This window comes from Vibrio sp. B1Z05 (assembly GCF_052955985.1).
The window spans coordinates 519,042-576,712 of the sequence record NZ_CP130464.1; the positions used below are offsets into that span (position 1 = coordinate 519,042).

The 57,671-nt window shown below is 42.8% G+C and carries 55 protein-coding genes (2 of these 55 cut by a window edge); 22 read left to right on the forward strand and 33 right to left on the reverse strand.

Annotation, left to right across the window (positions count from 1 at the left end; genetic code table 11):
- Positions 1–610 carry the 5' portion of an ATPase RavA domain-containing protein gene (locus QV280_RS15160; protein WP_152822722.1) on the reverse strand. It extends 1,058 nt beyond the left edge of the window, so 610 of the gene's 1,668 nt are visible here — the first part of the coding sequence; it begins with the start codon at positions 608–610; the stop codon falls past the left edge of the window.
- Between the two features lie 248 nt (positions 611–858).
- Between QV280_RS15160 and QV280_RS15165 the strand changes: the two genes are divergently transcribed.
- Together QV280_RS15165 and ltaE are read left to right on the forward strand one after the other, a co-directional pair.
- Complete coding sequence (locus QV280_RS15165; RefSeq protein WP_152822720.1) at positions 859–1,377, forward strand: NUDIX hydrolase; 519 nt, start codon at positions 859–861, stop codon at positions 1,375–1,377.
- An 11-nt stretch (positions 1,378–1,388) separates the two neighbouring features.
- Positions 1,389–2,399: a low-specificity L-threonine aldolase gene (gene ltaE / locus QV280_RS15170; protein WP_152822717.1), complete on the forward strand. Its 1,011-nt coding sequence runs from the start codon at positions 1,389–1,391 to the stop codon at positions 2,397–2,399.
- 139 nt (positions 2,400–2,538) lie between these two features.
- On the opposite strand, the gene QV280_RS15175 is transcribed toward ltaE, so the two are convergent.
- The 3 genes from QV280_RS15175 to QV280_RS15185 form a co-directional block, all read right to left on the reverse strand.
- Positions 2,539–3,807 carry a DEAD/DEAH box helicase gene (locus QV280_RS15175; RefSeq protein WP_152822715.1) on the reverse strand — a complete coding sequence of 423 codons (1,269 nt, stop codon included), beginning with the start codon at positions 3,805–3,807 and terminating at the stop codon, positions 2,539–2,541.
- Between the two features lie 38 nt (positions 3,808–3,845).
- Entirely contained in the window at positions 3,846–4,442 is a 597-nt protein-coding gene (locus QV280_RS15180; protein WP_023405320.1) for an acyl carrier protein phosphodiesterase, read from the reverse strand.
- A gap of 97 nt (positions 4,443–4,539) precedes the next feature.
- Positions 4,540–5,133 (reverse strand): DUF1439 domain-containing protein, encoded by a 594-nt coding sequence (locus tag QV280_RS15185; RefSeq protein ID WP_447026285.1) that lies wholly within the window; start codon positions 5,131–5,133, stop codon positions 4,540–4,542.
- Between the two features lie 344 nt (positions 5,134–5,477).
- On the opposite strand from QV280_RS15185, the gene QV280_RS15190 reads away from it, so the two are divergent.
- Both QV280_RS15190 and QV280_RS15195 read left to right on the forward strand, forming a co-directional pair.
- A complete protein-coding gene (locus QV280_RS15190; protein WP_023405318.1) occupies positions 5,478–6,197 on the forward strand; it encodes a phosphatase PAP2 family protein in 720 nt (239 codons plus the stop codon).
- Positions 6,198–6,603: 406 nt separating this feature from the next.
- Positions 6,604–8,064, forward strand: a complete 1,461-nt coding sequence (locus tag QV280_RS15195) for a DEAD/DEAH box helicase (protein WP_152822712.1) — start codon at positions 6,604–6,606, stop codon at positions 8,062–8,064.
- Between the two features lie 31 nt (positions 8,065–8,095).
- Here QV280_RS15195 and QV280_RS15200 read toward each other — a convergent pair whose 3' ends face one another.
- Positions 8,096–8,485, reverse strand: a complete 390-nt coding sequence (locus QV280_RS15200) for a nitrous oxide-stimulated promoter family protein (protein WP_152822710.1) — start codon at positions 8,483–8,485, stop codon at positions 8,096–8,098.
- Positions 8,486–8,786: 301 nt separating this feature from the next.
- On the opposite strand from QV280_RS15200, the gene QV280_RS15205 reads away from it, so the two are divergent.
- The 3 genes from QV280_RS15205 to QV280_RS15215 all read left to right on the forward strand — a co-directional run bounded on the left by QV280_RS15205 (position 8,787) and on the right by QV280_RS15215 (position 12,802).
- On the forward strand, positions 8,787–10,595 hold the full coding sequence (locus QV280_RS15205; protein WP_152822708.1) for an extracellular solute-binding protein: 1,809 nt from the start codon (positions 8,787–8,789) through the stop codon (positions 10,593–10,595).
- 98 nt (positions 10,596–10,693) lie between these two features.
- Complete coding sequence (locus QV280_RS15210) at positions 10,694–11,785, forward strand: microcin C ABC transporter permease YejB (protein WP_152822707.1); 1,092 nt, start codon at positions 10,694–10,696, stop codon at positions 11,783–11,785.
- Positions 11,786–12,802 (forward strand): ABC transporter permease, encoded by a 1,017-nt coding sequence (locus QV280_RS15215; RefSeq protein WP_152822705.1) that lies wholly within the window; start codon positions 11,786–11,788, stop codon positions 12,800–12,802.
- A gap of 96 nt (positions 12,803–12,898) precedes the next feature.
- On the opposite strand, the gene QV280_RS15220 is transcribed toward QV280_RS15215, so the two are convergent.
- Positions 12,899–13,141 (reverse strand): hypothetical protein, encoded by a 243-nt coding sequence (locus tag QV280_RS15220; protein ID WP_152822703.1) that lies wholly within the window; start codon positions 13,139–13,141, stop codon positions 12,899–12,901.
- 255 nt (positions 13,142–13,396) lie between these two features.
- Between QV280_RS15220 and QV280_RS15225 the strand changes: the two genes are divergently transcribed.
- Both QV280_RS15225 and QV280_RS15230 read left to right on the forward strand, forming a co-directional pair.
- Positions 13,397–14,989, forward strand: a complete 1,593-nt coding sequence (locus QV280_RS15225; protein WP_152822701.1) for an ABC transporter ATP-binding protein — start codon at positions 13,397–13,399, stop codon at positions 14,987–14,989.
- 53 nt (positions 14,990–15,042) lie between these two features.
- Entirely contained in the window at positions 15,043–16,545 is a 1,503-nt protein-coding gene (locus tag QV280_RS15230) for a protein adenylyltransferase SelO (protein ID WP_152822700.1), read from the forward strand.
- A 4-nt stretch (positions 16,546–16,549) separates the two neighbouring features.
- Here QV280_RS15230 and QV280_RS15235 read toward each other — a convergent pair whose 3' ends face one another.
- The 3 genes from QV280_RS15235 to QV280_RS15245 form a co-directional block, all read right to left on the reverse strand.
- Complete coding sequence (locus QV280_RS15235) at positions 16,550–18,253, reverse strand: SgrR family transcriptional regulator (RefSeq protein WP_023405406.1); 1,704 nt, start codon at positions 18,251–18,253, stop codon at positions 16,550–16,552.
- A 66-nt stretch (positions 18,254–18,319) separates the two neighbouring features.
- Entirely contained in the window at positions 18,320–18,541 is a 222-nt protein-coding gene (locus tag QV280_RS15240; protein WP_023405405.1) for a DUF3389 family protein, read from the reverse strand.
- Complete coding sequence (locus QV280_RS15245; protein WP_152822698.1) at positions 18,538–19,014, reverse strand: hotdog fold thioesterase; 477 nt, start codon at positions 19,012–19,014, stop codon at positions 18,538–18,540. Before QV280_RS15245 ends, QV280_RS15240 begins: the two co-directional genes overlap by 4 nt.
- A 140-nt stretch (positions 19,015–19,154) precedes the next feature.
- Here QV280_RS15245 and QV280_RS15250 point away from each other — a divergent pair, with 140 nt between their 5' ends.
- The 3 genes from QV280_RS15250 (at position 19,155) to QV280_RS15260 (ending at position 21,950) form a co-directional block, all read left to right on the forward strand.
- Positions 19,155–19,943 (forward strand): M48 family metallopeptidase, encoded by a 789-nt coding sequence (locus tag QV280_RS15250; protein WP_152822696.1) that lies wholly within the window; start codon positions 19,155–19,157, stop codon positions 19,941–19,943.
- Positions 19,944–20,106: 163 nt separating this feature from the next.
- Positions 20,107–20,676, forward strand: coding sequence for a PhnA domain-containing protein (locus QV280_RS15255; protein WP_021713767.1), 570 nt, complete (start codon positions 20,107–20,109; stop codon positions 20,674–20,676).
- A gap of 254 nt (positions 20,677–20,930) precedes the next feature.
- On the forward strand, positions 20,931–21,950 hold the full coding sequence (locus QV280_RS15260) for a manganese-dependent inorganic pyrophosphatase (RefSeq protein ID WP_152822694.1): 1,020 nt from the start codon (positions 20,931–20,933) through the stop codon (positions 21,948–21,950).
- A 308-nt stretch (positions 21,951–22,258) separates the two neighbouring features.
- Here QV280_RS15260 and QV280_RS15265 read toward each other — a convergent pair whose 3' ends face one another.
- The gene (locus QV280_RS15265) at positions 22,259–23,374 is read right to left on the reverse strand and encodes an NADH:flavin oxidoreductase (protein ID WP_152822692.1); all 1,116 of its coding nucleotides are present in this window, start codon (positions 23,372–23,374) and stop codon (positions 22,259–22,261) included.
- A 210-nt stretch (positions 23,375–23,584) separates the two neighbouring features.
- Positions 23,585–23,833: a DUF3297 family protein gene (locus QV280_RS15270; protein WP_023405399.1), complete on the reverse strand. Its 249-nt coding sequence runs from the start codon at positions 23,831–23,833 to the stop codon at positions 23,585–23,587.
- Positions 23,834–24,093: 260 nt separating this feature from the next.
- On the opposite strand from QV280_RS15270, the gene QV280_RS15275 reads away from it, so the two are divergent.
- Positions 24,094–24,723: a hypothetical protein gene (locus QV280_RS15275; protein ID WP_152822690.1), complete on the forward strand. Its 630-nt coding sequence runs from the start codon at positions 24,094–24,096 to the stop codon at positions 24,721–24,723.
- Between the two features lie 535 nt (positions 24,724–25,258).
- Positions 25,259–26,251: a porin gene (locus QV280_RS15280; protein WP_152822689.1), complete on the forward strand. Its 993-nt coding sequence runs from the start codon at positions 25,259–25,261 to the stop codon at positions 26,249–26,251.
- Between the two features lie 102 nt (positions 26,252–26,353).
- On the opposite strand, the gene QV280_RS15285 is transcribed toward QV280_RS15280, so the two are convergent.
- The 3 genes from QV280_RS15285 to QV280_RS15295 all read right to left on the reverse strand — a co-directional run bounded on the left by QV280_RS15285 (position 26,354) and on the right by QV280_RS15295 (position 30,214).
- A complete protein-coding gene (locus QV280_RS15285) occupies positions 26,354–27,847 on the reverse strand; it encodes an outer membrane beta-barrel protein (protein WP_152822687.1) in 1,494 nt (497 codons plus the stop codon).
- A gap of 144 nt (positions 27,848–27,991) precedes the next feature.
- Entirely contained in the window at positions 27,992–28,183 is a 192-nt protein-coding gene (locus QV280_RS15290) for a hypothetical protein (RefSeq protein WP_152822685.1), read from the reverse strand.
- A 255-nt stretch (positions 28,184–28,438) separates the two neighbouring features.
- Positions 28,439–30,214, reverse strand: coding sequence for a bifunctional metallophosphatase/5'-nucleotidase (locus QV280_RS15295; RefSeq protein ID WP_172972842.1), 1,776 nt, complete (start codon positions 30,212–30,214; stop codon positions 28,439–28,441).
- A gap of 308 nt (positions 30,215–30,522) precedes the next feature.
- On the opposite strand from QV280_RS15295, the gene QV280_RS15300 reads away from it, so the two are divergent.
- Positions 30,523–32,160 (forward strand): ATP-dependent endonuclease, encoded by a 1,638-nt coding sequence (locus tag QV280_RS15300; protein ID WP_152822683.1) that lies wholly within the window; start codon positions 30,523–30,525, stop codon positions 32,158–32,160.
- A 74-nt stretch (positions 32,161–32,234) separates the two neighbouring features.
- On the opposite strand, the gene QV280_RS15305 is transcribed toward QV280_RS15300, so the two are convergent.
- Both QV280_RS15305 and QV280_RS15310 read right to left on the reverse strand, forming a co-directional pair.
- Positions 32,235–32,807 (reverse strand): YceI family protein, encoded by a 573-nt coding sequence (locus tag QV280_RS15305; protein WP_152822681.1) that lies wholly within the window; start codon positions 32,805–32,807, stop codon positions 32,235–32,237.
- Complete coding sequence (locus QV280_RS15310; protein ID WP_367869627.1) at positions 32,804–33,331, reverse strand: cytochrome b; 528 nt, start codon at positions 33,329–33,331, stop codon at positions 32,804–32,806. The genes QV280_RS15305 and QV280_RS15310 overlap by 4 nt, the downstream gene beginning before the upstream one ends.
- A 238-nt stretch (positions 33,332–33,569) precedes the next feature.
- Here QV280_RS15310 and QV280_RS15315 point away from each other — a divergent pair, with 238 nt between their 5' ends.
- Complete coding sequence (locus QV280_RS15315) at positions 33,570–34,211, forward strand: hypothetical protein (protein WP_152822679.1); 642 nt, start codon at positions 33,570–33,572, stop codon at positions 34,209–34,211.
- Between the two features lie 42 nt (positions 34,212–34,253).
- Here QV280_RS15315 and QV280_RS15320 read toward each other — a convergent pair whose 3' ends face one another.
- Positions 34,254–34,985, reverse strand: coding sequence for a dienelactone hydrolase family protein (locus QV280_RS15320; RefSeq protein ID WP_152822677.1), 732 nt, complete (start codon positions 34,983–34,985; stop codon positions 34,254–34,256).
- 256 nt (positions 34,986–35,241) lie between these two features.
- Here QV280_RS15320 and QV280_RS15325 point away from each other — a divergent pair, with 256 nt between their 5' ends.
- Positions 35,242–36,276, forward strand: coding sequence for a helix-turn-helix domain-containing protein (locus QV280_RS15325; protein WP_253912610.1), 1,035 nt, complete (start codon positions 35,242–35,244; stop codon positions 36,274–36,276).
- A 73-nt stretch (positions 36,277–36,349) separates the two neighbouring features.
- On the opposite strand, the gene QV280_RS15330 is transcribed toward QV280_RS15325, so the two are convergent.
- From QV280_RS15330 to QV280_RS15340, 3 genes are all read right to left on the reverse strand, one after another.
- Positions 36,350–36,910: a DUF1415 domain-containing protein gene (locus tag QV280_RS15330; protein WP_261824969.1), complete on the reverse strand. Its 561-nt coding sequence runs from the start codon at positions 36,908–36,910 to the stop codon at positions 36,350–36,352.
- A complete protein-coding gene (gene nfsA / locus QV280_RS15335; RefSeq protein ID WP_152822675.1) occupies positions 36,900–37,622 on the reverse strand; it encodes an oxygen-insensitive NADPH nitroreductase in 723 nt (240 codons plus the stop codon). Before nfsA ends, QV280_RS15330 begins: the two co-directional genes overlap by 11 nt.
- 106 nt (positions 37,623–37,728) lie before the next feature.
- Positions 37,729–38,082, reverse strand: a complete 354-nt coding sequence (locus tag QV280_RS15340; protein WP_152822673.1) for a DUF6559 family protein — start codon at positions 38,080–38,082, stop codon at positions 37,729–37,731.
- 369 nt (positions 38,083–38,451) lie between these two features.
- Between QV280_RS15340 and QV280_RS15345 the strand changes: the two genes are divergently transcribed.
- Positions 38,452–38,919, forward strand: a complete 468-nt coding sequence (locus QV280_RS15345) for a 2TM domain-containing protein (protein ID WP_023404032.1) — start codon at positions 38,452–38,454, stop codon at positions 38,917–38,919.
- A 46-nt stretch (positions 38,920–38,965) separates the two neighbouring features.
- Here QV280_RS15345 and QV280_RS15350 read toward each other — a convergent pair whose 3' ends face one another.
- The 6 genes from QV280_RS15350 to QV280_RS15375 form a co-directional block, all read right to left on the reverse strand.
- The gene (locus tag QV280_RS15350) at positions 38,966–39,730 is read right to left on the reverse strand and encodes a hypothetical protein (protein WP_023404031.1); all 765 of its coding nucleotides are present in this window, start codon (positions 39,728–39,730) and stop codon (positions 38,966–38,968) included.
- A 162-nt stretch (positions 39,731–39,892) separates the two neighbouring features.
- Positions 39,893–41,341: a decarboxylating NADP(+)-dependent phosphogluconate dehydrogenase gene (gnd, locus tag QV280_RS15355; RefSeq protein WP_023404030.1), complete on the reverse strand. Its 1,449-nt coding sequence runs from the start codon at positions 41,339–41,341 to the stop codon at positions 39,893–39,895.
- A 24-nt stretch (positions 41,342–41,365) separates the two neighbouring features.
- The gene (pgl, locus tag QV280_RS15360; protein ID WP_152822671.1) at positions 41,366–42,082 is read right to left on the reverse strand and encodes a 6-phosphogluconolactonase; all 717 of its coding nucleotides are present in this window, start codon (positions 42,080–42,082) and stop codon (positions 41,366–41,368) included.
- Entirely contained in the window at positions 42,079–43,581 is a 1,503-nt protein-coding gene (zwf, locus tag QV280_RS15365; RefSeq protein ID WP_023404028.1) for a glucose-6-phosphate dehydrogenase, read from the reverse strand. The genes pgl and zwf overlap by 4 nt, the downstream gene beginning before the upstream one ends.
- A gap of 400 nt (positions 43,582–43,981) precedes the next feature.
- Positions 43,982–44,839 (reverse strand): glutathione-dependent disulfide-bond oxidoreductase, encoded by an 858-nt coding sequence (gene yghU / locus QV280_RS15370; RefSeq protein ID WP_023404027.1) that lies wholly within the window; start codon positions 44,837–44,839, stop codon positions 43,982–43,984.
- Between the two features lie 137 nt (positions 44,840–44,976).
- A complete protein-coding gene (locus QV280_RS15375) occupies positions 44,977–45,204 on the reverse strand; it encodes a DUF3820 family protein (protein WP_023404026.1) in 228 nt (75 codons plus the stop codon).
- A gap of 130 nt (positions 45,205–45,334) precedes the next feature.
- Between QV280_RS15375 and QV280_RS15380 the strand changes: the two genes are divergently transcribed.
- The 3 genes from QV280_RS15380 (at position 45,335) to QV280_RS15390 (ending at position 47,797) form a co-directional block, all read left to right on the forward strand.
- On the forward strand, positions 45,335–46,237 hold the full coding sequence (locus QV280_RS15380; RefSeq protein ID WP_152822754.1) for a hypothetical protein: 903 nt from the start codon (positions 45,335–45,337) through the stop codon (positions 46,235–46,237).
- A gap of 469 nt (positions 46,238–46,706) precedes the next feature.
- The gene (locus QV280_RS15385; protein WP_023404020.1) at positions 46,707–46,949 is read left to right on the forward strand and encodes a hypothetical protein; all 243 of its coding nucleotides are present in this window, start codon (positions 46,707–46,709) and stop codon (positions 46,947–46,949) included.
- A gap of 56 nt (positions 46,950–47,005) precedes the next feature.
- Positions 47,006–47,797 carry a hypothetical protein gene (locus QV280_RS15390; RefSeq protein WP_023404019.1) on the forward strand — a complete coding sequence of 264 codons (792 nt, stop codon included), beginning with the start codon at positions 47,006–47,008 and terminating at the stop codon, positions 47,795–47,797.
- Between the two features lie 8 nt (positions 47,798–47,805).
- Here QV280_RS15390 and parS read toward each other — a convergent pair whose 3' ends face one another.
- From parS to QV280_RS15415, 5 genes are all read right to left on the reverse strand, one after another.
- On the reverse strand, positions 47,806–48,258 hold the full coding sequence (parS, locus tag QV280_RS15395; protein WP_023404018.1) for a type II RES/Xre toxin-antitoxin system antitoxin: 453 nt from the start codon (positions 48,256–48,258) through the stop codon (positions 47,806–47,808).
- 89 nt (positions 48,259–48,347) lie between these two features.
- On the reverse strand, positions 48,348–49,943 hold the full coding sequence (locus tag QV280_RS15400; protein WP_152822669.1) for a DUF4145 domain-containing protein: 1,596 nt from the start codon (positions 49,941–49,943) through the stop codon (positions 48,348–48,350).
- A 236-nt stretch (positions 49,944–50,179) separates the two neighbouring features.
- On the reverse strand, positions 50,180–50,647 hold the full coding sequence (locus tag QV280_RS15405) for a hypothetical protein (protein ID WP_152822668.1): 468 nt from the start codon (positions 50,645–50,647) through the stop codon (positions 50,180–50,182).
- A gap of 296 nt (positions 50,648–50,943) precedes the next feature.
- Complete coding sequence (gene tdh / locus QV280_RS15410) at positions 50,944–51,975, reverse strand: L-threonine 3-dehydrogenase (protein ID WP_152822666.1); 1,032 nt, start codon at positions 51,973–51,975, stop codon at positions 50,944–50,946.
- Positions 51,975–53,171 (reverse strand): glycine C-acetyltransferase, encoded by a 1,197-nt coding sequence (locus QV280_RS15415; RefSeq protein ID WP_023404014.1) that lies wholly within the window; start codon positions 53,169–53,171, stop codon positions 51,975–51,977. The genes tdh and QV280_RS15415 overlap by 1 nt, the downstream gene beginning before the upstream one ends.
- A gap of 157 nt (positions 53,172–53,328) precedes the next feature.
- Here QV280_RS15415 and QV280_RS15420 point away from each other — a divergent pair, with 157 nt between their 5' ends.
- Complete coding sequence (locus QV280_RS15420; protein ID WP_023404013.1) at positions 53,329–54,240, forward strand: LysR family transcriptional regulator; 912 nt, start codon at positions 53,329–53,331, stop codon at positions 54,238–54,240.
- A 92-nt stretch (positions 54,241–54,332) separates the two neighbouring features.
- Here QV280_RS15420 and QV280_RS15425 read toward each other — a convergent pair whose 3' ends face one another.
- Both QV280_RS15425 and QV280_RS15430 read right to left on the reverse strand, forming a co-directional pair.
- Positions 54,333–55,526 carry an acetate/propionate family kinase gene (locus QV280_RS15425; RefSeq protein ID WP_023404012.1) on the reverse strand — a complete coding sequence of 398 codons (1,194 nt, stop codon included), beginning with the start codon at positions 55,524–55,526 and terminating at the stop codon, positions 54,333–54,335.
- Positions 55,527–55,887: 361 nt separating this feature from the next.
- Positions 55,888–57,671, reverse strand: the 3' portion of a protein-coding gene (locus QV280_RS15430; RefSeq protein ID WP_039970513.1) for a DEAD/DEAH box helicase. It continues 118 nt past the right edge of the window; 1,784 of the gene's 1,902 nt are visible here — the last part of the coding sequence; the start codon falls outside the window, past its right edge; the stop codon is at positions 55,888–55,890.

A 57,671-nucleotide genomic window follows, 5' to 3' on the forward strand; every position in this document is an offset into this window, starting at 1 on the left:
CTTGCGGCGTGCCAACGGTGAGCATGCTATGAAAGTTTTGCTTATCTTGGATTCGATTGACGAACACGCGCACCAACATGCGATCGTACAGCGCTTCCAAACCGCTATCTTGATCGGGCAATTCATTGGACGCGGAAATTAACAGGCGCATTGGCACTTTTTCAATTTCACTGCCATTTTTAAAGGTCTTTTCGTTCACCACGGTTAATAAGGTATTTAAGATTGCCGGGCCTGCTTTCCAAATCTCATCAAGGAACACCACGTTAGCGGTGGGCAAATAGCCTTTGGTTAAACGAACATAACGGCCATGATCTTTTAGATCTTGAATACTGAGCGGGCCAAACACCTCTTCAGGGGTTGAAAAGCGCGTCATCAGGTACTCAAAGTAGCTGCTACTTTCAAAGGCTGAAATGAGACGTTTTGCTATCAAACTTTTGGCAATTCCCGGTGGTCCGAGCAAAAACACACTCTCACCGGATAAGGCGGCAAGTAAACAGAGTTTAATGGTGTGTTCACGTTCATAAACACCTTCCGAAAGCACTTTAACTAGTTTATTAATACGTTCGGAACGTAATGCGCGCTGCGCATGAGACACACGGGTGTTTTCCATTCTAAAATTGCTCCATTAAACTGCTTATTGACCCTGTTTGAAGTATACGCCACTGCTGGGCTCTTTTCCCTAGTAGGTCTAATAACTTAGCGAGATCTGGCTCACACTGCAAACTTAGTTTGTAAATGTGTTGTTTAACCTATTCATTCAATACGTTAGTTTGAATGCATGTGCGTTTTTAACGCCAGCGCATTCACCATAATTGTAAACACGAATGCCGAAAAATAACCTTAATTGAGTAACAAATCATGCATAAAACTCTGCATAGCTGGAAGAATCTCTCTCTCATTGAAGAACCTTTAACTCTGCCCAACGGCGTAGAGGTTGAACACACCTCAATTGTTCACCCAGGTGCGGTGGTTATTTTGGCAAGAACATCACAAAATAAGCTGTTATTGCTCAATCAATACCGCCCTTCATTAAAAGACTGGCTTCTAGAAATACCCGCAGGCACGCTCGATCCAAATGAAGATCCGCTGACTGCGGCCAAGCGTGAACTGGAAGAAGAAACCGGATATAGCGCCAAAAAGTGGCAAGGGTTTGGCAAACTTACCCCAATGGCGGGATTTTGTAATGAAGTTCAATATCTGTATCTTGCGCAAGACTTATCATTAACCCAAAGTTTAAGCCAAGATACTGACGAAGTTATCGAAGTGCTTGAGGTTTCCATTGATGATCTGCTCGCTTGGATTCAACAAGATAAAATCACCGACGCTAAAACAATCGCAACGCTGTCAAAAGCATTACTCAACGGAATATTAAATTAAAAGGAATAGTCATGGACTTTCGCTCAGATACTGTCACCCAACCTACCCAAGCAATGCGCGACGCCATCGCTAACGCCCCTGTGGGTGATGATGTTTACGGGGATGACCCAACCGTTAACGAACTGGAAGCTTGGGCGGCAACAACTCATGGGTTTGAAGCAGCGCTGTTTACCTCATCGGGAACGCAAGCCAACTTACTGGGCTTAATGTCGCATTGCGGACGTGGCGATGAGTATCTTTGTGGTCAGCAAGCACACAACTTTCGATACGAAGCTGGCGGCGCGGCAGTATTAGGCTCAATTCAGCCACAACCTATCATGAATGAACCCGATGGCACTTTGTGTTTTAAGAAGCTTGAAGCGGCAATAAAACCGGACGATTTTCACTGCGCGCAAACTAAATTACTCAGTTTAGAAAACACCATTAATGGCAAAGTACTGCCGCTTGAGTATTTAGCCCAAGCACGTCAGTTTGTGGATAAGCACGGCTTAAAACTGCACCTTGATGGCGCACGTGTTTACAATGCAGCAGTGGCGTTAGGTGTTGATATTAAAGAAATTGCTCAGCATTTTGACACTATGACAGTGTGCTTATCTAAAGGCTTAGGTGCACCGATTGGCTCTCTTCTTTTAGGTGACACTGTCACCATAAACAGAGCGCGTCGCATCCGTAAAATGCTAGGCGGTGGTATGCGTCAAGTGGGTTTACTGGCGGCAGCGGGAAAATTAGCGCTCACTGAACAAGTCGCGCAACTGTCGGTCGATCATGCAAACGCGCAAATTCTGGCGCAAGGTCTAGCTAAGCTAAAAGGCTTTCACGTTAAACCTGAACTGGTACAAACCAATATCGTGTTTGCTAAGCTGGATGATGCGGTTGATATCGACGCTATTTGCGCCGACTTAGAAAAAGAAGGCATTTTAGTGACCCCAAGTAACCCTATTCGCTTTGTGACCCACAAAGACGTCAGCGCGGATGATATTGCGCTGCTATTAGAGCATTTGGCTAACAAATTGAATGATTAAGCGCTAAGTAATTAAGAACTTAGCTATTAATAACTAAGCTACTAATAAATAAGCAAAAACCGTCGTTATCTGTGATAGATAACGACGGTTTTATTGTTTTTATAGCCAGATGCTATGCCCGACGCTATTAGTTGCCCTATTAACGGCGGCGATTCTTACCACGATTTTTATGTACGCCTAGTTTTGCTTTCAGCTTACGCTTTTCAGAGCTGCGACTGCGACGAGGCGCGTTTTCTTCAAACACTTCTGAATCTGGGCTTGGCTCAAATCCGGCTAACCACTCTTGCGGTAATTTCTGGTCCAGCAATCGCTCAATGGCTTCTAAAAGATATTGCTCATTGTGACTCATAAAAGACACAGCATGCCCCACGTTACCAGCGCGGCCACTGCGACCAATGCGGTGCACATAATCTTCGGCTTTGTATGGCATATCATAATTGATGACGTGTTCTAACTCTTTAACATCGATGCCACGAGCAGCCACATCCGTTGCCACCAGCGCGCGCACTTTGCCTGCTTTAAACTCATCTAACGCACGCTGTCTGGCGCCTTGGCTTTTATCACCATGAATTGAAGCGGCTTGGATGCCATCCAGTTTTAGCTCTTTTGCCAGTGCTTCCGCGCCCTCTTTGGTTCGGGTAAACACCAATACTTGTTGCCAATTACGAGAACCAATTAGATACGACAACAATTCACGTTTACGCTTTTTATCCACTGGATAAACGATTTGTTCAACACTATCCGCCGTCGAGTTGGCAGGGCTCACTTCCACTTCTACAGGGTTATTTAAGATTTTGTACGCAAGATTTTTAACCGCTTTTTTAAAAGTTGCGGAGAAAAACAGAGTTTGACGGTCACTGTTTAGCTTTTGCAAAATGCGTTTAATATCGGGCATAAAACCCATATCCAACATGCGGTCTGCTTCATCAAGCACTAAATACTGGGTGTATTGCAAAGTGAGGTTTTTATTAAACAGGTGATCAAGCAATCTTCCCGGAGTGGCGATTAAAATGTCACAACCACGATTAAGATTGGTCACTTGCACATTAAAGCTAGTGCCGCCGTACACCACCACGGTTTTTAGCTCCGTTGGCTTAGCATACTCAGTAATCGCATCAAACACTTGCTGCGCCAGTTCACGGGTTGGCACTAAAACGAGAGCTTTAACTTTGCATTGCGACTGCGGATTATGAGCGGTGATCTCACCCATCAGCTTTTGAATGATCGGCAATCCAAAAGCGGCTGTTTTGCCAGTACCTGTTTGCGCCGCGGCTAACACATCTCGCCCCTCAAGCACATGCACAATGCCTTCGGCTTGTACCGGTGTTGGTGTCACTATGTTCAGTTTCTCTAAGTGTTCAACAAGAGAGGTTTCAAGACCAAGGTCGGCAAATTGGGATGCAGGCATACAGGATTCCGTTGGATGTTTTCTTTAAGGCAGGGATTCTACTTTAATTTAGCCTCAGTTACAGCCTCTATCACCTCTGGATAAAAATCGAGAAACACTTGGTCGAGCGTTTGGTAGTGCTGTTGTAATGTTGCAAAGCAATCGGATAAAGGCGCCATTCGGACACTGCGCTGCGACATTCGGCTAAGGGCAAAGCCGACGTTATCCAGATCTTGATAAGAATAAATCCAGCCGCCATCCCACATGCTAGTGATCACTTTTTGATAACGCTCAGGAAGAATGATATCCGGCGCAGAATGAATGAACTTAGGATGGGTCAGTTGCTGGGCATGCTCACAAAACTGAGCTAGTGATTGTTGATGAAACTTATCCCAATGCTGCACAAGACAGTGATCCCAAAACACGTCTAACGCTATCGGTGCATAGCGGCGACGTTCGCCAAATAGAGGCTTGATAGCGGCAATTGCAGGGTGACTGTCGGTAAAACTGTCGATAAATCGATGCAAGCGAATACCATGAGTCACCTTTGGCGGATAATGCCCTTGCGGATTACCACGCACAAAATCCCCTAGCAGATTGCCTAATAAACTGCTATTGCTCACATGCGCTAAATGTAAATGGCCTAAAAAGTTCATGTTGTCACTTTCCCTAAAGGTTGATGCTACGGTTTGAACCAAGAGCATGTTATTTCGCTATATCTATATCGCAGCACTCTCCACTTAACCAAAAAGCTTAATCAAACAGCTCAATGACCAACTTATTGTCTCTAATCACCAAATTAGGTTCAGCGGATTTAATCAGTGCTTGTTGCAATACATTGCTATCGAGCTTATACACTGGTTTTTGCGACAAGCCATAGCCAATCATAGAGACCGCTGGTTTAATAAGTCGTTTTATGTCTGCGGGTAATGGTGTGCCATTTTCCGTGAATTTTTCTAGGCGAATGGATTGCAAAAATACTTCGCCTGTTTTGGCATCGTAATGAGGCACTGCGCTAAATTCGAGATCCAAATCCAAACGTTGCTTTGGCGAATCAAACAGTTGTACGTTAGCGATAGTATTGGCAAACACAGCTATTCGGTTAGCATCGCTGCGCCCAATTTTCACTTCAAGGTCGGTCACTGAAACTTGCGCATACATAAGGTTTTCAACCCCAACAGACTGATTGAAACTAACATTGTCATGTAAATATTCAGTCATCTCTTTTTCTGACACGCTATAGGTGGCACAACCACTAAGCACAATAGTGATGCTAAGCAGTAGCAATCGTGATAATAGTGACAACAGTGCTGCTGTTTTGTGTTGATGTATCGTCATTTTGTTCATTGAGATTCGCTCTATCGTGCCATCGCAGATCATTACAGCTAAGTGTTAATCGTAATAACTGTCAAGGAAGGTTATATACTTGGCATTGCCATAATGAAGTCATAATACAGGTCAAATATAGGCGTTAAGCGGTTAAAACTAGCCTCACATTGACAATAGCAGAGATTAATTTCAGGTATTCTCTACTGCAAGTTTAAAATAACACGCTAAACAACGGATAATTGTCCATATAATCAGCATCTGGACGAAATATTAGTTTCAGTTTTACGTGCTTACTTTGCATCACGTTACACTATTCAAATCAACATACTATTCATACGAATACATTAAGAGTTATAGGCAAGATGAATTTACAGTACTGGAAAAATAATATTAGTGGTCTGTTAGTGGTAGGCGTATTTCTCATTGCCGTCGCTATTTTTACCTCATTAATCCCTGCAATCGATCTATTACATTCCGATTCAAGTACATTAGGGGCCATATTTACCTATCTGACCTACTCTGCAGGCTCGCAAGGGTTCTTAATTACATTAGCCGTTTTAGTCATTGCTATTGCACTAAAAACACCAACAAAAAAACGTCTGTTCATCTTAATGGTACAGCTTGGCGTGTTACTTGTGCTCTCTTTTGGTGCAAAATCACTGCTTAAAAAAGTGACTCAAAGCCCTCGTCCTTACACCGAAGCCTTGACACAATTACATTTGGTCGATTCTCCACAAGATTTCTATCACCTCGATATGCCGGATCAAAACGCCGTCATAGATCAGGCGTCAAACAGTGTATCGCACTGGCGCACCATTCACTGGCAAGGTGAAACAGATTACTCGTTCCCATCTGGACATACTGTATTTGTGGCGCTGTGTTTATTCTTCTTTGGCGGTTTATTTGTGCAGCGTAAACAATACCTTGCCCTTTCTATTTTGTTGTTATGGGGGTTAGGCGTTGCGTACAGTCGTTTATGGCTTGGCATGCATCGACCAGAAGATCTTATTGGCTCCGCGCTAGTGGTTGGGGTTATCGCCATATTTATTCCTGCGCCATCCTCTGGCAAACCCTCAGCCTAAGTTAAGCAATATCGAGATAAAGCACATTAAGGGGTGATTTGTTAACAAATCACCCCTTTTTCATTCATTAATAAGCACTGTTGTGGTCTGCTAGATAGATTCTTATTGATGTATCCGCTGAAAGAACGCAAAATAGCGCTCCTTCCCAAGAAGGTGAGCGTTTTGTACTTTATACCAATCGTACTAAATAACTGGTCATTCTAGCTTGTTAAAATGCTCGATAACGGCGTTAGAATTTTTGATTGTAGAATAACTACTTATCAAAAATTCTGCCTTGTTCTCGAACATTTTTCCTGCGCTAGTTCTGATCACTTACTTAGTGTGATTGGTATTATTCAACTACGCTCCTACTAGTTTCTTAGTTTGCAGGCAAATCCGCCTCCACCCTTTCACATCGAGAACATCTATGAGTTTTGACTCCCTTGGTCTATCTGCCCCTATTCTTCGCGCTATTGACGATCTAGGTTATACAAAGGCTTCTCCTATCCAAGAAAAAGCCATCCCTGCCATTATTGCAGGTAAAGACGTCATGGCAGCAGCGCAAACCGGTACCGGTAAAACCGGCGGTTTCAGTTTGCCATTGTTAGAAAGATTAAGCTCAGGCCCAAGACCTAAGGGAAATCATGTAAGAGCGTTAATATTAACGCCGACTCGAGAATTAGCCGCGCAAGTGCATGAAAGTGTGGTTCAATATGGTGCGCACCTTGAAACCACTTCAACGGTTGTATTTGGTGGAGTAAAAATTAACCCGCAAATTGCCAATCTTCGCAAAGGTTGTGACGTATTAGTGGCAACGCCAGGACGTCTAATAGATTTATATAACCAAAACGCAGTGAAGTTTTCGCAGCTAGAAGTGTTAGTACTTGATGAAGCTGACCGTATGTTGGATATGGGCTTCTTTCGTGACATAAAACGAATTCTTGATTTGCTACCAAAACAGCGTCAAAACCTACTGTTTTCAGCGACCTTTTCACCTGAAATTCGTGACTTAGCACGCGGCTTGGTTAATAACCCGGTCGAAGTGTCGGTTAGTCCACCTAACTCAACCACTCAATTAGTTGAGCAAAGTATTTACGTTGCAGATAAGAAGCAAAAATCGGCAATTTTGGCTAATTTAATCAAGGAAGGAAATTGGCAACAAGTATTGGTGTTTAGCAAAACTAAACACGGCGCCAATCGCCTTGCTCGTTACCTAGACGCAGAAGGTATCTCTGCACTCCCTATCCACGGTAATAAAAGCCAAGGTGCACGTACTAAAGCACTTGAAGAGTTTAAAACAGGTAAAATTCGTGTGTTAGTAGCAACTGATATCGCCGCTAGAGGTTTAGATATCCCACAATTGCCGCAAGTGGTTAACTTTGATTTACCTCACGTATCTGAAGACTATGTACACCGCATCGGTCGTACTGGTCGTGCTGGAGAAACAGGCAAAGCCTATTCATTAGTCTGTATAGATGAAGCCTCAGAGTTGTTTTCGATAGAACGTCTAATCGGCAAAGTGCTAGAGCGTCACGTAATGCCTGGTTTCCTACCGGTCCATCCAATTCCAGAGTCGAACCTTAATGCTCGCCCTATTCGCTCTAGCAAGCCAAAACGACCAAGAACTGGACATAAAGACGGACAACGTTCCGGCGACAATTCAAGTGGAAACAAACCTGCGAATAGAGGCCGACGCCCCTCTGCAAAGCGCACGCCACAGGGTAGCAGTCAGGGTAATACGCAAGGTAATACTAAAAATCAGTCGCAAGGGAATAGCAGCGCTAAGGGCAATGCGCCATCTGTTGCAAATGATGGCGCCAATAAGCCAAGACGTCGTCGTCCGCAACGCAATCATACTGCGAACAACAACTCCGGTGGTAACCGCTAGAAGCGTTTTTTAGCGCTCTATTGCATTAGTATTATTTAGCCTGCTTTCTTAAGTGTCGATTCGAAACATTTTGTTTTGGCACTTCAGGGGCAGGCTTTTTTTCATGCCTTAAATGTCGAATAGCTAATAGAGGATGCTTTAATAGCATTCTAGGGCCAGAAAAACGCATCACCGTTCTCATCTGTTCTTTTTGTTCAGGTCGATAGCAATGCACAGGACATCGATTACAGGTTGGTTTATTTTGCCCAAATACGCAGCGGTCTAATTTTGTTTTTGCGTAGTCACTAAGTTCGCTACACTCACCGCATAAGCCATGTACCGTTTGATGATGTTTAGCGCAGTAGATCTTAATCATGGCATGCACGGTTTTGTGCTCTTTTAGCAACTCACCGCTTAAAATCTCGTCTAACTGTTTTTGCATTGCCAAATCTCATACCGATACATACATTTAGTATATACCTTTAACCTTCTTAAAAACCATCAACCACTTCCATTTTTGCTACAGGCTTATGCCATAACTGTTCAATAAACCCTCACTTATGCCTTTTGTACACAGCACCTCAGCTATTTAATCAAAAATTAACCAAATATTTATCACTATTATTGAAATACTTAGCTGTGTTTTAGCTAAGATAATAGGATAATAAGCACAACTAGTTGCGTATCATATTGGTATAAAACTCATCATCAGTACGCACATTTTTAGGGAAACGGAGAGCGACATGCTAGAAAGGACGCTGATCATAGCTGCTATTTTTTGTTCACCATGGCTTCACGCGCAGGTGATTGAATCTACACATTTATCAGGCTTTGGTGAGGCTAAATATCCTGCTAATTTTACCCATCTTGATTACGTAAATCCTAAAGCGCCAAAAGGCGGTCATGTAACCTATGGTGCAATCGGCACCTACGACAGCTTTAACCGCTATGGTTCGCGGGGCAAACCTGGGGCTATGACAGGTGAACTGTACGATACCTTGATGTTCTCACCGACCGACGAAATTAATACCTCCTATCCATTAATCGCTGAAAAGCTGCGTTACAGTGACGATTACACATGGATGGAAGTGGATATTAATCCCAAGGCAAAGTTTCATGACGGTGTCGCGATTACTGCAAAAGATGTGGAATTTACCTTCCAAAAGTTTGTTGAGCAAGGTGTACCACAATACAAAACTTATTATAAAAACATTAAGTCCGTCAAAGCGTTAAACGATAAAACCGTACGCATTGAAATGAAGCAATCCGACAGAGACGTATTGTTTTCATTTGTACAAGGAAGCGCCGTATTACCCGCTCATTTTTGGCAAGACAAGGATTTAAGTCAGCCGCTGTCACAGCCGCCTGTAGGCAGTGGCCCGTATAAAGTTGACTCATTTAAACCCGGTCAAAGTATCACTTACACTCGCGTAAAGGATTATTGGGCGCAAGATCTGCCGGTGAATGTCGGCAGAAACAATTTCGATACCATTCAATACGATTACTATCGTGACGACACTGTGATGCTAGAAGCTTTTAAAGCCGGTGAATACGATCTTAGGCAAGAAGGCACCGCCAAGTTTTGGGCAACCTCTTATACCGGCAGCAATTTTGACAAAGGTTATATTGTTAAAGAAGAGATCAGCAATACCATGCCACGTGGCATGCAAGGTTTTATCTACAATACCGAAAGCGATATTTTTAAAGATCCCAAAGTGCGCGAGGCGCTCACCTACGCCCTTGATTTTGAGTGGATGAACAAAAATATGTTCTACCAACAATACACTCGCACTAGCAGCTATTTCCAAAACACCATTTACCAAGCAAAAAACGCGCCCAGTGCTGCAGAGCTTGAAATATTAACGCCACTGAAAGAACAAATTCCTGCGCGCGTATTTGGCAGCGCCTACGCGCCTCCGGCAAGTGATGGCTCGGGACGTATTCGTACCCAAATGCGTACTGCGCTCAAGCTATTAAAAGAAGCAGGATGGGAAATCCAAAAAGGCATACTGACCAATAGCAAAACGGGCAAACCATTCGAGTTTGAATTGATGGCGTATAGCCCAACCACAGAGAGAATTGCCGATCCGTTAAAGAAAAATCTGAGCAATTTGGGCATCAACATGAAAATTCGCACGGTTGATACCACACAATACCTAAAACGTTGGCACGAGCGTGATTACGATATGATTTTCTCCTCCTATTCGGCCAACGCCTATCCAAGCAATAATCTAAAAATAGCGTGGCACAGCCACTTTATCGACAGCACTTATAATCAAGCGGGCGTAAACAATAAAGCCATCGATTATTTAACCGAGCAAATTGACATCCACCAGCAAGATCCAGAAAAGCTCAAGGCATTAGGTCCAGCGCTGGATCGCGTGCTGACATGGAATTTCTACGCCATTCCGGCGTGGCACACTAGTCGTTTTCGCGTTGCCAGTTGGGATAAGTTCTCGCGCCCAGAGGTTCGCCCTGAATACGATCTTGGTTTAGATACTTGGTGGATTGACAATGACAAAGCGCAAAAACTGCCCGCTAAACGTCGTTAATAAAACCTAACGCTTTGATAAACGTAAATATTTGGCAAAGACCCGATACGTAGGGGGAATCATTCCCCCTTTATTTCCATTTCACACATAGAGTAGCAATGTCAGCCTATATCATCCGACGCCTTTTGCTTGTCATCCCTACCTTATGGGCGATCATCACCATTAACTTTTTTGTCATCCAAATTGCGCCCGGCGGCCCCGTAGAACAAGCCATTGCGCAGATGGAAGGCTTAGATTCTGGCGTAATGGAGCGCTTTACTGGTGGCGGTCAAGAAGTTGAGCTTAGCGTGGCGAATCAAGACGCTCAAACTACTGGCTATCGCGGTTCAAGAGGCATGGATCCTGAAGTGATCGACGCCATTAAAAAGCAATTTGGCTTCGATAAGCCTTTGCATGTTCGCTACTTTGAAATGCTCAAAAACTATATTACTTTCGATTTTGGCGAAAGCCTCTTTAAAGGCGGCGACGTCATAGATTTGATTGTCGAAAGACTGCCAGTCTCCATCTCCCTTGGCTTGTGGAGCACCTTAATTATCTACTTAGTCTCTATTCCTCTGGGTATTGTAAAAGCCATTCATCACGGTTCGCGCTTTGATATTTGGACCAGTGCGCTGGTGATTATCGGATATGCCATCCCCGGATTCTTATTTGCTATCTTGCTGATTATTGTCTTTGCCAGTGGCAATTATTTAGATTGGTTCCCACTGCGCGGCTTAGTGTCATCCGATTTTGACTCGCTCAATTGGTATCAAAAAGTCATCGATTATTTCTGGCACTTAGCGCTCCCTACTTTAGCCATGGTGATTGGCGGTTTTGCCACCTTAACCATGCTAACCAAAAACTCTTTTCTGGACGAAATTAACAAGCAATATGTGGTCACAGCCAGAGCAAAGGGATTGGATGAAAAAAGCATTTTATATAAACACGTTTTTCGTAACGCCATGCTCATCATTATCGCCGGATTCCCGAGCGCCTTTATCAGCATATTTTTCACCGGCTCTATGTTGATTGAAGTGATGTTTTCGTTAGAAGGCATCGGCTTACTTGGCTTTGAATCAACCATTCAGCGCGACTACCCTGTGGTGTTTAGCTCGTTGTATATCATGACCTTACTGGGGCTTTTGCTGAGTATTATTTCCGATCTCACCTATTCATGGGTCGACCCACGCATTGATTTTGAGGCCAGATAAATGAATCCACTCATTAAATTACGAATAGAGCGCTTTAAAGGCAATCGCCGTGGATATTGGTCACTATGGATTTTTACCATTTTGTTTACTGTGAGTTTATTTGCCGAATTAGTCGCCAACGACAAACCGCTGTTTATTAGCTTTGATAACGGCTGGTACTTTCCTATTGCTAAACATTATTCGGAGACGGATTTTGGCGGGGAATTTGCCGCAGAAGCAGATTATACCGACCCATATGTACAAGATTTAATTAACGAAAAAGGCTATATCGTTTGGCCTCTCATCCGTTTTAGCTATGACACCATCAACTACGATTTGCCCACCCCCGCTCCATCTGCGCCCGATAGCACTAATTGGTTAGGCACCGACGATCGCGGGCGTGATGTATTGGCACGCATTATTTATGGTTTTCGTATTTCGGTTTTGTTTGGCGTCGTGCTGACCATTGTCAGTAGCATTATTGGGGTGATTGTCGGTTCAACTCAAGGCTATTACGGTGGCAAGCTGGATCTGATTGGTCAACGATTTATTGAAGTCTGGTCAGGCATGCCAACCCTTTTCTTGCTGATTATTTTATCAAGCTTCGTTGAGCCAAACTTTTGGTGGCTACTTGGCATCATGGTGCTGTTTAGTTGGATGAGTTTAGTTGGTGTGGTGCGCGCTGAATTCTTGCGCTGTCGTAACTTCGATTACATTAAAGCGGCGCATGCGCTTGGGGTGAGTGATAAACGCATTATCAGTCGACATATGTTGCCTAACGCTATGGTGGCAACGCTGACCATGATTCCGTTTATTTTATCGGGTTCGGTGACGACCTTAACCTCTCTTGATTTCTTGGGTTTTGGTTTACCTAGCGGTTCGCCGTCATTAGGAGAATTACTCGCGCAAGGGAAAGCCAATTTACAAGCGCCTTGGCTCGGGTTTTCAGCCTTTATTGTACTGTCGATCATGCTCAGCTTGTTGGTGTTCATTGGTGAAGCTGTGCGAGATGCCTTTGATCCACATGCGCAAGCGTAAAGCCTGTGAAAACTCTTAATAAAAACAGTAAAAACCGTAGCGCAGACAACAAAAAAGGCGCTCACAGCGCCTTTTAACAATACGAGAAAAACGAATTTAAACGGCTTGCTCTAAAAGTTTAGCTTGAGCAATAGCTTCACGCAATTCAGTAGCAAGCTCAGCAGTTGCAGAAAGGCTCGTTGCGCTTTGCGCAGAGATGTTCTCAATCATAGAAGTCGCTTGAGGCAACGAATCGTTGATAGTGACGTCTAAAGAACGCAAGCATTTTTGCAGCAACTGAAGGTGTAATTCAGCTTCTTTTGCGAGGCTGTAAGCTGATTGGTAGATTTCTTTTGGCATTTTAGCCTCCTGAGTCAGTTTAGGGGGATCACCAGACAAAGTTTTGAAATTTGTGGTTTGTATTTAAATACTACAATTAACCATATATCAGTTTTTTTGATAGAGCTACACATTATTTGAGAAATTGAGAGCTAATACGCAAATATTGTTTAGTAAGTGTACATTTTGTTACTCAAATGAACCTGAGTTTTCACTTGCTCGATTCAACATTTTTAGTTTGTAGCCTTCACATGGCACAAAGAATAGGACATTTACATGACTGAGCCGCTTTTAAATATTCGTGATCTTTCAGTGGCATTTGGCGGAAAAAACAACCCAAGAACAGTGACTTACAATGTAAGTTTAACCGTAAATAAGGGCGAAACCTTAGCGTTAGTGGGCGAAAGTGGTTCGGGTAAGTCGGTCACTGCTAATGCCATTCTTCGTTTGCTGCCCAAAACCAGCACCGTCTATCAATCTGGCACCATTCATTTTGATGATCAGGAATTACTCTCTTTGTCCAAACGCCGCATGCGGGGTGTGCGTGGCGGGCGCATTGGTATGATTTTTCAAGAGCCGATGGTGTCGTTAAACCCTTTACATAAAATCGGTAAACAGCTCGTCGAAACCGTTGAAATTCATCGAGGACTGCGCCCAAACAAAGCTAAAGCATTGGCGCTCAGTTGGCTAAACAAAGTCGGAATTCGTCATCCCGAACGTAAAATTAACGCCTACCCTCATGAACTCAGTGGCGGTGAAAGGCAGAGAGTGATGATTGCACTGGCCTTAATTAACGAACCTGAACTGCTCATTGCCGATGAGCCTACTACCGCTCTTGATGTCTCAGTTCAAGCGCAAATACTGGACTTGTTAAAAGATTTGCAACAAGAGTTAGGAATGGCAATGCTGTTTATTACCCACGATCTAAGCATTGTAAAACGCATCGCCAATCGTGTATGTGTGATGAAAGAAGGAAAATTGGTAGAAACTGCCGATTGTCATACGCTATTTGCAAGCCCTAAACACCCTTACACTAAGATGCTCATTGACGCCGATCCTTCTGGCAAACCGGTAACCGTTGATGCTAATAATGCACATCTGGTACAAACTCATGATTTAAAAGTATGGTTCCCAATTATGGGCGGCGTATTTAAGCGCGTCATTGATCATACTAAAGCCGTCACCGGGGTGAATTTCACACTTAAAAAAGGCCACACTTTGGGGCTGGTGGGTGAAAGTGGCTCCGGGAAATCGACTACAGGTATGGCGATTTTGCGCTTAGTTGAAAGCGAAGGCGGCATCGTCTTTGATAAAGAAGAGCTCTCACAATTAGATCGCAAACAGATGCTGCCTGTAAGGCGTCGCATGCAAGTGGTGTTTCAAGACCCTTTCTCGGCGCTTAACCCTAGAATGTCGGTGGCGCAAATTATTGGTGAAGGACTGCGAGTGCATCAACAGCTTAGCGAGCAACAAATTGATGAGCAAATTTGTCAAGTAATGGAAGAAGTCGATCTGGATAAACAGACTCGGCATCGCTACCCTAATGAGTTTTCAGGTGGGCAAAGGCAACGAATTGCCATCGCGCGAGCGCTAATATTAAAACCTGAATTTCTTCTATTAGATGAACCAACCTCATCATTAGATAGAACCGTACAAGCACAAGTTCTACAATTATTAAAAGAGTTACAAGTGAAATACGGTCTCACCTATCTATTTATCAGTCATGATCTGAATGTGGTGCGCTCACTGTGCCACAATACTATGGTGTTAAAAGAAGGCAAAGTGATTGAATATGGCGCCACAGAACAAGTATTTAATGCGCCGCAGCATCAATACACCAAACAATTAGTGACATTGTCACACCTGTAACGTACTCATAGTTATGAATTAAGTTCAGAAACTTCAACCAAGGATTGGTTTTAATGAAAAGTTTAGCGCAATTAGAGTATTTACATGATCACCCATACAGTTACGCTAAATTAGGTGCTTCGCTCTCCACACCCGTGATGCCAGAGCCTTTAACGCATCCTTATCTTATTCATATTAATCAATCTCTGGCTAAACGCCTTGGTGTCGATCTCTTAAATACTGAGCAAGAGTTACTGACTTCACTGCTAGCAGGCAGTGAAGTTTTACCAAACTGGCAACCCTTGGCAATGAAGTACACAGGGCATCAATTTGGCCAATACAATCCAGACTTAGGTGATGGACGCGGTCTATTATTGGCGGAATTTATTGCGCCAAATTGCGCTCTGCTTGACAGTAAAAAGTGGGATTTTCACCTAAAAGGCAGCGGACAAACCCCCTATTCTCGAAATGGCGATGGTCGCGCGGTAATACGTTCCACCGTAAGAGAGTATCTCATCAGCGCCGCTATGCAGGGCTTGCGCATCCCCACCACACAAGCATTAGCGATGTTAGGCTCAACAACTCTAGTACAAAGAGAAGAAACGGAGTGCGCCGCCACGTTATTGCGAGTCGCCCCCAGTCATATTCGTTTTGGGCACTTTGAATACCTGTTTTACAGCGGTCAAGACCAGCAACTTAAGCTACTTGCGGAGCATGTAATGCATTGGCATATGCCCGAAATCGATCTAAATGCACCTGATAAATATGAACAATTTTTTGCGCAAGTAGTCTCTCGCACCGCCAATACCATAGCCAAATGGCATGCTTATGGCTTTTGTCATGGGGTGATGAATACCGATAACATGTCTATTTTGGGGCTGACTTTCGATTATGGGCCTTTTGCATTTTTAGACACTTATCAACCTAGTTATATTTGCAATCACAGTGATTACAGCGGGCGCTATGCCTTTGATAAGCAGCCTGGCATTGGGCAGTGGAATCTATCCGCGTTAGGCTACGCCTTATCCAAACTTATTGATACTGACGCTATCGAAACCGCCTTGCACCGTTATTCCTCTATTGTACAAAGTGAATATCGACGTTTAATGCGTGCCCGTTTTGGCTTGATCAGTGAGCAAGATGGCGATCCTGAGTTGATCAATGAATGTTTATTGCTAATGGAAAAGCTCGAACTGGATTATCACTATACCTTGCGGTGTTTGTCAGAGATAGATTGCAGGAACTGGCATAGTGACCTAGCCCATGACATTAATAATGCTGAATTTAGTGAATGGTTAACTCGCTATCAAGCACGCCTAGCCGTTGACTATATTCACGACCACGACAATAAAGACAAGCAACGCCAGCAAGCAATGCAAGCTGTAAACCCTAAATATCTACTGCGGACTCACCTTGCTCAAGAAGCCATTACCTTAGTGGAAAATGGGCAATATGACGTGATAGAGCAATGGCTAAAGGTGTTGGAAAACCCCTTCATTGCGCACGATTGCCCGCCGCATTGGTCACAGCCGCCAAGTAATGAGCAAAAAGGCCATTGTTTAAGTTGTTCATCCTAGACATTTACTGATGTGACAAACGCTCAGGGTGCTCTGGCATCACCCATACCTTAGAGAAATCAAACCAACCCAGCGCATTGCATTTGGCATTTTGCAATGCGCCGCAATGATCTTTACTCACGCCAAGCCAGCAGTGAAACATAGGAATAATCAGCTTATTTTCCACAACATAGCGTCCGATTTCTCTTGCGGGAAAAGCGGCATTTGGCAGCTGTTGCCAATGTTCGATGCTTTGCTGAATATGGCCAAATTGCTCTGCAGTGCTTAATTGTTCAATATCACTGTAGCCAAGTAGCCAACCGCGCAGTGTATCGTCACGATGGGTGCCCAAACCCATAGGTTTTATCCACAAATCAATATCGCTCACATCATCGGGGATATGCTCGTAGCGGATAAACCTCACCGCCAGTCCATCTTGTTTTAACAATGACGCGATGGCTTTCGCTAAGGTCGGGAAAACTGGATGTTCGCTATGATAAGCAATACTAATGGTCTGTATTGCAGGCGGTGTCAGCGCTTTTTGCGGATGGCTGTGATACCAACCTGGCTTTAAGCCATGTGCAGGCAGCAGACCTAATTCGACGATGGCTTCTTCTGACAACTGAGAAAACAGGTTAAAGGTATTTAATTTGGCCGCAAAATAGTTTTGCCAATCGCTGTCTACGCCCAAACCAGAGGCTTGATTGACTGCGATGTAGGTACAGCCGGGATCAAGGGCGACATCGTCATCGGTTCTTTGAGTTGAGATAATTGGTTGTGACAGGCTTGGATAGACCATACTGGAATGGATTTCATCGATAACCCAGACTTCGACTCTGTCCACCAGCGGACGAAACCCAAAGTAACTGTCAAAAGCTTCAAGAATCAGCCTTTTATCATTGTTGACTGAGACGCGATAGGGACCGGTACCTGACGGCAGTCGATCAAAATCGTCAAGTTCGGCGCTATTATAAGGCAGCACCTTGGCCGCCGTTTCCGCTAACAACACATCGAAGTAATAATCAGCGCGGGTTAATTCAATATCAATCACCAGAGGCGATGGCGTTGACGCTTTTTTAATATGCGCAAACATTGGCAAGGTCGACAGCGTCATCAAATGATTGACTACGTGTTCGGTTTCTAACAGTTGACCGTTATGAAAACGCACTTTCGCGCGCAGATAAAAGCGCCAGTGACGCCCCTCTATATTCTCCCAAGTGTGGGCGAGATCGGCAATCAGGTGATCATTTTCATCCAGTTGGGTCAGTCCGCTAAACACTTGTTGGATAATATTTTGCTCTGAGCGGCGATGCGGTTTACTGGGGTTTAGCATTGCCAGCGGGCGGTAATAAGGCAGGCTAACCACTTGCTGGCCTTGGCGGTGCTGCACACCCAGATAGTCTTGAATGACTTGGGTTAAACGGTTGGCATCTTGGTTAAGCACTTGTAGCGCTTGACCTATGCGCCCCTCTTCAAGGTATCGCTTCGCTAACCCCTCGCCTACATCTTGTCGGTTTTGCTTAAAGATAAGCTGTGATTGCTTGCCACGCCCCGCTGACGGATGCCACTCAATCCATCCCTCTTCACTCAATTTATTGAGCACTATGCGCGCATTACGACGAGTACAAAACAAGACCTCGGTGATCTCTTCGATACGAGTGTCACTATCTTGACCTTTAAAGTGTTCAAACAAGGTTTCAAACTGAGTTCTAAGACGAGGGCTACTCATAAAGAGGAAATTCCAATTTCAAAAATAAGTGGGTATTTCCTCATTTTAGCACGAAATATTGGCCCATTACGTGACCGGTATACCTGTAGTTTGTGAAATTTCTGCAATAACTGCTTCAGGAAGTTTTAATGAGAAACGACTTTGTGCGTCAGTCACCACTAACACTTGCCCTAGTAATTGAATCGCATCGGTTTGCGCGTGCAGTGTTAAACGCTGTTCACCATCGATGCGGATCATTAATTCGTGCGCGTTGACAATGATCTTGCCCAATTCAAAATCTAGGGTCATTGTTGTTCCCTAGCGTCTATTATCTGTTTCTTTTCTAGCATTTGTTTGCCTTTTTTCGTCTTCCTTACCATCACAGTATGGCGAGAAATGCACACCAAATCACCAGCTTCGTCGCGAATTTCAATCGACCAAATTTGGGTGGTGCCCCCTAGATGTATCGGTGAAGCAACACCTGTAACCACCCCACTGCGCGCTGCTTTTAAATGATTGGCATTAATTTCTAAGCCAACACAAAAGCTATCTGGTGCACAGCAAAAGTTTGCCGCCACTGAGCCTAATGATTCTGCGAGTACCACTGAGGCTCCGCCATGCAACAAACCAAACGGTTGATGGGTATTGGCACACACAGGCATAGTTGCGGTTATCGAATTATCGGAAATGTCGGTGTATACGATGCCTAAATGCTGCATAAGGGTATTGTTTGAGGTGGCATTGAGCGTGTCTAAATCAATATCGCGCTTCCATATTGTCATTGAGGAACTTCCTAATATTGTGGTGTGCTTTATTTGTATTATTTGCCGTTCATGCTATGCAATTTTTGCGCTATCTACCACACTTATAAACAGATAAATACACTCATAACTACGCAAAGATCGAAAAGGATAACCCTTCAATGCGATTTAAAAGCATCGTGCTTTCTATAGCCACAACTTTAATGATTTCCGCTTGTTCCAGTTCGCCTACAGGGCGCAATCAAGTGGTGTTGTTTTCCGATACGCAAATGTCAAGCTTAGGTCAGCAATCATTTTCAGAAATGAAAAATGAACTGCCTATCAGTAAGGATACAAAAATTAATGCTTATGTGCAGTGCGTTACCAATGCCATTTTGGATTATGTGCCTATTCAAGGCAGTTTTAGTCAATGGGAAGTGGTGGTCTTTGATAGTCCGCAAGTTAACGCCTTTGCCCTGCCTGGCGGTAAGATTGGCGTCTATACCGGATTACTTGATGTTGCGGTAAATCAAGACCAACTGGCAACGGTCATTGGTCACGAAATTGCGCATGTGCTTGCCGATCATAGTAACGAGCGTATGTCACACGCGCATATTGCGAATGCTGGGTTAGAAATTAGTAATATCGCTCTCGCAAGCCAAGACTACCGTAACGAAATCATGGCATTAATGGGCGTTGGCGTACAATACGGAGTACTGCTTCCCTATGGACGCACCCAAGAGAGCGAAGCCGATGTTGTTGGGTTAGAGTTAATGGCAAAGGCAGGTTTTGACCCGTATCAAAGCGTCGAGTTGTGGAAAAATATGGCAAAAGCCTCTGGCGGAAACCACACACCAGAGCTTTTATCGACACACCCTTCCCACGATACTCGAATTAAAGAACTCACCGCTAAAGCGCAAGCATTGCCAGTATTTTCCGGTACAAAACCCCACTGTGCTAAGCCCGTTTAATTGATGGTAAAGGTGGCAAATATTAGTGACTATTAATGATGCCGATAATGTTAAAAAGAAATAAGGAACTTATCTTAAATCAACATTCATCGGGTTCTACTTTCATTAAGGCGTCGAAATATGGATAATGTCGCCAAATACAAGAGATAAACAAGGTTAATACATGTCTATTGAATCAACATTGCGCCAACGTAGCGGCGACAAATGCGAGCTTTGCGGCGCAACTCACGATCTACAACCTTTTGCTGTTGCACCTCATACTCAAGCCACCGTTGACCATGGTGCACTGCTGTGTGAAACCTGCCGCACTCAAGTTGAAGATGCAGACCAAATGGATGTGAACCACTGGCGCTGCCTAAACGACAGCATGTGGAGCCAAGAGCCACCAGTACAAGTGCTAGCATGGCGTCAACTGACTCGCCTAGCTCGCAGCGAAGGTTGGGCACAAGACCTACTTGATATGATGTACATGGAAGAAGAAACTAAGCTTTGGGCTGAAACTGGCATGGAAAACGACGGTAAAAAACACGTTGATTGCCACGGCGCACCACTGGCTAAAGGTGACACGGTCACTATCATCAAAGACCTACCTGTTAAGGGGTCTTCAATGGTCGTTAAGATAGGTACAATGGTAAGAAACATCAGCCTTGCGCAAGATGACCCTGAATTGTTCTCAGGTAAAGTTGAAGGTCAATCTATGTGGTTACGTTGCGAGTTTTGTCGTAAAAAATAGATGAATAATCGCTATTTTATTAAGGCTCTTTAATGAGCCTTTTTTATACCTGTTATTTATGTATCGGCAACATATAAACCTTGGTTTTCTTTTATTAGCGATAGACTCCCCACCACTGCAGACTTATTAACCAATTGATTTTATTGGCTTATTATTAAGCAACACAGTCATCTACACGCAATATTTCTGACTTATTACCGTCACAAAAGTGGATTAATCTCATCCTAAATTTATTCACTAAGACACATAAAAAAATGAAAACAACAATTTTAAAGTTAGCCGTTCTAGCAGCAATGACAGGTGCAACTTCAGCACACGCCGCTCTTGACCTTTTCCAACCTGAAAACAATAAAACAGACGATTTAGTTTGGGTTGGTCACATGAGCCCTGATACTGATTCTGTTGTAGGTGCAATCATGGCATCTCACCTTTACGGCGGTACGCCAACAGCAGCTGAAGCCATTAATCCAGAAACAACTTTTGTTCTTAACTACTGTAATGTTGAGAGCCCAAAAGTAACTTCAGACTACTCTAAGTTCCAAGTAGGTCTTGTTGACTTCAACCAAAGAACTCAACTAGCACCAACTATCAAGCCTGAATCAGTAGTGGCTATTATTGACCACCACGCTATCGGCGGCGCGCCAATCAATGCTCCACAAGTTATTTCTATGGACGTTCGTGAGTGGGGTTCTACTGCTACTATCTTGGCAGCAAACGCAGAATCACTAAACGTTACTCTGCCTAAGTCTATTGCTTGTGTTGGTCTTGGTGCTATTTTGTCTGATACTGTTGTATTCGATTCTTCTACAACAACTGACTACGACCACCACTACGCTGAGAAACTGGCTAAACTGGCTGGCGTTACAGACATCAATGATTTCGGCCAACAAATGTTGATCGCAAAATCAGATCTAAGCCACCTTTCAGCTGACGCTATCCTAACTATGGATTACAAAAACTTTGAATTTGGCGGTAAGAAAGTGGGTATCGGTGTAGCTGAAACGCTAACTGCTGATCAGCTTATCGAGCGTAAAGCTGAATTCCATAAAGCAATGAAAGCGTACAAAGAAGCTGAAGGTCTTGATTACTTGTTCTTCTCTATCACAGACACTAAGCACAAACGTGCTAACCTTCTTTGGGTAGACGGCGCTGAGAAACAAGTTCTGAAAACAGCGTTTAACACAGACGTTACTAGCGATATCCTAACGCTAGACGGCGTAACATCACGTAAACGCCAAATCAGCCCTTCAATCCAAAACGCGATTGAAAAATAACCCCTAAACGGGATAAAAGCGGGGTCAGGTCTTGAAATTTGCACTGAGCAAATTTAAACCTGACCCATTTGTTGTTTTTATCTTATTCCTTCCTAAACTGCATTTTCTTATCTATCTGATTGATAAAGAATAGCTAGTTATCAACATCTTGAGCATTAGTTGCAAATTTCAAGACCTGACCCCATACGCACTTGTTTTTGGCCTAGTCCTTCCTAAAACAGCATTTCCTTATCTATCTTATTGATAAAGAATAGCTAGCTATCAATATCTAAACATAACCTGCAAATTTCAAGACCTGACCCCGTGCGTTATCTGACCCCTTTGCCTTTGCGGATGCCGTTTTTGAAGACGACGCAGAAGTTGCCGCGGCGGGTGCGGCATTTGGAGCAGCGTTCGCATTCAACTGGGTTATTGACCCCTTCTTTCCAGCGTTTTACTAGGTGAGGTTCGGCGAGTAAAGGTCTGGATAGTGCAAAATATTGAATATTGGTTTTTTCAGCGATGCTTTCAATGGCGTTGATGTCACTTAATCCACCTACGGTAATGATAGGCACATTGACCTCTTGGCTGATTACATCGCCATATTCGTGGAAATATCCTTCGCTTTGTAAGGTATATCCATCGAACGATTGACCGACCATGTCACTGGCTTTGCCGTGAATATTGCCTGATACCACGATCGCATCGACACCAATCTCTTCTAGTTTTTTACAGATTGTTCGTGTTTCAGCGAAGCTTTGTCCGCCGTCAAAAAATTCAGTGGCGGTTAATTTAACTAAGATAGGAAAATCCTTGCCCACTAATAGTCGAGTTTGCTGAAAGATTTCCACTAAGAAGCGCATACGGTTTTCTAAGCTGCCACCGTATTGATCGTCTCGCTGGTTGTAATAAGGGCTTAAGAATTGATTAATGAGATAAGTGTGCGCGGCATGGATTTCTACGCCATCAAAACCTGATTGTTTAGCGCGTAAGCTGGCTTGGGCGAAAGCCTGAACAATAGACTCTATCTCTTCAGTAGTCATTGCTTTGCCTTGCGTTTGAGTACCACGCTCAGGAATGTCACTTGGCGCAAAGATTGTTCTCTCACCTAAATTGTAGGTAGTTTTTGTACCGCCATAAGCAATTTGCTTTACGATTTTAGAACCATATTGATGGACTAAATCGGTGAGCTTTTTGTAGCCCTCAATAAAAGAGTCGTTATAGATCCCCATCATGCCAGCGTTAGGTTTTTCATCTGCCACAATGTTGGCGTAACCTGTCACAATAAGCCCAACCTCTCCCTTGGCTAACTCTTCATAAACGTTATATAACTTATCGGTCATATAACCTTCTTCTGTGGCCATGTTTTCCCACGTTGCACTGCGGACAAAGCGGTTTTTCAGGGTCATGCTACCAATTTGCGATGGTGAAAATAAAATACTCAAGGGGCAATCCTCTATATAGAAGTTGCTAAATAATCAAGTAGATACAAACTCTGATAAACAAACGTTCAACAACAGCTGCAAGGTAACCTGCAAAAGAAAAATTGCTTATCGAAATAAATAACCAAAGATTTAAATTTAACGATTAAGAACACAAAACGCACAAAATCAAGATGATCTTGTGCGTTGATAATAGATTTAACAGGCTATTGCTTAGATATAGAAAGCTTCAACAGTGCCTTTAAGCGTAATCAAAATAGGTTGACCACGGCGATCCAGCGCCTTTGGTGAAGGGATTTTAACCCAACCTTCACTGATGCAGTATTCTTCTACATCTGTACGCTCTTTACCGTTTAGTCGAATACCAATTCTATGATGAAAGCACTCTTCCACATAATGTGGACTGCGAGGGTTACCAGAAAGGTGATCCGGAAGAGTTGGCTTTTCGTTAGTGTCGCTCATGTTCATGACCTGAATTATAGATAGAGAGCGCCATTGTAGACAATGCGCGCTCTGCGCTCAAGAAAACTCATCATTCATCGACTCACTCTACCAGCAAACTACACGCCGCTAAGCCACGCACCACTATTTTAAAATACTTACCATTAGCTGACAGTAACAGCACATAAAACTAAACCAATGCCGACACTCCCCTAACCATGTCAATAGAAGCTCGTTTTATTATTAACGTATTCCGTACCAATACTCTCAAGGAAGGCACAATGACTAAGGCTCCACTATTAATAGCTTCTTTATTACTGCTTGTTCAAGGCTGTAGCTCTACACAGAGCGTGCCTTCTGCAAATGATTCAATAGCAAACGATCATCAATCTATAGATGAAGCATCAAACACTGCCCAAACACAGCCTATACAAAAAAATACTATCCAAAATCCAGAGTTTTCAGAAGAGAAGCAAGCGTGGTTTGACAGTGAAAAATGGAACTATCATGGCGATGGCATGGTCAAAAATGTCGGTTGGAACGATTTAGCGCACAAAGGTGACCTAAATTTTGTTGCCAGCTACAGCGCGAATCCTAATGATTGTCACGCTCAGCTATATATTACCGGCCCTTTTTACAGCAACCGAATTAGTGGCATCTTTAATGTCAACGGACAAGATGTACACTTTAAATATGTGCATAAGGTAAATGACAACACTCGCATGTATCGCGCAAAGAACCCTAAAGGCCAAGAGTTTTTGATTGATCAGTTTCAACAAGGCACTCCCGTGATCATAAAATCTGATATTGGCACCACAGCCACATTCCCAAGCCAAGGATTTAAACAAGCTAAGGTAGCCTTAGATAAAGAATGTCTTGTAAAACTGCAAAGAGAGCATAATGCATTATAATATGACTAATGGGGCTTAAATTGCCCCAAATCGCATAATAATGCGTCAAAGTTCACATTTAATAATCAAAATCAGTTAAATACAGATTTGAATATTAAAATTTCTGGGATGCCTCACAGTGTTGAAATTAAGTACAAACGTGACATTAATACACAACTAAATAAGCACTGTTTTTATTTCAATTAAGCCAAAACAATTGAACTTTACCTATAACAAAAAGTCTTAACACCGACGATATTTCACGAATATCTATGCAATAACCACCTTTAAATCCCATATGATAAGTAAGGGTAAGTTATTCGTTTATAAGAAAAATCGTCGAACAATTCCGGAAAGTTTATTCTTTAATCAAGAGTTTATATTTTAATCACCCACCACACTGCAATTCATTTGTATGCATTCCATTGCTCAATAGATATTCAAAATTAGATTCTATTTATGCACCTTATATCTACTCAGCAAAATATATAGTCTTAGTTCCGTACTCAATCATATTTTTTGTACTTTGTACGATACACTCAAGGATGTAACAAAAATGAATAAACTGACCCTAACAGCCCTCGCAATTACTTCCGCATTCGCAGTTAACGCAAATGCAGCTGATGTTTACAAAGGAGACAACGTATCTCTTGCACTAGGTGGTCGTGTTGAAGCACGTGCTCAACTATCTGACCAAGGTAAAAACAAGTCTGTTGAAAAACAAGCTGACGCTTCACGCGCTCGTCTAAACTTTGAAGCTAAAACCAACATCACTGATGATGTTGTTGCTCGTGGCTTTGTTGAAAAAGAATTCACTAAAGACAACGCTAACGATACTCGTTACTTATACGTTGCAGTGGGTAACGAAAACAATGAATTGCAATTTGGTAAAACAGATGGCGCTCTAGTTCAAATCACTAACTACACTGATATTCTAAACACCTTTGGTGCTGAAGCATCAAGCAAATCAGTAACTGCTGACCGTGCTGACAACCAACTACTTTACATTGGTAACTACGGTGATTTGACTGTGAATGCAGCCTTTAACGGTGGTGGTGAAGCCGTAGGTAAAAAATACTATGACTTGGCTACAGGTCACGAAATTCTTGCGCAACGAATTGAGACCAAAATTGACAAAGGTTACGGTGCTTCTGCTAGCTACGACTTCGGTGTATTAAAGGCTGGTGTCGGTTACGCAAAAGAAACACATGAAGACGGTTATAAAGACAGCGATAACTTATTGTTCAGCCTTGGCTCAAACATTACAGATGAATTATATGTTGGTGGCTTATATGTAGATGGCTCTCAATTTGGCGATGACTTCACAGGATTCGAGCTAGCAACGTCTTACGATTTCACAGAAAAACTGACTCTGTCTGGTACGTACACAAATGCTAAATTTGACAATGAACATGAACATCGTAACACTGCGTCTCTTGATCTTGGCTACAACTTCACAGATTACTTCCTAACTTACGTTGGAGTAAGCAAGCAATTTACTCAAAACGAAGAACTTAAAAGCTTGCTAGGTGCTAAAGTTACTTTCTAATTAAACACTACCATTTGTTTAGTTAGACAAAATTTAGGGTTCTCATTGAGAACCCTTTTTTACATCTGTTCATACAGCCTTGTTGCAGAAAACGAGCATTTTCTAATACCGATAATTTAAGCTAGAAATAAATTGCTTCTTATCGCTGCTTTTCTGACCATACTCGACCGACAATGACCATTCGCGGTTGAAGTTATAATTCATTCCAGCCAGCGCCATCCATTTGTCTAAGTTCTCTTGTTCCAGCTTATAATCGATGGTTTGTAGAGTACTTCCCGTCCCTGGCACATCCACACTTCCGGTAATAGTCAACCGACTATCAAGATAAGTGGCACCGACAAATACCGCGATAGATTGGCTTCCTTGTAAAGGAAACTGTTTACCCAAACGAGGCGAGATATTCCATACATCCCCTTTGGTTACGCTACCTTGCATATCGGCGTACGAATAACTGATCGGTAATACAAAAAAGTAATCGTTCCACCCGGCAGCCAAAACAGTACCGACGGTATAATTTACGCCATTAATATCAATTTCTGGAGTGGCAACCGTTAACGATTTATCTTCAAAGGCACAGACAGGTTCTACCGGTAACCGTCCACAGTTGGCACCCGCCATATCAATGATTCCATTCCCATCTAGAGTGAAATTCACCAATGCATGACCATTAATCGCGCCCACTGACGCAAACACGTTCATAAATGGAAATAACCAAGCATCAAGTTTTAGCTGAGGAGTATAAGTAACCGCTGAGTTATCACTAAACGACACAAATGGGGTTGGCGTTTTATCTCCACCATTAAAACCTATTTCCAAATCTCGAAGCGTCATTGCTTGCTCTGTTTGCACATAGATAATGCTTACTCCAAAAGGCAGAGGCAAATCAAAGCCTTGTTCAACGACATTTTGTGCAAAAAATGGCAATGCGCGATCCCACACTTTAGGATCGTCAGACGGGGAAGGATCACTTACTGGATCGTTATTAATAGTGTGATTGATATTCGCAACCCGATTACTGCCTAATCCAGTGTTGGTCAAATCATAATTGGTAGAGATTGAAACCAGTCGAGCAGAACCCTGCGCTACTGCGCCAGAATTAGAAGCTACATACAAAGACACATCATAGTTCGAGTGCCACACATCCGTATAAGCACTTGAACCTGCTTCGTTTACGCTCCACTGCGCCCCGACCGAAGTGCGCCAATTACGTTCCTTATAACGTTGCAGTGCATCTTCATCATCAAAAATAGCCAACACATCATAAGTACCTAAACCTAAACCCGCGCCTAAATCATAACGCTTCACGTCAAGATAAGTGATTGAACCATCCAACTTGTTCTCAATCATGCCTCGGCCATAACCGCCGCCTAATACGACGACATTAACACCCGACATACTGGCAGTCGCATAACCCACAGAGTTCGATAATTCTTTTTCTACCTCTGGATAGAGAGAGGTCATTTTTTCAATTAATGCCGAAGATTCTGCTTTAATCGCTTTGCGAGTCGGCTCAACGTCTTCAGTTGGGATGTGCGATGCGCAACCTGCCGATAATAGAGATAATGCGCCAATACTTGCGGAAAAGATTTTGTACATTAATGCCATCCTAGCTTATTAATGTTTTTAAAAACAACTACCTATGAGTGTAGATGATAATGAGAAAACTGGATGCTCAATAAACAAAAAGCCCCACACAAACTGTGCAGGGCTTCGCATAATCTAAGATATAGTCGATAATAACTATCGCATCATACCTAAATCTTTTTGCATATGCTCTGAAAGCTCAGATGCATAATACGTCTTGCTAGTGTGTCCTTTGCCGACCAAAATATCGACAAGGTGCATAATCAGTCCTTTGAAATCAATAGAATAGCTCTTACCTTCCTGAGAGCTTGGTACTGCTATGGTGTTAATTTGCATTACTTGTGCCATACGTGCCTCTTTAAATTCTGTAAGTTTCAATAAGTTATGGCGCAAATATAAGCAAACTGAACTAAAGAATAAAACGAGTAAATTTACACTTTCGCATTAGTTTTTCTAATTTTACAGGTAGGCAACATTTATGAAAATCAACACATAATATAAGTGAATAATTCAGCGTATGGCACTGAATATTCGCATAAACATGCGTATGGTAATTTCACGCCTGTATATGATCACATTTCATTTACAATATTAAAATGTTGATTATGTGATTAGACCTAATTTAGCTTGGGTTTCAATTCTCAGCTCATCACGAGAAACAAACTCTAAAAAACAATCGGCCATCGACATTTCAGTTACCACCCAATCATCACCACAATTTAAAATAGCGGAATAACCTTCCTTGCCTTTCATTGAATAGGCAGAAGAAGTTCCCCAATAAATTTGTTGTTCATTGATTGGCATCCAACCTCTAACATCATCATAAATTCTAAGATTTTTTACCCTATCCCCTTTTGGCGCATCAAGTACCACTTGGTAATCCAATTGATAACAGTAAGGATAACTGCCACTGCCTGTACCGTTGGCATCAATGGCATTGTCTATTGCGCCCTCTAAAATCCCTTTAATATAACGTCCCTGTATTGAATAGACGCCAATAGGAACGGCAAAAGGTAGCAATCGACCTGCTATATCGGCTTTGCTGACAGGGCCTGCATTTAATGAACAACGCACGCCACCTGCATTGTGAATAGCAAAATCAATGTTATGCCCACGGTAGCGCATAGCATGATAAAAAGACTCTGCCACCAAAGAACAAATCTCACTCGCGCCCTTTTCATCCGGCACTCGCACATGTCTTAATGGTGATTTCAAGTGTCCAACGATGCTACGCTGTAAGGCAAACACTTCAGGTTTGTAGGTGTTTGTTATTAACCGATTCACTTGTTCGTCTTTTTTACAGCGCACAACGTTCGGATGCGCGGTGAAATAATCAAATACATCCTGATATTCGCCTTCACAATCGCAATTGCTCATAGTGGCATCAAAACAGACTCTGCGCCCTACTAACAACTCATTGCGCCCGTTAAAGGCAATCACTTTACCTGATTCATCAAAATCAATATCACAATGACCCAATGACTGCGCGTGCATACCCGCTTGTACAATATAAGTGTCATTCACTCGGCGACCATAATCGTCTTTACAGTTGATGCCTAAGTCGGAAAAGTCCCCTTGCAGCACATGTGAATGCCCGCCAACGATTAAGCTAATGCCCTCAACCTCTTTGGCTAAGGCTAAATCAGCCTCATACCCAAGGTGGCTTAATAGAATGACCTTGTTGATACCAGATTTCTGGATCTGCTGTACGGTATTTTTGGCGGTTTGCAGTGCATTAACAAACGGCGTATCAACATCTGGATTAGCGATATCCACCATTTTATCGATAGAAAGGCCAAAAATAGCAATGCATTCATCGCCAACTTGATGCTGCATCCATTTTGCACATTGCTGCTGTGCTTGGTATGGATACACATTATCTGCATCACTGATTTTTACCGCTTTGCTTGCTGACTCTTGTGACAAATCCCAGTTGCCACACAGCAAAGGAAAGTTTATTTGATTGACGAAACTGGCCACAGGAGCATTGCCCATATCCAATTCGTGGTTGCCTAATGTCATCGCCGTTAGGCCAAATTGATTTAATAGCCTTGAGTTGGCTTCACCTTTAAAAAGGGAGAAATACAACGTGCCTTGAAAGCAATCACCAGCATGTAAAAATAGAAAATCTCGACCCTGTTGCTCGGCTTGATGTCTTAGTTGTTTGGCTCGCGTTTGTATGCGTGCAAATCCCCCAACACTAACATAGGGAGAAATGCTTGCATGCCCTGCTACGTTATTTGCTGCGTCTATTGTTGTACGGTTTGTCGAACTGTTGATATTGAGTGACAGTTGAACCGTGGTAGGTTCAAAATAAGAGTGTGTATCATTGATATGGGCGACCCGTATCCTTGTCGCTTTTTGCATTCTATTCTTCATATTATCTTCTCTGAGTTCACCGCCATTGTAGTCGCCACGATATGACAAACCAATGAAAGTTTTTTTGAACAGAAAAATAGTTTGTATATGGCGGATTAGAAATGAAGCAACAGGCATAACAACAAGGCAAATTACTGCTTCAATAACAAAAACTTGCCCATCTTCTCAGTGAAAGCTGGCTCTATTTTCTATAATAATAACAAGTGCAGTAATTAACTTATCATTCAAGCGAGTTAACACGCTGACCAATGGCATTACCTCTGATCACTCAATAGTTGTGATTGGCATAAAAAGCAAAGGGAGAGTGTATGCAATTAGAGCGGATCGAAATCTCAGGCTTTCGCGGTATTAAGCGCCTCTCACTGCCCTTTGAGCAGCTGACTACCTTGATTGGCGAAAACACTTGGGGCAAGTCCTCACTGCTTGATGCATTATCGGTCGCCTTACCTATCAATGGAGAACCGTATCAATTTGAAATGCGCGACTTCCATGTTGATTACGCAATTTCTCATCCGCAAACTCAGCATTTGCAAATCATCTTAAAACTTCGTTCAAGCACTCATAAAGAATCAAAATCAGGACGTTACCGAAAAATAAAGCCCATTTGGAACGAATCCTCTAGCGATCATTCAGAAATTATCTATCGCCTGAGTGCAACCTTAGAAGGCACTAAAGTCACCACCCATTACGCCTTTTTAGACAGCCAAGGTCAGCCAAAACAGCTACATCACCCCGAAAAACTCGCCAGACAATTAATGCTGTTACATCCGGTTATTCGCCTGCGAGATTCACGACACTTTCAGCGTATAGAAAAACCCAAACAGCAACGCACACCTAATTCAAAAATAGAACAGCGCATTAAAAACACCTGTCGTCGCCTAATCGCTCACCCCGGTCTAGTCAGTAAAGACGAGATGAAAAGTAGCGTTAAAACCATGCATGATTTGGTTGATCACTATTTTTCTTATAAAACTCATGTGCGGCACGATCCAAGAGCCACCAGAGATGGGTTATTTACCCCTAGTTTGGGGCAAAAAATGTCTCTTAAGCAGTTTGTCGACCAAACTCAAGATAAACAAACCCGCTTGTTATTGATGGGGCTTCTTAATAATTATTTGCAAGCAAAAGGGAATACAGAGCTCAGAAGATGCGCTCGCCCACTGCTGATTGTGGAAGATCCTGAAGGGCGCTTGCACCCTACCCACTTATCACGAGCATGGGCGCTTTTACAAATGATGCCGATGCAAAAGATCTTGACCACTAACTCAGCAGTATTGCTTAGCGCCGTGCCCCTTAGAAGCATCAAACGGTTAGTGAGAAAGTCAGATCGCACAGAAGCAAAATACATTCGCCCAGAAATGCTTTCCGCCGATGAGTTACGAAAGGTCAGCTTTCACATTCGTTTTCATCGCTCTAGTGCCTTGTTTGCACGCTGTTGGTTATTAGTCGAGGGAGAAACTGAGGTATGGCTATTTAACGAATTAGCCAAATTGTGTGGCTACGATTTAGCCTCAGAAGGGGTGCAAATTGTGGAGTTTGCTCAATCTGGCTTAAAATCCTTACTCAAAGTGGCCAGAGCGTTAGACATAGATTGGCATGTGGTCACCGATGGCGACGCCGCAGGTAAAAAATACGCCACTTCAGCGCGCGCGATGCTGCATGGTGAACAAGAACGACATCGAATCACCGAACTGCCTGATAAAGACATCGAGCATTATCTTTACAACAATGGTTTTGAGAAGTTCTTTCGGGATATGGGTAAAATCCCTTACGATCACCCTATTCCACCTAAGAAAGTCATTATGCGCGCCCTTAAAAAACACGCAAAACCCGATGTAGCAATCGCCATTGTTGAGTATTGTGAAATTCATGGCGACGACATCATTCCGATACTGATTCGTTGGACCTTAAAGCGGGTGATCAGTATGGCAAACGGCAATACTTAAAGGGTGTAAGAATTAAAAAAGGATCTCGCGATTATCACAAGATCCTTTAGGAGAAGTAAAACAATAGCGTTAAGCTATTTTTTCATTTTACCTTCGATATGCAGTTCCATGTCGACATAGCTAGATGCGCCCATCACCGGGATATTAAAGTCAGCTAATTCTAAACGGGTTGTGCCCATAAAGCCGGCGCGTTGTCCGCCCCACGGGTCTTTACCTTCCCCAATAAAATCAGCAGAAATCGTAATCGGTTTCGTTTGTCCATGCAGGGTTAAGTCCCCCATAATGTCAAACTTACCATCGCCTTTGTCCATCACTTTGGTGCTGGTAAATACCGCTTCTTTGTACTTGCCAGCATCAATAAAGTCACCACTGCGGATGTGTTTATCACGCTCGGCATGGTTTGAATCAAGACTTGTGGTATCCACCGTTACTGTGACTTTTGATGCGTTTACGTCTTTAGGATCGTAACTGAATTCACCTTCAAATCGATTAAAGCGACCTTTAATAAAGCTATAACCTAAGTGACTCACCTTAAAGTTAATTGAGGCGTGCGCGCCTTTGGTATCAATCACATAGTCCGCGGCATTAGCGTACAACGGCGTCGCCATTATCGCCGCTAACCCTAGTATTGTTGTCCATTTCTTCATTTTGAGCCTCCTGTCATTTTACGTAGCGTATTGTCTTTATCGATAAAGTGATGTTTTAACGCCGCTAATGCATGAATGATCGCCAGAGCAATCAAAGCATAAGCCACATAGTAGTGAACGTTACCCGCGATATCGGCTTGCCCTTCAAATAACTTGCCCAAGGCAGGCACGTTAAACCAATCAAACACAGAGATGGCGCGACCATCTTCAGTAGAAATTAAATAACCGGACACGAATAACACTAATAGTAGTAAATACATTAAATGATGCGCTGACTGGGCTGCCTTAACTTCAAACGCACTCCCGTCAAGTTTAGGTGCGCCTTTCCATCTCTTCCAAATAATGCGAAACAGCGTGACAAGCGCTAAAATGATGCCAACCGATTTGTGAATAAATGGGGCGGTTTGATACCACTGGCTATAATAATCTAAATCGACCATCCACCAGCCAAGGGCAAACAAACTAAAGACGGTGATTGCTGAGCACCAATGAATGATGCGAGAGGTTAAGTTATAGCTGTTCACTTAATAATCCCTCCATAGCCGGTTACGTTCATCCAAAGCAACAAATTAACCAATGGGTAAACAATTTAACAACTAGACTACAAGATACGATCGCTACAGGTAAATAAATTTCATTCGGGTTTAGGCTTATTTATCTATTCAAATCAAAAACTTTGAACAGGCGCGACTATTTACTCTTAGTTACAATTTAAACTATATTAGACTCATCAATACTAATCTGTATTTATTGGAGCGATTTTTGCTAAAAGACATCGTTATTCAGGCACTTAAAGCGGTTCAAAACGACTGTCTTTCCCTCTCTAAGCAGCATTATCCTACCGTGCACAACCGCGGTATTAGTAATCACCACTTAACCTCATTGGTCGAACGTCGCTTACAAAAAACAGCGCAAATATTTGGATCTTCCATTGTTATTGAGCCAATAGATACCAGCAAAAACTCACACGCACACAATACTGTCTATCGACGTATTACCATGCAATATGGCAGTGTATGGCTTTTCCCATATTCAATAAAAACTGCTAATAAAGTGTTTAAATCACACCTATTTACGACTTTAGCCACTTGGCGCAGTGAATTTAGTTACGCCATTCAACCTAATGATTGTGTGGTATTGGTCTGCGATCATTGGCTTAATCGAATAAATACCAGTCAACAACTCATTGATTGGTGGCACAATCGCTTACCTGATGATCTTAGTGATTACACGCAACGAGGCATTCACCTTGCGCCATCACAAGCGCCGAAACTTGACCACATGATGCAAGAGCTTCGATTACAGCCTTGTTATAAAACTCACACCCATCCCCTAAAACGACAAGAGGACGGATCTTTTGTGAAAAGATACGTCCACCTGTATGCTATTTTCGAGTGTAAGTAATCCACTCGAATACTGGAATGAGTAAGGCTAGAATGAATAAGGCTAGTTAGTCACTTCCGCTAATACTTCATTAAAACGGTTCCATGATTTTAGATCGGCATCTTCTCGATAGCGATCAGAGCCAAGCACAGTAAATGCGTGTGGCGCTCCGCCGTAAGAGATCATTTCATGTTTAATGCCAGTGCTTTCCAGTTCATCGGCTAGCATGGCAAAGTCTGTCATGCTAACGACTTTATCGGCTGTGCCGTGGAATATGACCACTGGTGCTTTCGTCATCTTGTAATCTTGACCTTGCGGCGTTTTCAACCCGCCATGGAAACTGATAAAGGCTTTCGCACTATTGCCCGCGCGAGCAGATTCAAGAACCGCAGCTCCGCCAAAGCAATAACCGGCTACCACGGTATTATCTTTGCTGCCATTAAGCATTTCTGCTTTCAGCTGGCTTTCTGCCATTAGCTTTTGCAATTTTGCTCGGTCTTTATACAGCTCTCCCGTGTGCTGCTTTTTATCTTTCACTTCGGTTGGGCGAATGCCTTTACCGAACAGATCAGCGGCAAAAACGTTATACCCCACTTCATTAAGCATTTTGGCTCGCTTAATTTCGTATTCGGTTAATCCATCCCAATCGTGAACTAAGACCACCAATGGCGCAGAATCAGAAACCTTAGACCAATAACCTTGATATTCTTTTCCATCCACTTCATAAACAACGTCTTCTCCCGCTAACACACCGGTAGAACCCGCTAGCAACGCTGCATACAAAAAATAGCGCATAACACTCTCTCCTTCCTTATGAGTTCAATTGAGTGTAGTAGGCTCTCATGAAAATAATAACTATTTCTATTTGATTTTTTTGTTATAAGTATTAACCATTTGGATAAGTAAGATTTTTTCAATGCAAATTTTGTAACCTATTTATTTATAAGCATAATTTTGCAGCGGCTAACACTGTCTATACTTACTGAATATGATACAAATTATTAAAACGCCGTCAGATAGTGCCGATTAGCCCTAACGTGGATACATTGATTTGAGCCAGAAAAACGCTGAGTTGCCCGCAACACAAGAAAGCAATGACGATATCGCCAAAGCCATCCCTTTGGTGCGTGCAGACATAGTCAACACCATCATCGTGCAATTTGAAAAGCAAGGCATCAATATGACCGACGCTTTACTGCATGCCAATATCAGTAGAGAGATGTTACTCGATTCAAGCAATATGATTGTGAACGGTTCCGTTAGAAGTATTTTTGGCAAGGTTTATGAGGATGAAGGGATCTTCGCCTTTGTTCAGGCAGTGGTTCATACTCAGCGAACGCAATTAATCCCTCATTTTGTAAAAACGCTGACTAAGAATCTCACCATTCGAGAAGTGCTCACCAAGTTCAATTTATTGATTCGTGAATCCATCCCTGTTGCGTCACAGTATCTAGAAGTGGATGATAAAAGTGCGTGGTTTTGCTCCGCTATGCAGCACAAAGAGATCAATGATTGGCAGGAGATATTTAACGTTTTGTATTGCGTTGAGCTGATTCGTTCCCTAACCAACAACGAAGCATGGCGACCGAAAACAGTCGCGCTTACCCAGAGCCGAACGGGACAATTTGCACAAAATATCCCCAGTGATATTCAGGTGCTATTTTCACAAAAACACACCAAAATCAGCGTCGATCTAGAACTACTAGACCAAGAAATTAACACCGCCTATCCAGAACCCGCGCCAAAGGAAGTGGTTTGGCACAGCACCTTTACCGACACCTTATACACTGCGCTAATTCCCTATGTTCATGAACAGACCTTAGATATAGAGCTTGCCGCCAGCTTATTGAACATGAGCACCCGAAGCCTGCAACGCAAACTACTGCAAGAGAAAAACTCATTTAGAGCCATTAAAAACAGCCTAATGTTTAACACTGCCTGCGACTTAATGAATCAAAATCTCAGCTTAACTCAAATTTCAATCCAACTCGGCTACGCCGATATCGCCCACTTCTCCCGCGCCTTCAAACGATTTAGCGGCATCACCCCAAAACGCTATCAAGTACTTTTAAGCGGAGTGCGATAATTGCGGGGTCAGGTCTTGAAATTTGCACTTTGTGCAAATTTCAAGACCTGACCCCGCAATTACCCCGCCACTATTACAAGTAAGGGAATAAGGCTTTTCTTTGTTCGGTGGTGAGGTTGGTGACGCGTTCGATGTTGTTTTCTGGGATTGCTTCTGGGTCTGGGTAGTGTTTTAGTACCCTTTCCATGCTCGCTTCTCTGATCAAGTGGATCACAGGGTATGGCGAACGGTTGGTGAGATTCTCATCGTCGTCGGGATGCGTTCCAGCAAAACAATAATCGGGATGGAAAGTGGCGATTTGAAACTCCCCTTCGTAATCTTGCTGTTTGATGAGCGCATCAACCCAATCTAAAAACAGATTGTAATCCATAAAATCATCTAAGAAATTAGGGATAGTGACCAAAGTTGTTTCTAGCTCTTCGACGTCGGTGCTTTGCAAATGCATGAACTCTTGCAAGATAAACTCTAGCAATTGCTCTTCATTGTCCGCTTCTGTAACGGCAATTCTGATCTGTTTATTGCGATTAGGTTTAGCGGCAAACGGACATAAATTTAGCCCAATCACCACCTTTTCTAACCATTCTCGGGTTTGATTTTCTACCTGCTGTAAATTGATAGTCATATTACTTTGTATTAAACCCTTGGCGTTGTAGGAATTCTTGCATAAACGGACGCGCTTCTTTGCTCAGCGTTTGCGTAATTTGATCAGACCAAGACGCCGCTTTCTTATTATCTGTGCGAGTTGCGTAGTAGGCTTGAATGTGTGCGTCGTACCTTGCTAACACTTCTTTATCTAATGCTTGGTAGGTTTCTTGATGAACCACAATGGATTTAGGTAAGCGAGGTTTGATCTCTGGCGTTTGCGCAGGATGGCCTAAGCATAAACCAAATAGAGGGATAACGTGCTTAGGTAGGGCTAAAAGGTCAGTAACTGGTTGCGGGTTGTTTCTTAGTCCGCCGATGTACACTCCCCCTAATCCTAGTGATTCTGCCGCCGTCAGACAGTTTTGAGCAACCATAGCCGCATCAACAGCGCCTATCAGCGTTTGCTCGGTAAACCCTAGCTGAGCTTGTGGATGGATTTCTTGATGACGATGAAAATCTGCGCAGAACACAAAAAACTCGGCGCAACTTTCCACATAAGGTTGCCCACCCGCGTATTGCGCTAGTTTGGCGCGGCTTTCTTTATCTTGCACGTGAACAATAGACACACACTGAATAAAGCTAGAACTTGAGGCCGCTAAACCACAATCTAAAATGGTATCGAGTTGCTCTGGTAAAATACTTTGCTCGGTAAAAGATCGAATTGAACGGTGTGAAAGAAGCGTCTCTATAGTGCTATTCATCAGGCTTTCCATAACAAGTTGTTGATGTTTAGGGTAGCAATAATGCGCCTTTGAGCAAAGAGGCTTTCAGCAAATAGCCTTAGCGATAATAATTTGAACAAGGCGATTAATAACGACTATTCATCCCGCTGCGGTTCGATATATCGTCATTCATGCGCCCTCCTTTCCAAGCGCCCTTGCCAAGTACATTTAACACATCACTGGCGCTATAGTCATCACCGGCAAAGAAGTCACGCGCTATGTCCTTTCGCAGCCGATTGAATATAGGGGCATCACCTAAGTCTTGAGGGTGTGCAAACAAGGCCTGCGCACACTGCTGCTGACGTTGACTCAGCGCTTTACTACTGGCTTGTATTTGTCCGATAGAGTAGTAATCACGTCTGCCATAGCCTTTTAGTAATACAGGCGAAAGCAACTTAATCACTTTTGCAATTCTACGACGTTGAATATATCCAAACATGCGACTCCTTGAGTTTGTGGCTATCCAATCACCTTAGCTTAAACTAGGAAATCTAGCGCCTCATTAGCATGTTAACACCCTGCGCGACATTTATCGTGCTTGTAGTCGCTAAACGCCATCCTTTATAGGTGTGCCATGATTTACACTATGCCTAAACATCTCTTACTCGCTAATAACACGAGAATTTGCCATTAAAATACAGTTAATGAATATTTATAAAAGAAACAAAATAGTAAATTACCCAAGACATAGAAATGCATGTAAACTATTGAAATATAAGTAATGTCGTAAGCGTGTCGTCTAAATGCCGTTATCTTTTGTTTAGGCTACTGATACTTTTAGTGTCGATGCAGCGTTAAGGAATTTGAAATGATAATCAGAAAACTCAGACTTAAAAACGGTTGGTCGCAAGAGCAACTTGCAGAGCTTAGCGATCTCAGTATTCGCACAATACAACGGATTGAAAGAGGTCAAAAGCCAAGCCTTGAGTCATTAAAATCTCTTGCTGCTGTGTTCGAAACAAGTGTATCTCACCTTCAACAGGAGCCAGCAATGACCGACAAAGTGGAAATTACCAACGAAGAGCAAATTGTCATTGATCAGGTAAGAGCCATTAAGAGCTTTTATTCTCATCTAATGACGTACTTAGCAGTGATGGTGGTATTATTTGCCATAAACCTAATTACAGATTCTGGCTATATTTGGGCGTGGTGGCCCGCTCTAGGTTGGGGTATTGGCATTATCAACCATGGATTAAACGCTTTTGAAGTGTTCGATTTCTTTGGCGTTAAATGGGAAAAGCGTCAAATAGAAAAACGCCTAGGTCGAAAAATGTAAATCAAAAAAATAGGGGCAATCGCCCCTATTCAAATCATCACAGCAATTACGCTTTAGCGTTAAATACCACTTGGTACTCGCCGATGCCTGCGTAATTTACTGTTGTAGGCTTGTCGAATTCAACTTCAACGATGCCACAGTAAGAACCAGTAATGATAGTCTCGCCAGCTTTAAAAGTAACGCCGCGACGAGTCATAAAGTTAATTAGCCAGTAAACTGGGCTTTGCGCCGATTCGTTTGGATGTGTGCCATCAAAGTTTTGAACATTGTCACCTTGAGTCACAGTCACGTTAACTTTAGCCGCATCAAAGGCTTTTTCACGAGCAATTTCAGGGCCAACAAACAGGCCTTGGTTTACCATGCAGTCAGCCAGTTTTTCGTTGAACTCAGCATCGCTGTCTGCAGCAAAACGTGCTTGCATTAGTTCAAGTGCCATGTGGCATGAACCTATAGCGTCATTGATTTGTTCTTCAGTGTAACCTTCTGCGTTTGCAGGAAGATCTTTACCTAGTTTAAAGCCAATTTCTGGTTCAATGCGCGCAGCGCCATTGTCCATAAATAATTCACATGTATCGCCACTGTTCACGCTATCAGCAAAGATAGGAGCAACGATGTATTTGCCTTCGCCAAGTGGGTTTAAACATTTCCAGCCGCCTACAGCGCCGTTTTTCAGTTCAATCATTGCTGCTTGAGTTTGCAGAGCGTCTTCTAGAGTCGTTGGACGAATGTTTTCTGCAAGACGTGGCGCTTTAGTACCCGCTACGCGGCGGCTTAAAAGCTCTTTGGCCGCTTCTGTATATAATGTAGTCATATTGTATTACCTGATGATTGTTTTGTTTGATGATATAGCAATTTTTATATTCTGAATAGGTCGCCCAATCACGAAAAAGGGTGACTTGCATAACAAGTCACCCTTAAATTACCTAGTTAGATCAACCTTTGTCTTGTTAGTAAAAAAGACAATCACTGACGATTAAACGTCGTAAGTTGTTGATGCTGTGTCGCCGCCTGTACCAGTCCAGTTAGTGTGGAAGAATTCACCACGCTCACGGTCAAGACGCTCATAAGTGTGAGCACCAAAGTAGTCACGTTGCGCTTGAAGAAGGTTTGCAGGCAAACGAGCGGTTGTGTAACCATCAAGGAACGAAAGTGCAGACGTTGTACAAGGCATTGGGATGCCCACTTCTAGCGACTTAGCCGCTACTTTACGCCATGCACTTAGACAGTTTTCTAGGATAGCTTTGAAGTAAGGGTCTGAACCTAGGAATGCAATCTCAGGATCGGTCTCAAACGCATCACGAATGTTACCTAGGAATGCAGAACGGATGATACAACCGCCACGCCACATTAGTGCTACGTTACCGTAGTTTAGGTCCCAACCATTTTGGTTTGATGCTTCACGCATTAGCATGAAACCTTGTGCGTAAGAGATGATCTTAGACGCAAGCAGTGCTTGGCGAAGTGCATCAACCCATTCTTGTTGATCACCCGCAACAGGTTGCACTGTTTTACCAAATAATTTCTCAGCCGCTACACGTTGGTCTTTCATTGAAGATAGGCAACGAGAGAAAACAGACTCAGAGATAAGCGTTAGTGGAATACCTAAATCAAGGGCATTGATACCTGTCCATTTACCGGTACCTTTTTGGCCTGCAGTGTCAAGGATCTTGTCAACTAATGGCGCGCCATCTTCGTCGCGGTATTTTAAGATATCTGCTGTGATTTCAACTAGGTAGCTGTCTAGCTCAGTGGTGTTCCAGTCAGCGAAGACTTTTTGCATATCGTCAGCAGACATGCCAAGGCCGTCTTGCATAAATTGGTACGCTTCACAGATAAGCTGCATGTCACCGTATTCGATGCCATTGTGTACCATTTTAACGAAGTGACCTGCACCATCGTTACCGACCCAATCACAGCAAGGCTCACCTTTGTCAGTTTTCGCTGAGATGCCTTGTAGGATAGGTTTCACTGCTTCCCATGCTTCTGGAGAGCCGCCTGGCATGATTGAAGGACCAAAACGTGCACCCTCTTCACCACCTGATACGCCAGTACCGATGAAATGAATGCCTTTTTCACGTAGGTAAGCTACGCGACGGTTTGTGTCAGGATAGTTAGTGTTACCACCATCGATGATGATGTCACCTTTATCTAGTAGTGGGATAAGTTGTTCGATGAAACTATCAACCACATCACCAGCACGCACCATAAGCATCACTTTACGTGGTGTTTCTAGCTTCTCTACCATTTCTTGTAAAGAGTAAGCGCCAACGATGTTAGTGTCTTTTGCTGGGCCTTCTAAAAATTGGTCAACTTTAGCCGCAGTACGGTTATGTGCTACCACTTTAAAGCCATGATCGTTCATGTTTAAGATAAGGTTTTGACCCATTACTGCGAGTCCAACTACACCAATATCACCTTTCATTTTGTCTCTCCTACTATACTTATCTTAAGCAATCTTACTTGCTGCGTCTGAGTCTAAAAACCATTCTGTTTCACCCACATTGGAGTGAATTTTTGCTGCTGGATAGGGAAGATCCTCAGCTGGCGTATTGTAGATCTCATGTACGATATCTTGTTTGCCTGCGCCTAACACTAAATAGCTAATGCGTTTGGCCGCTTGTAGCACTTTTGCTGACTTCGAAATACGTAGCTGTCCAGATTCTGGATGCGAAGCAACGATAGCCAGTTTTTCTTCATTGTAATTTGTTTGTTCTGGGAACAAAGAAGCCGTATGCCCATCAGCACCCACGCCTAGCAAAATCCAATCAAATACTGGAACGCCATCTTGAGTGTCAATCACATCGCTCATTTCTGTTGCGAAACGAATGGCTTCTTGCTGAGGGTCATTTTCACCTAAAATGCGGTGAATATTTGCCTCTGGCACGCCAACAGGAACAAATAGCAAAGCGTTTGCTTCACCAAAGTTACTTTCTGCATCCGTTGGGGCTACGCAACGTTCGTCACCCCACCAAAAATGCAGGTTGTTCCAATCAATGCTGCTCGCATGCGGCTCAGTCGCCAACAACTTGAATAGCATTTTAGGGGTGCTGCCACCAGATAAAGAAATATGTACCGCTCGGCCTTGATGGCTAAAGCTTTGTAACTCTTTGGCTAATTGCTCAACCACTTGGGTTGGCGTACTAAAGATTTTGGTATTCATCATAATTCGCAATAATCTGTATCGGTTAAGTTTTTGCAAGGGAAGCGCCACGCTCTTCCATCACGCTCTAGTAGATCATGAGATTCTTTTGGTCCCCATGTACCACAGGCATAACCAAATAACGCTTGTGGGCGTTCTTTAAAGTCTAAGATAGGCTGAACATATTCCCAACAGGTTTCGACCGCATCAGAACGAGCAAATAACGTTGCATCGCCATTTAACGCATCCAGCAATAAACGTTCGTATGCGGTGAGCATATGCGCTTCGTTTAAAGACTTGTAATGGAAGTTCATTTTTACTTCTTTAGCGTGGAAACCTGCACCCGGCTCTTTCAAACCAAAGCTTATTTGAATACCTTCATCCGGCTGAATACGGATAATCAGTTTGTTTTCAGGCGCATCCTGTCCAAACACTGGGTGTGGCGTATCTTTAAAGTGGATAACCACTTCTGTTACACGAGTCGGCAGACGCTTACCAGTACGAACATAAAATGGAACCCCATTCCAACGGCTGTTGTTAATGTAGGCTTTCAGTCCAATGTAGGTTTCGGTGCGAGAATCTTCTGCCACACCGGGTTCGTCACGATAACCTGGTAAAAACTCACCACGAACTTCCGATTCAGTGTATTGACCTAATACAAGGTTGTTCACTAAATCATGCTCTTCAAGTGGTTTTAAGCTTCTTAGTACTTTTACCACTTCGTCACGAATTGAATCAGCATTGATGCGCGGAGGTGACTCCATGCCTACCATAGCCAATACTTGCAATAGGTGGTTTTGGAACATATCGCGCACTGCGCCAGAGCCGTCGTAATAACCGCCACGCTCTTCTACGCCAAGGAATTCAGAACCGGTGATTTCCACATAGTTAATGAAGTTACGGTTCCAAAGCGGCTCAAACATGATATTTGAAAAACGGAACACTAACAGGTTCTGTACTGTTTCTTTACCAAGATAATGGTCAATACGGTACAGCTGAGTTTCTTCAAAATGCTCATGGATTTGCGTATCGAGCAGTTGCGCTGATGCTAAATCGTAACCAAAAGGCTTTTCAACGATAAGGCGTTTCCAACCGTCGTCTTCTTTGTTTAGACCGTGAGCGGCAAGGCTTGCTGGAATAACAGAATATAAGCTAGGTGGTGTCGCTAAGTAATACAGCACATTACGCTCTTGTAACTGGTAGTGCGCGGCAAGTTCGTCTTGGCGAGCAACCAATTTGGCATAATCTGCAGTATCAGAGGTATTGATAGCTTGATAGTGAAGATGGCTTATGAATTCTTCTAGTACAGACTCTTCTGTTTTTTCAAATTCTATCAGTGCTTTCTTCAATTTTTCGCGGTAAGACTCATCACTGTATTCAGTACGACTTACGCCTAAAATATAAAATGATTGGGGAAGTTGACCGCTTTGGTACAGTCTATATAAAGCGGGAATTAACTTGCGGTAAGTTAAATCTCCAGAAGCACCAAAAATTACTATGCTGCTTTTATCAGGTATAACCATCATTTGTCCTTCAAGTGCCTTTAAGGGTTGCATACATCCATCGCGTCGCGGGGGAATCCACGTACGAATGGTTCACAATGCACCATGAAAAGAATTCTACACCGAATAAGGCGAATTAAAATAATTTGTCACATTTTCACAGTGAATAATTGCAATCTATAGGCAAAAAAAATCTCCGACTTGTTTTCGGAGATTGCCTGCCCCTATAGTCTAGCTTTATGACGCTTTAATATAAACATTTTTCATTCGCATACTTATTTTTGCAATTTGGCTGCATGAAAATTAAGCATCAATTAGGGCTCTGTAGCAACAAAGCCCTATAAATATTGACATCATTAGCAAAACAGATGGTCACCTTGATTCATATTCAAGCAATTTTGCTAACCGATTTAACTAAGAGTTAAGGACGCAGTTTTAACACTTTATCGATATCTTCTGCGCAATGTCTTTCTGGCAGTTGCTCCCATTTTTCACCAAAAGCACGATTCACGATGCGACCACGCTGCACCCCTTCTCGCTCAGCAACTTGTTTCGCCCAGCGCAGCACATTAGTGTATGACTCAACTTGCAAAAACTCAGCTGCATCATATAGCTTGCCCAGTACAAGATTGCCATACCAAGGCCAAATTGCGATGTCAGCAATCGTATACTCATCGCCCGTAATAAACACATTATTCGCCAATTGCTTGTCTAACACATCTAATTGACGCTTAGCTTCCATTGCAAATCGATTGATTGGATATTCTTGTTTTTCGTCTGCGTAAGCAAAGAAGTGTCCAAAGCCACCACCTAAGAAAGGCGCTGAGCCTTGTGCCCAAAATAGCCAATTAAACGTTTGGGTGCGTGCGGCGCCACTGCTTGGTAAAAAATGGCCAAACTTTTCTGCCAAATGAACCAAAATAGAAGCAGATTCAAATACGTTAACCGCCTGATCACCACTTTTATCCACAAGAGCCGGAATTTTCGAATTTGGGTTAACGCCCACAAACCCTGAAGAAAACTGATCGGATTCACCGATATTAATTAAGTAAGCATCGTATTCTGCTTCTTTAACACCAGCAGACAACAGCTCTTCAAGCATAATAGTGACTTTTTGCCCGTTAGGAGTGCCTAAAGAATAAAGCTGTAACGAATGTTCCCCCTCAGGCAATACTTTTTCAAATCTCGCGCCTGCTTCGGGGCTATTGATATTGGCCCATTTGTTGCCGCCACTACTATCATTAACCCAGACTTTAGGTGGTACGTATTGCTCGCTCATGGTCTCTCCTTTTGCCTATCCGATCATTTAGGAACATCAATCGATATCCCTTACCACTTATAAACTTATCTACACTCTATCACCCTTAGACTTGAGCTTATAGGTTCAAAGTGTCCATAGTATTTGTCGGTATTAGCCTAATATCGACGGGTGTCTTTCAACGGCTTTATTACTGAATCTAACCCTTCCACCTTAAGTGCTAAGCAAAGTTGCAGTAATCGCCCAAGCTCACCTTCTGGCCATTGCGCTTTGTTTTGAAACCATAATAAATACTCTTCAGGAAGATCAATCAGTACACGACCAGCGTACTTCCCAAACGGCATTTTCATGTGCGCAAGTTTAAGTATATTTTCTTTATCAAACACTTTTTAAAACCAAATCAAACACTTTGTGACATTGTGAAATGCATCTACCATAATAGAAGTGAGTGAAACAAACAAAGGATCGTTTTTGCACATCACCACTTCCATTTACCTGTTTCTGTTTACTTTGCTGATGAGTTTCTCTCTGCCAATACAAGCGCAGGACAGCGAAGAAAAATGCTTAAGCAAACCTGACGATAATAGGCCAATTTCGCGCGTTTATCACTTCCTCAACACCAAGTTTTGTCAACCTGCCGTATGGTTTGATGACTTCTTCGCCGATGATCGCGTCACTGAAGACGCTCGTGCAGGTACTTCCGTGCGTTGGAAAAACGATTTTTCATACTTTGAACAAGACGGCTTTAAATACAAAAGCAAAATTGATGCGAAATTTAACCTGCCAAAAGTAACCAAGCGACTAAAACTCATCATTGAATCAGAGGGGGAAGATTCTCTTTTCGACCTGTTTCCAAAAAATTCTGACGAAGTAGAAAACAACGTCGGCCTGAGATACGACATCTACGCCAAGGGTTACAGTAGTTTTAATATCAAAGCCACATTTAAACCCAAAATCGAAGCACGTTATCGCTTTACCTACCCAATCACCGTCAATACGGTAAGCCGTATTACGCAAAAGCTTTACCAACAAACAGAGTTAACCGGCGAATCGACCCAGTTTGATATCGACCACGCCATAAACACAAACTTTCTACTGCGCTGGACATCTTTCGCAGAATTTGAAAGAGATCATGCCGATGACACCAGCATATGGAATATGGGAACCGGATTTATTCTTTACCAATATATCTCCCCAACCCAAGCAATTAACTACACCATCAGCACCACAGCAACCGACACCCCGCGCAGTTTTATAGACAACACCTTAATCAGCCTCACCTACCGACAAAATATCTTCTTTGATTGGTTCTATTACGAAATCACCCCCGAATACAACTGGTATCGGGAATATCAGCAAAGCTTTGAGAAAGAAGCGAGTATTCGGCTAAGGTTGGAGGTTCGATTTGATAATTTTTAGGGGTGTTTGTTTTATTAGGGATGAATAAGCCAAGTTATTATTCAAGTAGTATTCTGTTTTAGCTATCAAATTATTTTAAGTTTTAAGATCGGAAGTAGGCAATCGGATTAGCTTACTCTGTATGGATAAACCTAGCTCGTTTTCCAAAATCAGTTAGCACCGACTGAACAACTACTTTCTTCAAATTAGTCCCATTAAACAAGTCTATTTTCTCGATGATAAATCAAACAAATCAATAGATTAACAGTACATACCCTATCATAACGAGCAATACGAATGAGGGATAACACAAAGGCTTATTTTTATGTGATGTCAAAGCACAAATTATGATGTACCGGCTTTATCTTTTAATGACTTATGGTAGGTTTATTGACGGTTAGGCAGACTACAAAACGAACTAGTCTGTTATTAACAATATTATATTATAGTTCGTACAATTTTTAATTTATATATTTACAAGGGAATAGTAATGGCATTTGTTTGGCATAGTTTTGGTATTTTATCTGAAGTCACTAAAGATAATTCATATGTATATATTAAAAATTCAGATGGTAGATATTTAAAAATGAGTATCGGTAGATATAAAGAATCCGCCTTAAATATTTACGATAAGGCATTAACCCTTAAAGGACAAAATGTAGAAGTAAGGACGAGTCAGAATACAAGTAACTGGTCGACACAAGAATGGTTTAGTGAAATTAATGCTCTTTAATCTAAAAATATCACAGTTGTTCAATCAGACACGTAACAAGCTTTAGAAGAATAGCCATGCCATCTGAACTAAAAAAATTAGACAGAAGAAGAAAAGCTCAAAACCACCTAGATAAAATTTCAGGTCATGAAGAACATGTATTAGTTATTCATTATTCGTGTGAGAGTTTTTACAACAGGCCTGAAGGACAGACTCCAAGGGTTACTTCAATCGCAGTAAGAAACTATGCTAGCGGTCAAACTGCTTCCTTTTCTATTCATAAGGTCGCCGAACTCAAGGGCGTAGCATTTCCTGATATTGATAGAGAGTACGACAAACTAGAAAAAGAGATGTTGAAAGAGTTCTACGTTTTCCTAGAGAAACATAAAAACTACGATTGGGTTCACTGGAATATGCGTGATATCAATTACGGTTTTCCAGCACTTGAACACAGGTTTCGTGTTCTGAAGGGAAAACCAGTTGAACTTGATGAATCTCGAAAATTCGATCTTTCTAGAGCGCTAGTTTCAATTTTTGGGAACAAGTACATAGGCCATCCAAGGTTAATAAAGCTTATGGAAGCCAATCACATTACCGCATTAGACCTTTTAGATGGCCCCGGCGAGGCAACCGCTTTTGAAAACAAAGAATTTGTTAAGTTGCATCAATCAACACTAAGAAAGGTCGATGTACTTGCTAATATTCTCGGCAGGGTTATTGATCGAAGTATCAAAACTAATGCAACATGGCAAGATACTCACGGAGTTCATCCAAAAATCATACTTGAGTACATTACAAAACATTGGATTTTCTCCCTTCTAGGAAGTCTTATCAGCATTGGCTTAGGTGTATACGGCATATTCTTCTAACAAGTGCATTATGAAAAAACACCATGCTCAACTCGACCGATAAAATCCTTTACCACCTCAAAATCGATGGTGGTTGATACCATATCTAGCGGTCTCTTCCCACCTAAACCATAGACGCTTTCACGCATCCATTCTAAAGCTCTTTTTTCATCATTAAATAGCTCAGTTGCTAACTTAACAAGCATCGCTAATCTATAAATAGCATCACTTTCTTGAGTGTTAAAACGCTCTTCATTTTTAAGACGACGTTTAATACTGCCAATCGGTATATGGGTTACATGATGAAGCTCATTTTGAGAGAGCTTCGTTCTTTCTATAATGCTGTAGTACACCTTTGGTTTAAATCCTTGGTGCACAGCGTCTGCTAGCCCAATAGTTACATCCTCTATCCCGAGGTTAACCCAAAAATTAGTTTTATTAGCACGTTTTGGCTTAAAACGTTTAAATTCAGCAGTCGCCATAGCAGTCCTCCCACCTAAGCTCATATGACCTCAACATATCAGATCAAATGAGCTATTTATGCCATAAATTACCAATTAATAGCTATTCCCTACTTACGTCTCATCTTCCTAGCCAGTTTGCGCTTACGTTTGTTCTTCTGTTTGTCTACGCCGCTTTTGTGGCTATTTCCAAGAGTGGTGTAACCGATTTTTTTCAATACGGCTTTGCCCTCTGGACTATTTATATAGATACGCGCCTCGGCATGACCTGCGTCTGCAGCTTCCGTTAGCAGAGTTGGGATTGGGCTAGGCGTTTTAACGCCACTGCGGACTTTTGATTTGTCCGCAGCAACATCTAGCGCAAGTTTTGCCAAGCGATACTTTACATCCGCCTCTTCCAGTTCGCTGACTGATTGTCTTAGTGCTTCTTTATAAATCTCACGCATCAAACTGAAATGCTGTTTTTCATTTGCGATTTGTTTAAATAGGCGTAACTCAACATCTAAGTAATGTGGCATGCATTTGTAGCTATCGACCATTTCCTGAATCGATTTATCAGTATCCTGCGTCTGGTACACGGTAATGTCGATATAGGATTTAAAGAATGCCATAGCCGGAGCACGACGTGCTTGTCCTGCGACAATTGCCGAACGTAGTGCTTTTAAAGACTCGTCCGTTTGCTCTGTTTCATACGCTTCCAACTTGGTAAGGGTATCCACGGTAAACGCTTCAGGTAAGCGCTGCTCTAGCGCACAAGCTAACCACTGTTCTTTTTCGGAGTCGCTGCTAAATGCGTTGCTCAAAGCAAACGACATTGCTTTGGAGTAACCCTTTTTTGCCGCTTGATGAATATGATTTATGCCTAATTTAGGTTCTTCATTTTTAATAAGATGCGCACCAAATTCAAAGGCCGCCTCCCCTTCTTCATCGGTGGTTAAGGCTTGTTTAAAACAGTATTTAGCATCACGATTACCTTGCTGTTGCAGTAATTTATTGGAGTAGCATTTAGCAAACAACAGCCAACTTTGTGGATGACCTTGGCGATGAGTTTTCTCTAACCAATAGCTGACATCAGTCTGTTTATTATAATACTCGTCCTTACTCCATGCTCGTGACTCGCCTGTCTGCTTGCTCATATCGAGCAGTTCACTATAAAAGTGATTGGCGAGATAAAAACTGGCTTCTTTGCAGCCTTTTAGAGCATCAGTAACAAATGAGGTTAACTCACAAGACATTGGCTCTTGCCAAGTGTATGAGCATTGCGAAGGAGTGTCTAAAATCGTGCGACCAACATAGTGAGCGATTTCATACAAAGCGTTCATGTGCTTTTGCATGCGAGAGCGAGAGATAGACAACTTAGCGATATACTCACCGTTTACCTCTGTCATATGTACTGAACGGTTGCCATCGTGACGCAGGGCGTTCATCTCCTCAATCACCCAAGACTCTATACATCCTGACGATTGCAGCATTTTGATTTTGTTTGATAATTCTCCATGCACTGGCGGTCGCAACTTAAAGTGCTTACCCAGCTCATGACAGGCAAGTTCTACAAATAAACGAATTTTGACCATACTCGACTGCGGATCAGTAAAGTAATAACGCTCAGCCAAGGTCGCTTGATTATAAAGCTCACCTAGACCTTGTTTCAAAAACTCAAAATTGTCGTATTTATTGTACTCAATATCTGCCTGAACTTGCATCATAACGCTCCTATTTTCGCCATCTGGAGCTTATGTTAACCTTGCAAGCGACAAATTATGTCTCTAATGCAATATTTGTGGAAAGATGGAAAAATAATCAGATAATTTGTTAGCTGACGATCAAATAAACCATCACTGGATACTCACCTCTCACGACAGGCAATATTCAGCGATGGTTTTTATACTTCTATGCAATAGAAACATCAAAAAGCGCCCTACTAACAGCGCTTAAATCCCTTCTATTTTGTTTGCGCTTTCTCAGTATTGTCTAATGCAAAGTAGATCTTGGACACCGTTACCTCAGCAATCAGTATGACAAAAACCACCGCGAAAAAGGCCACAACGCCATTAAATGGACCGGAGAACTGTACTTTTTCACCAAAAATAATGTTGATGGCTTCCAGCATTACAAATTTAGAACCCACAAGAATGACATAGGTAGAAACGCCTCGGTAGATTTTTGGAGCGGTGCCGGGCTTAGATTTAAAATAGTTTGCGAGCTTATGTTCCAATCCTATGGATAATTTAAGCAATAGCTGAAGCAAGATTGCAGCGATAAAAGAGATGGTAAACGACTCTATGTTGACGTACTGGCAATATTCGTCAAAGAAATTCAGTACGGTTAAATCCACTAGCACAGCCAATGTATAACCGACAAACAAACGTTGCGGTGTATTAAAATTATAGCTCTTTTCTTCTGTGCTCATAATTACTCCCTTAATTACAAAAACAATAGATTAATAACAATTGTAAAACATCATCACTCAAATATAGTTTGTATTTCCAGATAAAATTCAATTAATTACAGTTTGAAGGTGTGTAATGTAAGAAAGAAAAAACTGGGCTATCAGAAGATCGGTGTGAGAAGGTATCTCGTCGCTAAGGCAAGAAATGTAGCGGTAAAACGAAAAATGGCCCCAAAAAATCTTTGGGGCCATTTTGAAGTCACTGAAATCTTAGACTGTGTCAGTGATGAAACCACACAGCAAAAGATTGGTGCGCGTTATTCCCAATCAAGGATAACTTTACCGGAAGCCCCGCTACGCATAGCGTCAAAGCCTTTTTGGAACTCATCAATCTTGAAATTGTGAGTAATGATTGGCGTCAAATCTAAACCTGATTGAATCAAGCTTGCCATCTTATACCAAGTTTCAAACATTTCTCTTCCATAAATCCCTTTGATCACTAGGCCTTTAAAGATCACTTGGTTCCAATCAATGCCCATGTCTGATGGTGGAATGCCCAGCATTGCAACACGACCGCCGTGGTTCATGGCTTCTAGCATGCTCTTAAACGCCATTTGAACACCTGACATTTCCAAGCCTACGTCAAACCCTTCGGTCATATTAAGCTCAGCCATTACGTCTTTGAGGTCTTCTTTAGCCACATTCACAGCGCGAGTAACGCCCATTTGACGCGCTAAATCAAGGCGATATTCGTTTACATCAGTAATGACTACGTGGCGTGCGCCAACGTGTTTGGCAACTGCAGCAGCCATGATACCAATTGGGCCTGCGCCTGTGATCAGAACATCTTCACCCACCAAGTCAAATGACAATGCTGAGTGTACCGCGTTACCGAATGGGTCAAAGATTGCCGCAAGATCATCAGAAATACCATCAGGGATCTTAAAGGCGTTAAACGCTGGGATCACTAGGTATTCAGAGAAAGAGCCAGTGCGGTTAACACCCACACCGATAGTATTACGACAAAGGTGCGTACGACCACCGCGACAGTTACGACAGTGACCACAAGTGATGTGTCCTTCGCCTGATACGCGATCGCCTATTTCAAAGCCGCGAACTTCTTGACCAATTGCGACAATTTCACCCACATATTCATGGCCCACAACCATAGGCACAGGAATGGTGTTTTGTGACCATTCATCCCAGTTGTAGATGTGCACGTCAGTGCCACAAATTGCGGTTTTCTTAATTTTGATCAGAAGATCGTTATGCCCCATTTCTGGCATATCGACTTCGTTCATCCAAATGCCTTCTTCAGGCTTTAATTTAGATAAAGCTTTGATTTTCATTATTTAATCAGCTCCATATCACGACCTACTTCGATAAATACATCGATAGCACGGTCTAGCTGTTCACGTGAGTGCGCTGCTGACATTTGAGTACGAATACGCGCTTGGCCTTTTGGTACTACAGGGAATGAGAACCCAACTACGTAGATGCCTTTTTCTAGTGCGCGCTCCGCAAATTCTGCAGCCACTTTCGCATCACCTAGCATAATAGGAATGATAGCGTGATCTGCGCCGCCCATAGTAAAGCCTGCCGCTTCCATACGAGTACGGAAATGTGCCGCGTTGTCCCACAGTTGAGTACGAAGATCGCCACTTTCTTGTAGAAGATCGATAACGCGCAATGACGCCGATACAATCGCAGGTGCCACTGAGTTAGAGAATAGGTACGGACGAGAACGCTGACGTAACCAATCAATCACTTCTTTTTTGCCTGAGGTGTAACCGCCTGACGCGCCACCCATTGCTTTACCAAGAGTACCGGTGATGATATCAATGCGATCCATAACATTGTGGTAATCGTGAGTACCTGCGCCTGTTTCGCCCATAAAGCCCACAGCGTGAGAGTCATCTACCATCACTAATGCGTTGTATTTATCTGCCAAATCACAAATAGCAGGCAGGTTAGCAACAACTCCGTCCATTGAGAACACGCCGTCAGTAACGATAAGCTTGTGACGAGCACCTGCTGCATCAGCATCAATAAGTTGCTGCTCAAGCTCACTCATGTTGTTGTTGGCATAGCGGAAACGCATCGCTTTACACAAACGCACACCATCAATGATAGATGCGTGGTTAAGGGCATCAGAAATGATGGCGTCTTCTTTACCAAGGATGGTTTCAAACAAGCCCGCATTAGCATCAAAACAAGACGTATAAAGAATCGTATCTTCCATACCTAAGAAGGTAGAGAGTTTGTCTTCTAATTGTTTATGAATATCTTGTGTACCACAGATAAAACGTACAGAAGCCATACCAAAACCGTACTCATCCATACCTGATTGTGCTGCTTGGATAAGTTCAGGATGGTTTGCAAGACCTAAGTAGTTGTTTGCACAAAAGTTAAGTACATCTTCGCCAGTAGAAATAGACACTGAAGCTTGCTGTTGAGAGGTAATGATTCGCTCAGACTTATACAAGCCTTCAGATTTCACTTCTTCGATTTGTTGTTTGATTTGATTATAAAACGCAGAAGACATAATGCTATCGATCCTTTCAGTAGAGGTAAGCAGGGAAATTGGCCCGCTTAAATTAAGGTTATTGTTATTATTTACACTGTAAATAGATTTTAGTTGAAACCCTGGGCGAGTATAATCCCCTCCATGGAAAATCATTTGTGAATCATAGGCACATATAATGAAGACAACTCAGCTTGTGGCACTGCTTCCCGACCTTGCAACTTACACTTTAGTGGTGCAACAAGGTAATTTCACCAATGCTGCCAATAGTTTATCTATGACGCCGTCTGCGGTTTCAAAAACAATATCACGCTTAGAAAAAGCGTTAGAAGTGAAGCTCATTGAACGTACTACACGTAACCTTCGCATTACCGAAGAAGGACAAAAAGTCTATGAGCAAGCGGTGCAAATGCTGTATGCGGCGGAGCAAGCGGTCGAGCTTTCGTCAAACCGTCATTTAAAGCCGCAAGGTAGTATTATGATCTCTGCGCCAGAAGCGCTGCTAAGTATTGTATTGCAGCCTTTGATTATTGAATTTTTAAAGAAATATCCGCAAATCCAAATCAAAGCACGCGCCATTGATGGCGCGGTTGATATTCAAAAACAAGGTATTGACGTCGCCTTTCGCCTTTCAAAACATCCCGATGAACACTTAGTGCTAAAAGAGTTGGGACAAACGCATCTTTTATTGTGCGCATCCAAGCCCTACTTGATGAAAAACGGTACACCACAGCAACCAAGCGATCTTGTAAATCACAACTGCTTATACTTAGCCGAAACTGAGCACGATAACCTCTGGACGTTTCATAAAGACGATGAATCTCAATCGGTAAACGTGTCTGGCCGATATGCCGTCAACCAAGCACAACTGCGATTTGAAGGGGTGAAATCGCATTTAGGAATTGGGTTGTTCCACGACTTTGTGGTCGAAGATGCATTAGAACACGGAGAGGTTGTACAAGTTTTACAAGACTGGACGTTAACAGGCAATTATCACGGCAATATCTTAATGCAGTACCCGCAAACGAAATACGTTCCGGCGCGATTGCGTTTATTTATCGATTTTATCACTGAAGCGCTTGGGGCTTAGTTCTTCAGCTATTTGCAGTATTAAGCTTCTCATAGACGAAAAAAGCGAGCCTAGATAGGCTCGCTTTCTTTTATGCGGTAATCCAGCGTAGACTAGATACGTTCTACAGATTGCTTAGCAATAACAAACTCTTCGTTTGTTGGGATAACCAATACTTTAGCACCAAGAAGTGCAGACTCACCGATTTGACCAGCAGCGCCAAAGCGTGCCGCTTCGTTACCTGCTTTGTCTTCAGTGAAGCCAAGTAGGCTTAGGTTTTCGATAATTTCACGACGGATATCTAATGCATTTTCACCGATACCACCAGTGAAGATAACAGCGTCTAGAGCGTTAAGTGGTACTAGGTAAGAAGCGATGTATTTCGCTACACGGTAAGTGAACACTTGGAATGCAAGAGTTGCACCTTCGTGACCTTCAGCCATTGCTTCAAGGATGCCACGAGCATCAGAAGTTAGGCCAGACACACCTAGGAAACCAGATTTTTTGTATAGAGTTTCGAATACTTTCTCTTGAGTCCAACCTTTCTTAAGTAGGAACTCGATAACGCCTGGGTCAAGGTCACCACAACGAGTACCCATCATTAGGCCAGCTTGTGGAGTGAAGCCCATTGAAGTATCAACTGATTGACCGTTTGCAACTGCACATACTGATGCGCCGTTACCTAGGTGAACTGTGATGAAGTTAGTCTCTTCTACAGGTTTACCAATCACTTTTGCAGCTTCGCGGCTAACAAAGTAGTGGCTAGTTCCGTGGAAACCGTAACGACGGATGCGGTATTCGTCGTATAGTTCGTGAGAGATAGAACCCGTAAATGCTTTCTTAGGCATTGTTTGGTGGAACGCAGTATCAAATACAGCAAATTGAGGAAGAGAAGGATAAGCTTCCATTGCGGCTTTAATGCCTTTAGCGCCAGCAGGGTTATGCAGTGGAGCTAAATCTGAAATGCTTTCGATTTCTGCAAGTACAGCATCATCGATACGTACAGTACTAGTAAATTTCTCACCACCGTGAACAATACGGTGACCAACTGCAACGATGGTTTCTTTAAGGCTTAACTCTTCCATCAACTTAACAATACGGTTGATTGCTTCTTGGTGATGGTTCGTTGGCGCAGTGATAGCTTCTTCGGTTTTCTCACCGTTGAATTTCCAAGCGATAGTAGCTTCTGGAAGGCCGAAACACTCACCTAGTCCACTTACTAGCGCTTCACCAGTTTCAGAATCGATAACAGCGAACTTCAGAGAAGAGCTGCCTGAGTTGATAACGAGTACGTTCTTGTTTGACATGAGTTAAATCCTAAAATTAGATGAGGGGCATTCAATCTTTAGTAACGATTATCAAATAATTTGAAAATTATTCAAATTTTTTTTAACCGAATAGTCATACAAAATAAGATACTTTGATCTAGATCATTCTGCAAATTTTTTTAACCATAAAAATTTTTATAAAAATTAAAAGTTTAAAACCATTTATAGTGCTGTTAATGAGTTAAACACAACATTCCCATCTAAACACTCTTAGAAAGAGTAAATGTAACCGTCTAGATCACGAAGAATAAATCATACAAATGTATCTAAATGCGTCGATCCGTTTTGTTCTGACGAAAAAAAACCGGGACACTTACGTATCCCGGTTCTCTAATTTTGCTTACTCGCCTGAGTTACGACGAGATTGACCACGTTCACCGCGTGGAGCACCAGCACCACGGCTGTCACTGCTACGGTTACGGTCGAAACGACGCTCACCGTCACGGTTACCACGGTAGCCACCGCCTTCACGGTTACCACGATGACCTTCGCCACCACGACGGTTACCACCGTCACGACGAGGACCGCCATCGCGACGTGGACCACGAGACTCACGGAAGTCATCAAAGTCACACACTACAGCTGCAGTTTCTTTTTGACGAATACGCAGTTTACGCAGTTTACCCGCAGTTTCAGAGTTCATTGCTTTTGGTAGCTGAACAAACGTATGGCCTTGAGCCAGTTTGATTGCACCAATAGAACCTTTAGTTAAACCTAGTTCGTTTGCTAGAGCGCCAACGATGTCTTTAACTTGAACGCCTTGGTCACGACCCACTTGCAGTTGGTATGTATCCCAATCTTTAGTTTCGCCACCGTAGCTACGACCACCTTCACGACGACCATCGCGGCCACCGTCACGACCGCCTTCACGACGTTCAGTGCGACGTTTCTTATCACGTTCGATAGCAGCGATCATTGGGTCATCACCAACGTAGAACAAAGGACGTTTGCCTTGTTGACGACGTAGTAGGATTGCCGCAAGTGTTGCTGCGTCAATTTCTAAATCATTTTGTAGAGTTTCAACAAGTTCAGCAAATTTCTCTACAGAGCTGTGTTCTTTATCAGCAGCAAGCTCAAGACCCAGTTTAGTAACGCGAGCAGCAGCTACTTGGTCACGTAATGGAAGTTGAATTTCTTCCATAGATGACTTAGTCACACGCTCAATAGTGCGAAGCATACGCATTTGGTTAGTACGAACCAATAGGATCGCTTTACCCTTACGTCCTGCACGGCCAGTACGACCGATACGGTGAATGTAAGACTCAACATCAAATGGAATGTCGTAGTTGAATACGTGAGTGATACGAGGCACGTCAAGACCACGAGCTACAACGTCAGTTGCAACTAGAATGTCGATTACGCCACGTTTAATGTTATCTACAGTGCGCTCACGTTGAGACTGAGGGATATCACCGTGCAAAGCAGAAACTTTGAAGCCACGGTCAGCAAGGTAGCTTGCTACACGCTCAGTATCTTGGCGAGTACGTACGAATACGATAGACGCATCAATTTCTTCAGTTTCAAGAAGACGAGTCATAGCTTCGTCTTTCTCAATACCTTTTACTACCCAGAAGTTTTGTTCTACTTTATCAACCGTGTGGTTTTTACCCGCAACGTCAACAAACGCAGGATCACGCAAGAAGCGCTCAACAATTTTCTTAAGCATAGGAGGCATAGTTGCAGAGAACAGTACGCGTTGAGCGGTCGCAGGAGCGTGCTCAAGGATTGCTGTTACGTCTTCTACAAAGCCCATGTTTAGCATTTCGTCAGCTTCATCAAGAACGAAAGTTTTCACTTCGTCTAGGTGCAAACGGTCACGGTTAATCAAATCTTGAACACGGCCAGGAGTACCTACAACGATGTGAGTACCATTTTTAAGCGCGCGCATTTGATCGACGATAGAAGTACCACCGTAGATTTCAAGAACTTTAAGACCACGGATGTTGCGGCCAAGGTTTTTGATTTCAGCCGCTACCTGAATCGCTAGCTCACGTGTTGGTGCTAGAATGATTGCTTGAGGTTTACGCTGATCCAAATCTAATTTATTAAGAAGAGGAAGAGAGAAAGCTGCTGTTTTACCAGTACCTGTTTGTGCTTTACCTAGCGCATCTTTACCTTGAAGAA

Bases quoted from the DNA above. Each gene is read 5' to 3' on its own strand.
- QV280_RS15350 (WP_023404031.1), bottom strand. From the start codon at position 39,730: ATGACTACATTATATACAGAAGCGGCCAAAGAGCTTTTAAGCCGCCGC.
- QV280_RS15390 (WP_023404019.1), top strand. From the start codon at position 47,006: ATGCCATCTGAACTAAAAAAATTAGACAGAAGAAGAAAAGCTCAAAAC.
- QV280_RS15320 (WP_152822677.1), bottom strand. From the start codon at position 34,985: ATGCGCTATTTTTTGTATGCAGCGTTGCTAGCGGGTTCTACCGGTGTG.
- QV280_RS15255 (WP_021713767.1), top strand. From the start codon at position 20,107: ATGTCTATTGAATCAACATTGCGCCAACGTAGCGGCGACAAATGCGAG.
- QV280_RS15250 (WP_152822696.1), top strand. From the start codon at position 19,155: ATGCGATTTAAAAGCATCGTGCTTTCTATAGCCACAACTTTAATGATT.
- QV280_RS15240 (WP_023405405.1), bottom strand. From the start codon at position 18,541: ATGACCCTAGATTTTGAATTGGGCAAGATCATTGTCAACGCGCACGAA.
- QV280_RS15225 (WP_152822701.1), top strand. From the start codon at position 13,397: ATGACTGAGCCGCTTTTAAATATTCGTGATCTTTCAGTGGCATTTGGC.
- QV280_RS15190 (WP_023405318.1), top strand. From the start codon at position 5,478: ATGAATTTACAGTACTGGAAAAATAATATTAGTGGTCTGTTAGTGGTA.
- QV280_RS15205 (WP_152822708.1), top strand. From the start codon at position 8,787: ATGCTAGAAAGGACGCTGATCATAGCTGCTATTTTTTGTTCACCATGG.
- QV280_RS15175 (WP_152822715.1), bottom strand. From the start codon at position 3,807: ATGCCTGCATCCCAATTTGCCGACCTTGGTCTTGAAACCTCTCTTGTT.
- QV280_RS15425 (WP_023404012.1), bottom strand. From the start codon at position 55,526: ATGTCAAACAAGAACGTACTCGTTATCAACTCAGGCAGCTCTTCTCTG.
- QV280_RS15295 (WP_172972842.1), bottom strand. From the start codon at position 30,214: ATGAAGAATAGAATGCAAAAAGCGACAAGGATACGGGTCGCCCATATC.
- parS (WP_023404018.1), bottom strand. From the start codon at position 48,258: ATGGCGACTGCTGAATTTAAACGTTTTAAGCCAAAACGTGCTAATAAA.
- QV280_RS15195 (WP_152822712.1), top strand. From the start codon at position 6,604: ATGAGTTTTGACTCCCTTGGTCTATCTGCCCCTATTCTTCGCGCTATT.
- nfsA (WP_152822675.1), bottom strand. From the start codon at position 37,622: ATGAATAGCACTATAGAGACGCTTCTTTCACACCGTTCAATTCGATCT.
- yghU (WP_023404027.1), bottom strand. From the start codon at position 44,839: ATGAGCGAGCAATACGTACCACCTAAAGTCTGGGTTAATGATAGTAGT.
- QV280_RS15415 (WP_023404014.1), bottom strand. From the start codon at position 53,171: ATGTCTTCTGCGTTTTATAATCAAATCAAACAACAAATCGAAGAAGTG.
- QV280_RS15245 (WP_152822698.1), bottom strand. From the start codon at position 19,014: ATGACAATATGGAAGCGCGATATTGATTTAGACACGCTCAATGCCACC.
- QV280_RS15210 (WP_152822707.1), top strand. From the start codon at position 10,694: ATGTCAGCCTATATCATCCGACGCCTTTTGCTTGTCATCCCTACCTTA.
- QV280_RS15180 (WP_023405320.1), bottom strand. From the start codon at position 4,442: ATGAACTTTTTAGGCCATTTACATTTAGCGCATGTGAGCAATAGCAGT.
- QV280_RS15345 (WP_023404032.1), top strand. From the start codon at position 38,452: ATGATAATCAGAAAACTCAGACTTAAAAACGGTTGGTCGCAAGAGCAA.
- QV280_RS15235 (WP_023405406.1), bottom strand. From the start codon at position 18,253: ATGAGTAGCCCTCGTCTTAGAACTCAGTTTGAAACCTTGTTTGAACAC.
- QV280_RS15270 (WP_023405399.1), bottom strand. From the start codon at position 23,833: ATGAGCGACACTAACGAAAAGCCAACTCTTCCGGATCACCTTTCTGGT.
- QV280_RS15405 (WP_152822668.1), bottom strand. From the start codon at position 50,647: ATGAGCACAGAAGAAAAGAGCTATAATTTTAATACACCGCAACGTTTG.
- QV280_RS15220 (WP_152822703.1), bottom strand. From the start codon at position 13,141: ATGCCAAAAGAAATCTACCAATCAGCTTACAGCCTCGCAAAAGAAGCT.
- QV280_RS15275 (WP_152822690.1), top strand. From the start codon at position 24,094: ATGACTAAGGCTCCACTATTAATAGCTTCTTTATTACTGCTTGTTCAA.
- QV280_RS15230 (WP_152822700.1), top strand. From the start codon at position 15,043: ATGAAAAGTTTAGCGCAATTAGAGTATTTACATGATCACCCATACAGT.
- QV280_RS15380 (WP_152822754.1), top strand. From the start codon at position 45,335: ATGAGTTTCTCTCTGCCAATACAAGCGCAGGACAGCGAAGAAAAATGC.
- QV280_RS15340 (WP_152822673.1), bottom strand. From the start codon at position 38,082: ATGTTTGGATATATTCAACGTCGTAGAATTGCAAAAGTGATTAAGTTG.
- QV280_RS15280 (WP_152822689.1), top strand. From the start codon at position 25,259: ATGAATAAACTGACCCTAACAGCCCTCGCAATTACTTCCGCATTCGCA.
- pgl (WP_152822671.1), bottom strand. From the start codon at position 42,082: ATGATGAATACCAAAATCTTTAGTACGCCAACCCAAGTGGTTGAGCAA.
- QV280_RS15305 (WP_152822681.1), bottom strand. From the start codon at position 32,807: ATGAAGAAATGGACAACAATACTAGGGTTAGCGGCGATAATGGCGACG.
- QV280_RS15165 (WP_152822720.1), top strand. From the start codon at position 859: ATGCATAAAACTCTGCATAGCTGGAAGAATCTCTCTCTCATTGAAGAA.
- QV280_RS15285 (WP_152822687.1), bottom strand. From the start codon at position 27,847: ATGTACAAAATCTTTTCCGCAAGTATTGGCGCATTATCTCTATTATCG.
- ltaE (WP_152822717.1), top strand. From the start codon at position 1,389: ATGGACTTTCGCTCAGATACTGTCACCCAACCTACCCAAGCAATGCGC.
- QV280_RS15385 (WP_023404020.1), top strand. From the start codon at position 46,707: ATGGCATTTGTTTGGCATAGTTTTGGTATTTTATCTGAAGTCACTAAA.
- QV280_RS15185 (WP_447026285.1), bottom strand. From the start codon at position 5,133: ATGAACAAAATGACGATACATCAACACAAAACAGCAGCACTGTTGTCA.
- zwf (WP_023404028.1), bottom strand. From the start codon at position 43,581: ATGGTTATACCTGATAAAAGCAGCATAGTAATTTTTGGTGCTTCTGGA.
- QV280_RS15400 (WP_152822669.1), bottom strand. From the start codon at position 49,943: ATGATGCAAGTTCAGGCAGATATTGAGTACAATAAATACGACAATTTT.
- QV280_RS15260 (WP_152822694.1), top strand. From the start codon at position 20,931: ATGAAAACAACAATTTTAAAGTTAGCCGTTCTAGCAGCAATGACAGGT.
- QV280_RS15215 (WP_152822705.1), top strand. From the start codon at position 11,786: ATGAATCCACTCATTAAATTACGAATAGAGCGCTTTAAAGGCAATCGC.
- QV280_RS15300 (WP_152822683.1), top strand. From the start codon at position 30,523: ATGCAATTAGAGCGGATCGAAATCTCAGGCTTTCGCGGTATTAAGCGC.
- QV280_RS15200 (WP_152822710.1), bottom strand. From the start codon at position 8,485: ATGCAAAAACAGTTAGACGAGATTTTAAGCGGTGAGTTGCTAAAAGAG.
- QV280_RS15290 (WP_152822685.1), bottom strand. From the start codon at position 28,183: ATGGCACAAGTAATGCAAATTAACACCATAGCAGTACCAAGCTCTCAG.
- QV280_RS15420 (WP_023404013.1), top strand. From the start codon at position 53,329: ATGAAGACAACTCAGCTTGTGGCACTGCTTCCCGACCTTGCAACTTAC.
- gnd (WP_023404030.1), bottom strand. From the start codon at position 41,341: ATGAAAGGTGATATTGGTGTAGTTGGACTCGCAGTAATGGGTCAAAAC.
- tdh (WP_152822666.1), bottom strand. From the start codon at position 51,975: ATGAAAATCAAAGCTTTATCTAAATTAAAGCCTGAAGAAGGCATTTGG.